The following is a 57,671-nucleotide window of genomic DNA, read 5'->3' as shown; positions in this document are numbered from 1 at the left end:
TTCCGCTTCCACAAGAAGCACATCCTCCCAGTGTCTTTTCAGCACTGCCTTTCCGCCCCTGTCCCCGGTAAGGGCCAGCAGCTCGTCTGCATAGCTTCCCTTAAAGAGAACGGGATTTCCCGCCTCTTCGTTTCGCGACAGAGCCGCAATTCCCCGGCCCGAGCTTAGGGCCCTCTCTGCCAGGCGGCACACCTCCTCACCTGTAAGCCACGGCTGATCACAGACAGAAAACAGAAGCCAGTCCTCAGGCCCGGCCCCGGCCGCCTGGATTCCCAGACGGATGGAGCGGGAGATCCCCTCCTCGGGTCTGTCATTGAGCACAGCCTGAATCCCTGCGGAGGGCCAATACTCACCGGCCGGTTCCTCTGTCTGGTTCCTCCCTGTATGCCCTTCCCCTTCTGCCTTCGCGGCCTCCATGACAGCTCTTTTTGCCAGCTCCCGGCTGGAAGTCACGAAAATGATTCTCGTTCCCAGCCTGCGCCTTACGAAAACCGCACACCGGAGGGCGCGAAGATACATGGGAATTCCGTCCACCGGATACAGGAGCTTATTGCCTCCAAACCGCCTGGACAGCCCGGAGGCCAGCAGAATGTGGTAGATCACGGCCCTATTTGAGCTTTCCGAGACCGCGGATTACCTTTTCCGGCGTGATCGGAAGCTCGTGGAACCAGAGTCCTGTTGCATTGTAGACAGCGTGGGCGATAGCCGGAAGCGGGGTGTTGATAACCACCTCTCCGATGGACTTGGCGCCAAAGGGACCAGTGGGCTCGTAGCTGGACTCAAACTCCACCTCCAGATCAGGGATCTCCACCCTGGCCGGTATCTTGTACTGCATAAAGGAATTTTCTTTGAGTTTTCCCTTCTCCGAGTAGTTAATATCCTCGTAGAGGGTCATTCCGATTCCCTGGACAATGCCGCCCTCCGCCTGTACCCGCGCAAGTGCCGGGTTGATAACCGTTCCGCAGTCCACGGCAGCCTTGTAGTTAATCACATCGATCTGTCCCGTCTCCAGATCTACCTCCACCTCGGCCATTCCGCACATAAAGGGAGGCGGTGACTTCGGTGAGGAGTGAGAAGCTGAGGCCTCCAGGGACAGATCGTTTCCGCACATGCTCTTCGCGGCAATATCTGCCAGGGAGACACGCTTTTCCTCATCCCCTAAAAGATAGACGAAAGAGCCGTCAAAGTCTGCGTCCGCCTCTTCTGCTTCCAGCATCTGGGCCCCCAGCCGTACAATCTTATCCCTGAGTTCCCCGCAGGCCTTTACCGTGGCCATACCCGTAATATAGGTAGTGCTGGAAGCGTAGGAGCCGGAATCATAGGGGGAGTTGTCCGTGTCAACACCGTACACGACGATCTGATCCACCTCGCATTCCAGACAGTCCGCAGCCATCTGGGCTAGGATCGTGTCACATCCGGTTCCCATGTCCGTGGCTCCGATCAGCATGTTGTAATGGCCGCTGTCCGCCAGGCGGATGGTAACACTTCCCACGTCCACACCGGAGATTCCGGAGCCCTGCATGGCGATTCCCACGCCCACTCCCCTGACTTTTCCATTGCCCATATCTCGCCTTGGGTATTTGTCTTTCCAGCCAATCATCTGGGCAGCCCGGTTCATGCACTGCTCCACATGACAGCTCTCAAGGAGCTCATTGTAGTAGGCCGGCATCCTCTGGCCTTCCCTCACAAAGTTCATCCGGCGGATCTCAAGGGGATCGATCCCCAGAATTCCAGCCGCCTCGTTGAGGGCTGACTCCACGGCAAAAAGTCCTTGGGTCGCTCCGTAGCCTCTGTAGGCGCCGGACGCCTGGAAGTTGGTGTACACCACATCATACCGGAACCGGAAGGCCTCCGGCGTGTAGATGGGGATTGACTTGTGACCGGAAAGGCCTACCGTTGTGGGGCCGTGCTCTCCATAGGCTCCCGTATTGGACAGGGTGTAGACGTCAATGGCCCGCACCAGGCCGTCCTTATTGAGTCCCATCTTCACCCGCACCTCCATCTCGTGTCTGGGTGAGGCTGCGATCATGGATTCATAGCGGGAATAAATCATCTTTGCAGGCCGTCCTGTTTTCATGGTGACAAGAGCCGGATAGATCTCTGACACTCCTGTCTGCTTGGCTCCGAAGCCTCCTCCGATTCTCGGCTTCACCACCCTCACTCTGGACTTGTCAATTCCCAGGGCCGTTGCCAGGATTCGTCTGATGTGGAAGGGCACCTGTGTGGACGAAACCACATTTAAGCGGCCGAAAGCGTCCATGTAGGTGAAGGTTCGGAAGGTTTCCATCATGGTCTGGTTGTTGGCCTTGGTGTGGTAGGTTCTCTCAAGCACCAGATCGCAGTCTGCCAGCACGGCATCCACATCGCCCTCCTCCTCGCCGCCGCTGGCGCAGAGGTTTCTCTGGTTGTCCGCTCCCACCGGACAGAGGGCCTTCCAGTCCTCTTCCGGATGAACTAACACCGGATTGTCCTTGGCTGTTCTGAAGTCCAGAACAGGCGTCAGCACCTCATACTCGGTCTTGATCAGCTTCAGGGCTCTGTCCACTGCCTCCTCTGTCTCCCCTGCCACGACAGCAGCCACATCGCCCACAAAGCGCACCCTCCTGTCGATAATATACCGGTCATAGGGGCTTGGCTCAGGGTAGGTCTGACCTGCCTGGGTAAAACGGCATCTGGGGGAGTCCTCCCAGGTCAGCACGCAGGCGATGCCGGGAACCTTTTTTGCCTTCTCTGTGTCTATATTTTTCACAAGAGCGTGGGCGTGAGGGCTCCTGAGGGCCTTCACCACCAGGCAGTCTGACGGCGCAATGTCGTCTGTATAGACGGCGCGCCCTGTCACAAGAGCCATGGCATCCTTTTTCATCACCGGGCGGTTTACATAGTTTGTATTTGGGGCCTTCATGCGTTCTCACCCTCCTTCTGTCTTCTGCAGGCCAGCCAGTTTCGGATGGCTCTCATCTGGCCTGCATATCCCGTGCAGCGGCACAGATTGCCTGCCAGATATTCCCGGATCTCCTCAGAGGACGGGGTGCCGGGCAGCTCTCTTTCCATGGCAAGCACATTCATAATAAAACCAGGAGAACAGAAGCCGCACTGTTCCGCTCCCTGTTCTCCCAGGAAGCGCCCGAACTCCTCTGCCTCCTCCTTCAGTCCCTCCAGGGTGGTCACCTCTCGGCCCTGGACGCGCATGGCGGGAACCGCGCAGGAGAGCACCGGCTTTCCATCCAGCCATACAGTACAGAGCCCGCAGTTCGTTGTCTCGCATCCGCATTTTACGCTTTTATAGCCTCTGGCCCGGAGGAAATCGAGAAGCGTCATGTCTGCTCTGGCTTCAGCGGCCACAGCCTGTCCGTTTATAATACATTTTAATTCCACGTTTCATTTCCTCCCTTCCTCTCCAGAGATCTCTCCCTGTCAATCCTGTCAAGACAGCGCATCAGGAGAACACCGGCCAAATATTTCCTGTACTGGGCGCTGGCCCTCATGTTCGTGCCGAAGCGCAGGGACTCGATCAGCTTCTCCGCCGCCGCTTTCCGGTCCGCCACGTTCTCTGCAAAATATCCGTTTTCCACCGTTACGGCAGCCGCCCGGGCCGGCCTTGCTCCGATGGAAACTGTCGTTTTATCCCCTCTCTCGCAGACTGCCGCTGTCAGTACCGGGAAATCCACAGCTTCATTTCTCATGCTCTCATAGGATATTCGGGCCTGTCCCTTCCTCACCAGCACGGAAACGAGAATATCCCCGTCTTCTTTTCTGTCCAGAAAATCCCTGAGCGGCATCACCCCGGCCTTATAAAGCTTCACCTGGGCGTCCAGGGCCAGAAACAGGGTGAGCACATCGGAGAAGCCAAACCTTCCATAGATACTCCCGCCCACAGTCGCGCAGTTTCTGAACTGGGTTCCCACAATGTGACGCACGCTGTCTGCGAAGGCCCCGCCTGCCCAGCGGTTCAGCCCTTCGTGCGTTTCCAGGCTTCTCAGGGTGGCCATGCATCCTATCTCAAACTGCTCTTTTGTCTCCTCTATCTTCTCAAGTCCCAGCCCGCTCAAATCGATCAGCGTCTGGATTGTCCTGTTCTGAAGTCTGAGCCAGCAAAAGCCGCCGCAGATAACAGAGGATTTCTTCTTATTCAGTTCATAGGCCTCATCCAGGCTCCCCGCCATGACAAAATTCGTGTAATGAATCACGCCTTATCCTCCTCGTATTTTTCATTTTTCATTCTGTCCGTCTATTTGCAGTCTGTCACGCCCATCTCTCTTCTCTTTCATCTTCAGGGCATGTCCGGCCTGTATGCCGTGTCTATAGCAGGCATATTTTAACACAGATTGCGGAAGAGAACAATCTGAAAAAGTCATTCTCTTCCGCGAAAATTGTCTTCTGCACCTCCCCCGCAGCCCTCTGCTGTCTCTGGCAAAAATCAGTTATCCCTTTTTCCGGTTCCACGTACCTTCCGTCCCCTGGTCTCCCTTTTCTCTGTGCCTTTCACCACTCCCTTTTCCTTCGAGCGGTTCTGGCAGGCCATACAGTCCTCGTCAATCTCATATGCAGCATTTCCTTCTATAATTAAACGGATTCCCATATTGTTTCAACCTCCCATATCTCTATCATATGCAGTACTGATACAGGCTGTGTATCATGTTTTGGCATGACAGCGCATATATTAAGGCAAGGAAAAGGAGGTAAAAACCCCATGAAAAGTGAACCTGATTTAAAAATGACGGATCTCGATTATCTGACAGCGTCCCCCCATCTTCAGATGATCAAAGCCGCCCTTCCGTACATACATGTCCCGGAGCAGCGCTTTTTCTCCCTGATGGTAAAAATCAGCGAGCTGGAGCGCACAGTACGGCTGTTTCAGGAGACAGAAGACGGAATGGTCGGAATCTGCTCTCTCGAGGAGGATGAGCCGTCCTCTCCCATTGACATGTTAAATGCCATGAAGCCCTACGGCACGCCGCAGGAACAGGAATTTATCGATCTGGTGGCCAATTTTCTTCAGGGCTCCAGGCTTTACCAGTCTTACCGCGAGTCCGCGCCTGAAACCATCCGCCCTGTCTCCCCAGAGCACAGCGGCGGTACTGCAGAATCCTCCGCCGACTCCTCCGGCCCCACAGCCAGAAGCCGCGCAGAAGAGGCGGGAAGGCGGGATACCGGCCACTTTCCTATCGAACAGCTGAAAAACATGCTGCCGCCGGAGCAGCAGTCCCGCCTGGAAACGGCCCAGCTTCTCATGCAGACCATGCAGAGCTTGTCCTGAGCTCGCACAGCCACAGAAAGGATTGAAATTATGAACACTGCCTGGAAACAGGATCCCAGACTGAAAACAATGGATCCGGAAAAAGTAAAATACCTGTCAAACCTGGCCGAAACCGTGGAGCGCACTCCCAAAGACAAGCTGATGCCCCTTTTCATGAGCATGGCGGCAGGCAGCAGCCAGTATCATTTCAGCGACGACGAAACGGATCTCCTTGTGTCTATCATGACAGCAAAGATGAACCCCGCAGAAAAAAAGCGGGTGGAAATGCTGCGAAGTCTGTCCAGGCGCTTAGGCGCCGGGAAACAGGGCAGGCCGAAAAAAGGGTAGAGAAAATATCCCTGCCGGCAAATCCTTTCGCTTCACAGGTAAGCCGGCAGAATTTTCTGTGAAAAAACGAAGTTTCCTGTTATATAAAAACGGCGGCCGCATCTGATATTCCAGAATGCGCACCGCCGCTTTCTCTATCCCCGGCAATCAGCCTGCGTCACAGAGCACAGACTTAGATTTCCTTCTTCCAGAGTCCGTGAAGGTTGCAGTACTCGTATGCAGCCACTGCCTCGTCTCCTTCGCTGAGAACAAACTCTGCCTCCGGCTTCTCTCCCGGATTCAGATATTTGATCTGGCTGCCCTGCTTTGTCTCGAGAGCAATCCACTGGATCCAGTGAGCCTCCAGCATCGGGTGCTCAACCTCTCCTACCTTAACAGTAACCTTCTGTCCCTCCACTGAAACAGCAGGCACATGCTTCTCATGAGCTCCGTCGCTGGTTCCCGGAACAATCTCGCTCATCTTCTCTCCGCAGCACATAACCGGTACGCCCGCATTCTTTACATAAGTTACGATATTTCCACAATGCTTACAGACATAAAATTTTAATGCCATTTTGCACGCCTCCTTAATGATTTTAATATTGATTCCTATTATACTTTATTAGTGTTTAAAAATCAAGTGTTATCTGACATCTTTCTGATTTTTCCATATTCGTTCGCCCATACCGGCTCCGCAAAAGCGGATGCCCCGTTCCATTTCTGTGCTTTTCTTTATCCTCCGGGCGAGCCGGGCTGCTCTGCCTTCCTCATTTTGAGCACTTTTCCCCTTCATTCTTTACAAACCTGCCAGGTTATGCTAAAATCAGAATGTTTTGAATGAATGCCATAAAAACAGGGAGCTTGTAGACAGGCTGAGAGGAAATTGTGAATTTCGACCTATAACCTGATGTGGATAATGCCAACGTAGGGAAATACGAACGATTCTGAAGCCCTGCCGTTATCCGGCCGGGCTTTTTTCTTTCCCTCCTTGTCTCTCTTTCCCTGCTTTGCTGAAAGGAGCTCTTTCATATGAAATATGCAAAACGCGCCGCGCCTGTTCTCGCGCTGGCCGCAGTTCTCATCCTCTGGGAGCTTGCCGTGGATCTTTTTAAAATCCCTCTCTATGTGCTCCCCTCCCCTGCAAAGGTGGTTCTGGCGCTGGCAGCGGATCGCTCGGTCCTTTTTAGCCACGGTCTTGTAACCGTCTCTGAGGCCCTGCTCGGAATGGGAATCTCTCTGGTACTTGCTGTGCTGCTGGGCATTCTCATGGACGCCTTCGCTCCGGTGCGCCGGTGTGTCTACCCAATCTTGGTGGTGACGCAGACGGTTCCCATGATTGTGCTTTCGCCCATCCTCATTATCTATCTCGGTTTCGGCCTGGCGCCAAAAATCCTGACCGTTGTGCTGATGTGCTTCTTTCCTGTGGCTGTCAGCTTCACCGACGGGATGGCTCAGCTGGATCCGGAGTACATGTACCTTGTCCGCTCCTTCGGAGCAGGAAAGTGGGAGGCCTACCGTCTGGTAAAAATCCCTGCCGCCATTCCTTCTCTCCTGTCCGGCCTGAAGGTAGCCGCCACGTACAGCATCAGCGGAGCTGTGGTCGGCGAGTGGATCGGAGCGCAGAAGGGTCTTGGCTACTATCTGCTGCGTGTTAAAAACGGCTACATGCTGGACAAGGTCTTTGCCTGCGTCCTGGTCATCGTTTTTCTCAGCCTGTGTATGAATCTGGCTATCTGGCTTATCCAGAAAACGGCTGCCCCTTACATGGGACAGAAGGGAACTGAAAAATAGGGAAAATAAAAAGTATCCGGCTGCCGGACTTCTTTGACAGTCTAAGCGCCCTGTCCCATATTTTTAATAAATACTTACTGAATGAAGGAGAATGAACATTATGAAAAAGAAACAGCTGACAGCTCTCACTCTGGCGGCCCTCATGGCCGCATCTCTCACTGCCTGCTCCGGCGCAGGCTCCGCTTCTGAAGGCGAATCCAAAGGTGACGGCACGGAATCCTCCCTGCAGGCTCCATCATCAGAGCAGACAGGCGCCCCCTCAGAAAGCGGCAGCACCTCAGAAGCTCTCGAGGATGTCACCGTCATCCTGGACTATGTGGCCAATACCAACCATACCGGAATGTACGTGGCTCTGGATCAGGGCTATTATGCTGAAGAAGGTCTGAATGTAACCATCGCAGAGCCCACAGAGGGCGCCACAGCCACTCTTGTGGCAGTGGGCAAGGGAGATTTCGGCATCAGCTACCAGGAGGATGTGACCATCGCCCTGACCTCAGAGGAGCCTCTGCCCATAAAGGCGATTGCCGCCATTATCCAGCACAATACCTCCGGCTTTGTCACCTCAGCCGACAAGAATATCACCTCCCCAAAGGACTTTGAGGGAAAGACCTACGCAGGCTGGGGCGGCCCCGGAGAGTCTGCTGTGCTGGAGGCTGTGATGACACAGGCCGGTGCAGATTTCTCCAAGCTCAATATGGTTATCTCCGACGGCTCCGGCTTTGCCGCCTTAAAGGATCAGGTGGATATTATGTGGTTCTTTGAGGGATGGGACAATATCACCTGCAAGCTCAACGACTTCCCGATCAACTACATGCCTGTAAGAGAGCTGGACGACCGGCTCGACTACTATACTCCGGTTATCATCGCCAACACAGACACCCTCTCCAAGCGTCCGGAGATGGTCCGCAAATTCCTGCGCGCCACAGAGAGAGGATACCTCTACGCTATCGAGCATCCTCAGGAGAGCGCCGAGATCCTTCACAAGTATGCCCCCGATTACTCTCTGGAAATGCTGACCATGTCCCAGGAATTCCTCTCCGGAAAATACATGGAGGACACAGAGGTGTGGGGAAGCATGTCCGATGAAACCTGGGACAACTACACAGACTTTATGGTGGAATACGGCGTCATCGACGAGGCAATCCCTGCCGCCGACTGCTATACCAACGAATTTCTCCCCGGTGAGGCAGAATAAGCTCTGACCCTGCCTGCTTTCCGGCAGGGCAGGCCGGTTCACCGGTCACCGATGCAGTCAGCTCTGCGCTGAGAAAGGATAAATAGATGAAGTTAGAAATCTCTGACCTGGCTTTTTCCTATGAGGACAGACCTCTGTTTTCCTCCCTCTCCCTCTCCGTGAAGGAGGGAGAGTTTGTGAGCATCCTGGGCCCCTCCGGCTGCGGAAAGTCCACGATTTTAAAGCTCCTCACCGGAGTTCTTAAGAAGGAGTCCGGCTCTGTCCTGGTAGACGGAAAGGAATTGTCAGGAGCCGGCGGACATTTCGCCTACATGCCGCAGAATGATCTCCTCTTTCCCTGGAAAAATATTCTCGACAACGTATGTCTCTACGGCAGAATTCACGGCTCGATGGACAGGGCGAGAAAGGAGGCTCTGGACAATTTCCCGGCCTTCGGCCTTTCCGGTTATGAATATAAATATCCCGGTTCTCTCTCCGGCGGAATGCGGCAGAGGGCGGCTTTTTTGAGAACCGCTCTCTGTGAAGCGGACATCCTCCTGCTGGACGAGCCCTTCGGCGCCCTGGACGTCATCACCAGAGGAGAAATGCAGGACTGGCTTCTGACTATGAGAGAACGGCTGAACCGAACCGTCCTCCTAGTCACCCACGACATGGACGAGGCCATCTACCTGTCCGACAGAATTCTCATACTGAACGGTTCTCCCGCCCGCATTACCTGCGAGATCTCCGTCGAAGAGAAAAACAGGAGCCGTTCCTGGCTCTATGAGCAGGGCAGCCTTCGCCAGACCATCTACCGGGAAATCATAAAGACAGGAGGGAAAGAACATGAGACTGTTTGATGCCCATGCTCATTTGGGAGATGAGGAGGAGCTTCTCTCCAGAAAGCGGGAAAATATCTCCTCCCTCGTCTGCGCAGGAACACCTGAGGAAGCTGAGCGCCTCATGCTTCTGTGCGAACATTCTCCATTCTCCCCAATTCTTCTGCCCGCCCTGGGCCTTCATCCATGGCAGGCAGGAAATGTCTCCTTCAGGGACATGGAGCCCTGGCTTCTCAAGGCCCCCGTCATCGGTGAAATCGGCATGGACAGCGTCTGGTGCGACGTTCCTCTTTCCAAGCAGGAGAAGGTTTTCTGCGCCCAGCTGGAGCTGGCCAGCGCTCTGAAAAAACCTGTTGTTCTCCACACCAAGGGTCAGGAAAAAAAGATCGCGGGTCTTATCAGAAACTATGAAAATACCTATCTCGTCCACTGGTATTCCGGGGAGGAGGGGCTCTCAGAATTTCTGGAGCTTGACTGCTACTTTACCGTCGGCCCCGATGTCTTTTATAATCCTTCTGTGCAGAGGGCTGCCAGGCTCGCACCTGAAAACCGCCTTCTTGTGGAGACAGACGGATGTTCGGCAGTCAAATGGGCCTACGAAAACTTCTGCCGGAGCCGTTCCGTCTCAGAGCGCTCCCGGGGGGAGGTGCACTCAGAGATCCTCCCTCTTCCTGACTGGCGGGATATACGCGGGGTTCTGGAGCACAGTATCCGCAAGACGGCTCTCCTGAGAGCAGAAGCTCAGAAAGGAAGCCTTAAGGAGACTGTCCCGGACAAAGGCTTTCCTGAGCCCCTGGCAGAACGACTGGCCGGCATCATGGAGCAGAACTTTCTGCGGTTCTTATCAAAAGAGAGAGGCTAACAGCCTCTCTCTTTCAGATCATGGACCAGCTCCACATAGAATTCTCTCACGTCGAAATCAGGGATATTCTCCCGGTTCAGATCGATCATGTCTCCGTGGGAGATCCCTCTCTTTCCTCTGGCTGTCAGAAAGCGGAAGCGTTCTCCCCACGGAAAGGAGCTCTCCGCCACCAGCCCGTCATTGGGCCCGTCAAAATACCGGACCAGGGCATGGGAGAAATTGAGGGGAAATCTTCCTCCAGAGGCACGGTTCAGCTTCGAGCCCACGCTCTGGTAAAAGACTCCGGGACAGTCGGGTACCTTCTGATTGAAGTCTCTTAAGGCGGAGGCTGTCAGATCAGTGACTGCTGCCAGAAAGTCCGGCTTATCGTCTCCCAGCTTTCTGAGGGCTCTGTTGTACCCGGCCGCGACCTTATCCTTCACCGGCTTTGGAATTTCATTCAGGAGATAATCTGCAAACACACAGCCTCTGTGAGGCGTATTGATCGTGGTGAGGGATGCCGCATACTGATCCATACCGAGAACGCTCAGGGCATAGCGGCAGTCCAGGCCGCCCTTCGAGTGGGCAATGAGATTGAACTTTTCACATCCTGTCTCCCGGGAAAGCTCCCGGATTCTTTCTAAAAGCTCCCTGCCGCTGTCAGCCACCGATGCAGCTGACTGGTGATTTCCGTAATAGATGACAGCCCCGTTTTCTTCCAGCTCTTTCGGAATCCTGCCCCAGTAGTTAAAGTATTTGTAATCCCGGAAAAATACGCCGTGCACCATGAGAATCGGATATCTGGTGGCGCAGAGCCTCTCCTCCTTCCTCTCCCTGTTTCTGAGTATCCTCATACTCTCAAAATCCGTTTCCTCCCTCACGATCCGAATCAGGCGAATCAGAACCAGCAGGTTTACAACGGGAATCCATCCGCACAGGGCGCCTATGACCCTCCATTTGGCTCCAAGCTGAAAGGAAGAAAGATAGATTCTCACCATTCCATTCCAGAATACGGCTGCCTCTGCCAGAAATGCGGTAAGTATCTGCCAGAAAAACAGCCAGAAGGACTCGTCAAACATCCGCTTTGCCCCGTACAGAGTAAAGAGGACGCTGGCTGTGGCGGATATTAAAAACAATGTCAGCAGCTCACAGCCGTTCCCGCAGCGTCTGAGCCTGGACGTTGGCAGACTCCTGTTGGCAAAAGAGGGAAGAAGATTGGCCAGAAGAAAGACTGCTGCCGCCGTTGTTCTCCACAGCCCTCCCATCTCCGGCCAGAGTACTCCTGCCAGAACGGTGTTGGCTGTCAGGAAGATGCCTGCTGAGTAGAAAGCGCGGACTCCGTACTTTGTAAGCTGTTTCATGTCCCCTCCTTTTTATCTGCCTTTTCCTTATCTGCCTTTTCCTGTTCCCCCCGGCCAGACAGCTTCCTTTACTTCTGTCCCTCTGCCATGTACGGACCAAGAGCTTCCCTGTCCTGTACAATCAGGATCTTTGCATCCTTATCGGCAGTTGTGAGGATCGTTTTTACAAGCTCCTCCGGGATACCGATACAGCCCGCTGTGTAGGTGTCATCCTTCACTTTCGGGCAGTGGAGGAAGATGGCAGAGCCCCGTCCGGGAACACAGTCTGCATTGTAGTTTAAAACCAGCGCGTAGTTATAGCACGGCCCCTGATTTTTTAAGACCTCCGCCGAGCGCCAGTCTGCCTGAACCGCACCGGCATTTACATACTGATTGTAATATCTGCTTCCCACATCATCCACAAAGCAGTCCCCGTCCTGTACCTGCCGGTAGGGAATCCGGCTTCCCGGATCCTCCTTCAATCCAAAAGCCATGGTAAAAAAGTAGAGGCCTGACGGTGTTTTCTTGTCTCCTTCCACCTTGTCTGCCGTGATTCCGGCCCGCCCGCAGGTTCCGCGCGTTCCGAACACCTCTGAAAGCCGGCCGTCTTCTCCCCTCTCATAGTACCAGAGCGTGAGGCTGCTCTGATCTGCTCCGTCTCCCACTGCCAGAATCAGATGATCTGTCTGCTCTGCCGCAGTCAGCTGATTTACGTCAAACCCTTCCGGCAGATACTCAGCCAGAGCCGTCTCTCCTGTTTTGGTCTGTTTTTCCTCTCCCCGCCCCTCTGCCCTGCTCTCAAGAGCCGGGCCTGAAGCAGCTGCCTGTCCTGCAAAGGCCGTCATATGCCCTGTTCCCGCCGCTGCGAGAACAGCTGCGGCAAGCACAAGACCTGCACATCCTCTTCTTCTCATGTTCTGTCTGCTCCTCTCCTGTTTTATCTGTTCCTCCCACATCGGTATGGCGCATTTGCATCTCTCCCGGCCTGCCCCGCCTGCCGTCCCAGGCCTTTCCCTGTCAGAGGCTGTTTTCTCCTTCGCCGTCACAGGGGACAGGTTCTGCCGTCTTTTCCTTTTTCAGCCCTGTTTCCCTGCCCCGGGCCCGCTTCTCTCAGCTCTTCCTTCTGCAGCTCTTCTCTCTCCAGCTCTTCCCTGGCGCTTCTCCTGACCATCCAGTCTGCGATGGCAAACATCAGGGCAATGCACTTGCAGGAAACATACTCATTTCCATAGTTGATGTCCCGCCCGTGAAGAATTCCGTTTCTGTAGGGAATATAGATCGGCTCCGTATTCGTCTTCAGACGGTTCTGGTTAAACTGGAACTTTAGTTTGGAAAGCCCCTCGGTGCAGCCCACCAGACAGTCCCAGGGATCCACCGTGGTAGCCGCTGTGAAGAACCCTTTTTTTCTTGTGTAGTCATTGACCGCCCCATCAATAATGATTAAAGACAGGGGAACACTGGCATAGTATCTCCCTTCCGCATGATCCTCAAAGCACTGCCTGATCATGCCCTCGCGCATGGCAAAGGAGGGAGAGGCATTCAAAATATGCTCCACCTGCTTAGGAGCTTCTGTCTTATAGTACTCTATCAGGACGCGCTGGGCAGCCTCCATTCCCTCTTCCTCGAAGGTCTGGTTTGCCCTGTGAACCAGCTCTTCGCTGATAGTATCATAGGCACACCAGCCATAGTCGGCGAACCGCTGATTAAAAACAGGCCCCTCTTTAATCAGGCTCCCGCAGCAGCCGCAAGTTTCTTCCGTCATTACATCTCTCCTCCTCATATCCCGGGCAGGGAGAAGGCGGTGCCAAAGGCACCGTCTCCTGCGCCGTCTGGTTCTATGATAACACAGCAGGGTGGGTTTGTGAACTCCCCGGTGCAGAAGTATCTCTCCGCATCCTGATAGCCTGCATCAGCCCTTTTATCCCTTTTTTTCTCAATTCGTTTCCCCTCATGGCTTTTCTTTATTCATGAGATGCAGTAAGGCCTCCGCCTTTTCGGGGAGGCTGAGCCTTCCCTGATATTCCATAAACAGCACCTTCGTACCTTCTCTGGCAATCAGAAGCTGCATTTCTTCCTGTGCTCCCCATAAAAATGTATTAAATCCCTCCACCTGAAGTCTGGAAAATCCCTGTTCCATCTGCCTCTTCGCCTGCTCCTCAAGCTCTCTCTCCATCCCTTCTGCAAAATCTTCCATTCTGGAATTATAAAAATGCACCCTCAGCTTCGCTGTATAGGCTTTTCCCTCTTTCGGTTCAATTTCTGCAGTCTGCCTTACCTCGTACTGCTCTCGCATGAAGGGATTGTGGTAGTAAATAACATCCCCATCACAGTACTTTGCCTCTTCAGGTATCCCAGCTTCTTCCAGAAGCTCCAAAGCCACAAACGTATCTCCATAGCCTAATTCCTGGGCCACGGGGCCTCCCTGTCCGCAGGAACTAAACAGGCACACAGCAGCCAGAAGCACAAGCAATGTGAATATATATTTAGACCACCGAGGGAATTTTTTCGTTCTCACCTGCTCCTCGTCAGGACCCAGGCACACCCCTTTTTCCAGTAACCTCCTCATATTTTTTGTATAGCGCCAGTTCTCCACGACCCTCACGATCAGAAAAACTGCCAAAGGCATGAGCCCTATAAGAGCGATCATCTCCGGCTCTGCCAAAGTCAGAAATGGACTTTTCACAATACCAGCAAGAAAATCTCTTATATTAAACAAAAAGACCCCAATGCACAGCACTGTTGCCACCGCCGCCGTCATCAACCGCTTTTCCTGCCATTTCAGAGCCATCTCCTGCAGCTTAGAATTCGTGTAAAACTCTGCAGTATCAGGATCATCTGCCCGTAAAATGTTATACAGCGTCCGGTGAGTCGTTACATACCGCCAACCGTTTTTCAGGTACTCCTTCTGCCGTGCTTCATCGCATTCTCCCTTCTTTCCATCTATAGGCGCCAGACGGTATAGGACCCTAGCAGGCTCCCTCTTTTCAAAATACCACCAGCTTCCCACCGTCTCCGTAAGAAAAAAACCTTTAAGAGCCATTTGTTCCAGCCATAATTCCACATCAAAAATCTTGTGTTCATTGACTGGAAGCTTTGCCAGCTTTTCCTTCATTGTTCCCGTCCCTCCCTCATCCTCCGGACTTCCAGAGCAGAAGCGTATAAAACATTGGTTCTGCAGGAATGAATCTATGTTTCTATTTGATCATTTCTTTCATTGTTTTTATTGCATCATAGTTCAATTTATTAAATGATTTCTTAAACTGTTGCGGGAAACAGCTTCATTAAGTATAGTTTACATTAATAACTTTCATATGGCAACAATTTGCAGAAGCATTATAAACTTACAGCTGTTATATGGCAGCCGGGTGATGCAGGCAGGTGATATTAACATTTGAAAAAATATTTCAGCACCCTGAAAACCAATGAACATTGCTTGTTTCAGAACTGAGATTCTGATAGGAATACATTTTTTAATTATCCTGCAAGCGAAATTACACATATCTGATAAATCCATTGCAAAGGCAGACTTGCTTTTTCTGCCAGCAGGCCCCTTTATGTTCAATGCTCTTTTCAAAATAAGCATAATCAAATACATTTGTTATATTCTAAAAAATGGCGCAGACAATGTCTCCATTATCTACGCCATTTCTCATTTTACCTCGAAATAGTTACTCCATTTTCTTTTGCAGTATTCCAGGATATCTTACCTTTGAAAAAAGTCTGTAAACCTTGGTTTTAAGCAAACTTTTCAATATTTCAAAGCTCTCTTTTATGGAACACCAGCAATCCCATAAGCAAGTATTCTGTTGTAAAAATTTTTCTCAATTACTTTACTACTATGTTGATAATCTTGCCCGGCACATAGATCTCTTTTACGATTGTGCCTGTCAGTTTATCCTTCACTGCCTCTTTTCCTGCTGCGAGAGCGGACTCCTTGTCGGCGTCAGCCGGAAGTGTCACAAGACCTCTTGTCTTTCCGTTAATCTGAACGGCGATCTGGATCTCGTCATCCTTCATGGCCTCCTCATCGCACTCCGGCCATGTGCTGTGGAATACGCTGTCTGTTCCGCCGAGCTCTCTCCACAGCTCCTCGCCCAGGTGAGGAGCAAACGGTGCAAGGAGAACTACGAAGGTCTTTAAGGTCTCTTTGTCAATTCCTCCCTCTTTCTTGGAAAGCTCGATCAGCTTGTTATTGTACTCCATGAAGCCGGAAATAACTGTATTTAAGCTGAACTGCTCAAAGCGCTGCTCAATATCGTAAACCAGCTTATGGCGCAGCTTCACCATTTCCTTTGTCTCCTTGATGTCCTTGTCCTTGCTGCTCATAACCAGGTTGTAGAAACGGTTTAAGAAGCGGGAAACACCCTCAATTCCGCGATCGTCCCACTCTGCATCTAACTCCGGCGGTCCTACGAACAGCTCGTAGAGGCGCAGGGAGTCACAGCCGTAGTCGCGCACCAGATCGTCCGGGGAAACCACGTTGCCCTTGGACTTGCTCATCTTAATTCCGTTCTTTCCTGTGATCATTCCCTGGTTGAACAGCTTCTTGAACGGCTCGTCAAAGTCGATCACGCCGATATCGTACAGGAACTTGGTGTAGAAACGGGAATACAGCAGGTGAAGCACAGCGTGCTCCACGCCTCCGATGTACATATCTACCGGAAGATATTTGTCGGCCTTCTCTCTGGAAACCAGCTCCTTGTCATTTTTGCTGTCCACATAGCGCAGGAAGTACCAGGAGGAGCCTGCCCACTGAGGCATGGTGTTTGTCTCTCTCTTGGCCGGCGCGCCGCAGCACGGACAGGTGGTGTTTACCCACTCGTCAATGGCTGCAAGAGGTGACTCTCCCGTTCCTGTCGGCTGGTAGCTGTCCACCTCCGGCAGCGTCAGCGGAAGCTGATCCTCCGGAACCGGCACGTTTCCGCAGTTCGGGCAGTGGATAATCGGGATCGGCTCTCCCCAGTATCTCTGGCGGGAGAATACCCAGTCGCGCAGCTTGTAGTTGACGGTCTTTCTTCCGATACCCATTTTTTCAATCATCAGAGGAGCTTCCTTCTTTAATACGGAGGACTCCATTCCGTTCCACTCGCCGGAGTTGATCATGGTTCCGCTTGCCTCGGTGTAGGCCTCGGTCATGTTCTCAATCTCTTTTCCGTCCTTTGCGATAACCTGGATAACCGGAATATTGAATTTCCTTGCAAACTCAAAGTCTCTGTCATCGTGGGCCGGCACGCACATAATGGCTCCCGTTCCGTAGTCTGCCAGTACATAGTCAGACAGCCAGATCGGAACCTTTGCCCCGTTTAACGGGTTGATGGCGTAGGAACCGGTGAACACGCCTGTCTTTTCCTTATCCTGGAGACGGTCCACATTGGACTTCATGGAAGAATCGAAAATGTACTTCTCGACAGCCTCCCTGGTTTCATCTGTAGCCAGGCTCTTTGCCAGCGCATGCTCCGGTGCCAGCACCATGAAGGTGGCTCCGTGGAGCGTATCAGGTCTTGTGGTATAGACGGTGATCTTTTCCTCTCTGCCCTCAACCGGGAAGTCCACCTCAGCGCCGTAGGATTTTCCAATCCACTCGCTCTGCATCTTTTTAACCTTCTCCGGCCAGTCTAACTTGTCCAGATCATTTAACAGTCTCTCTGCATAATCTGTGATCTTTAACATCCACTGGCGCAGGTTCTTCTTGGTGACAGGAGTTCCGCAGCGCTCGCAGCAACCGTTTACAACCTCCTCATTGGCAAGGCCTGTCTTACAGGAAGGACACCAGTTGATGGGGAACTCCTTCTCATAGGCGAGGCCCTTCTTAAACATCTGCACAAAAATCCACTGAGTCCACTTGTAAAAGCTCGGATCCGTGGTGTTGACCTCCATATCCCAGTCATAGATTGCGGCAATCTCATTGATCTGGCGTTTAATATTCTTTACATTCTCTGCCGTGGATTTTGCCGGGTGAACGCCCATCTTAATGGCATAGTTCTCTGCCGGAAGGCCGAATGCGTCCCATCCCATGGGATGAATCACATACTTGCCCCGCAGAAGCTGGTAACGGCTCCACACATCAGAGATTACATATCCTCTCCAGTGTCCTACGTGCAGTCCGCTGCCTGACGGATATGGGAACATATCCAGGCAGTAATATTTCTCTTTCTTCCCGTCATTTACATTAATCGGGTTCTTTGCCCAGTTTTCCCGCCATTTTTTCTCAATGGCGGTATGGTTGTACTGTGCCATCTGAATTTTCCTCCTTTTGTTTTATGTGCAGAACCTGACCGGTCAGAGCCTCGGCAGCCATTCCTGCCATCTTTTTCTTTCATGGAAATACAAACATCCATTTCCTGTGAAATACAAAAAGCCCTGCCTCTCTCTGCTGGTTCTGCATAGAGACGCAAGGCTTGATCCTCTCGCGCGGTACCACTCTATTTCATGCTGTCTGCATGCTCTTACGGGGGAATCTGCCTGTCTGCTGTCCTGATCCATCCGGTCAAGGGGCAAACTGAAACGGCATTTTCTCCTCACCGCGTAACGGGCGGCTCCCGGCTCTGCCTACACAGGGAACAGACAAACTCCCCTTCAACAGGCTACTCCAAGGCGAGTTCAGCTCCCTTTGCCAACTGCCTCGCACCCTCCGGCAGCTCTCTGATGATTCCAGAAGCCTACTACTCCTCTTCACGGTATTTTTGCTGTTTCTAAATGTAGCACACTTGCCCCGTCCTGTCAAGGCTCTAGCCGGGATGCAGCACAAAAGCCTGCATCTATATTTTTCTCCAGACCGCCGCTGCCAGCGCTGCGCCGGTCAAAAGCAGCAGACCTCCCGCAAAAAAGCCTCCTGACAGTCCCTGTCTGGTACAGGCACCTATCACTGGTCCCAGGAGTATGCCTGCAGCGGATATAATCAGATTGTAAGCTGACAGGGAAGCTGCCTTTCCTGCTTTTCCTGTATGGCACAGTTTCAGCGACTGCTCGCAGGGCAGATACCCCTGGGCTGCAAACCGAAAAACCGGGAACAGCAGTACACACCAGAAGCTCTCCCCTGCAGCCCACAATCCGGCAGACGAGAAAACAGCAAGAGCCCAGAAAACAGCAACTGCCCTTCCTCTTTTTTCTCCCTGCCTTCCGGAAAGCCAGACACTGGCCAGGCTCCCTCCGAGCCCTGCCAGATTCATCATTACATTGAGTGCTCCATACCACATCTCTGGCACAGCAGCAGCCTGCCAGGCCGGCGAACTGAAAAATACAGTAAAGGTATGCTCCGTCTCAGAAAGCACTGCTCCACTCACAACAAACACCAGAAAGGCTTTGTTTTCCAGAAGCATTTCTCCTACTTCCCGAATCTGCTGTCCCGCTGTCCGGCAGTTCTTAGCGCTACCCTGAATATCCGGAAGCAGACACCGCAGAAAAAACGCTGTCCCCACAGAAACAGCCGTAAGAGCGGCCAGCCCTCTGTAGCCGACACGAACTGCAAGGGGAAAAAAGAGCCCCGCAATACTCACTGCTGCAAAGGAAACTGCCTGATAGTATCCAAGAACTCTGTGTTCTGCACCGTGTCCGGAAAGACTACTAAGATAAGCTGCATCACAACCGGAACACCCACTGGCTGCCGCTGCAAGAACACACCTCTGAAGCAAAAACAGCCAAAAGCTGTCTGCTGCAAGAAACAGAAGCTGGGCAGCCAGATGGAAGGCTCCCGCAATCACAAGGGTTGTCTTGCAGCCAATCCTCTCTGTCAAAAACCCCCAGGGAAGTTCCAGAAGCATACTGACAGCAAAAAAGCAGCTCTCTGTCACGGTGATCTGAAACAGCGTCATTCCGAAGGCCAGCCGGTACAAGCTGGCTACAGGCGCATAAAAACAGAGAGAATCCAGAAACGCCGCTGCAAGAAACAAGCCGATCCCTCTCTTTGAATTATTATTCATTTTTTCTCCCATTCTCTGCACATCGGCAGGATCAAATCCAGTTTTACGTCTCTTTTTTCTGCCTGAGCCGCTCTGATCGGCTCCTGCCTTTCTGCCTCTAAATGGGACTGTACTTCATTTCTCTTCCCTTCTTTCCTGCATTCCTATGTATCCCTGTTTTTCCACGCCCCCATTTTAAATTTCCTTCCGTTTATCCATTCACCTCCCCTGTCTATTTTCAACTTTCTCTTCACTGTCTAGTTCCCCATTAAAGGTCACTCGAAACAGGTCGCCCCGTCTATCCCTCCATCACATGCATATTTCTGAGCTGTCCGTCCCGTATCCGCTCCATCACACAGAGGGCGTGGGGCTCCAGATAGTCCCAGTCTCCGTCCGTCAGCCCCTGGCGTTTCAGTTCGCCGATTATCTGCCCGCACACCGCCTCTATGCCATTTCGCACCTTTTTTTCTTCTGTCCCCTCCCCGGTCTGTGACAAAAGCAGGGCCGAAAGCTCCTCCCCAAGCTCAGGAAGAATCGGCAGCTCCCGAAGCTTTCTGAAAGCCCATTTATAATAGGGCATGTAGCTGTTGTTCAGAAGAAACACCATGGAAACCGCCTGCCTGACAAATTCATCGAGGGCCAGCCTCGCTGCCGCCGGCTCCCTGTGCTTCAGGCAGCGGCTGTAATTATACTGCCCCGACTGAGCCATCAGAGCAGCCCTCGCCGCAATCTTTTTCAGCCTGACATCCTCCGGATACCCCTTTAAAAGCTGATTTCTCACCTCCGTAAACGCTCCTAACGGATCGCTGAATACCTCCCCGTTTACCGCGCAGGCCAGGGAATACTCCGGCACAGTCATCCAGTGGGAAAGCTCTCCAGGCGCTCCCGGCGCTCCTGTAAATGTCTCATAGAACTGGCCAATGGTCATAACGCCTGTCCGGCCGTCCCCGAACAGACTCGTTTGGATTCTTCTCACTCCCAGAAATTCCTCCGGCAGACGTCTGTAGGCCCTCATCAGCCTAAATCCCGTCCTCTCAGCGTCCTCCTCTGTTAGCCACAGACAAAATCCAGGTCCAAAGTCGTGATCCCTTGACACCTCATCGTCATATCCGAAGCATTCCGATCCCTGCCCGACCAGACCGGCCGCTATTCTCTCTTCATATTCCGGGAATTCCTTTCTAACCATCTCCCGTCCGAATTCTTCGTAAAACCGCCTGGACAGCTCCAGTCCCCGCATTTTCTCCATCCTTAAGCCCTCTCTCCTCTGTCCTTAGTCCCTTTACCGGTTCTTTCAGTCCGTTTTTTCGCCTGCCTCTCCGTTCTCCTGCGTCCGGCTGCATAGTCTCCTGCGTCCGGCCGGCCACTTGATTCTTCCTCTTTACCAGTCCTTGTCCTCTGTCTGTCCTGCCCTGCGGTTTGCCCTGTAAATCTGCTCTGCCCGCTTTTCAAGCTCCCTCTGGATTCTGAAATACCCGAATTCCCCGAACGTCCCAGCGCACTTCCTGCAATTAAATGCATAATAGCCGTCCCATTTCACGCTTCTTTTCTCAAACTGCTCCCACGCCCGTTCCAGACACTGGCTTTTCTTCTTCTCCCACAGCTCCATCTCCTCCTGGCTGCAGCTTCCCGTTTCACTCTCAGCTGCCTCCCAGTCCCGGTACAGACACGCCAGATTCACCCAGGTGACCGCAATCTCCATCTCCGAGTGCTGTAACAGACCGGCCAGCTCTCCGGCCCTCATAAACAGTCTCTCTGCCCGGTCAAATTCTTTCAGCTGTGTATAAGCAAGAGCCATATTGTTGCAGAGGCCTGCAAACCGGTAGTCATCCTCCCTCAGATGCCTCTGATACACCCGCTTTGCCGCCTCGTAGAGGGGCAGAGAGGCAGCACACTTTCCAAAAGCCTTAAAGGTTGTAGCCGCATTGATCCAGGTCGTCCCCGCAGTCACAGTATCTTCCATTTTATGGGTCTTAATCAGCTCGATTCCCCTCTCTGCCGCCTCAAGCCCTGTCCTCTCCTCCCCGGTACTCCTTGTAAGTCCCATCAGCTCATTGGCTACTGTAAGCTGTCCGCCCCAGTCTCCTGCCTTCTCAGCCTCTGACATCCAGTATTTCAAATGCTCCATCGCCCGTTCCGGCTCGTCCTGTTCCAGCATCCGATCCAGCTTCTCAATAACCTCCTGCACCGGAATCCGCCGGCATGTATCCTGATTTTTCATCTCTGTACTCTCCATCTGATTTTCCTGGTCAGCCATCCGCCAGACTCCCCCCGTTTCACCCCTTACCAGTCTTGTTTCCAAAGCCTGACAAAAAGAAGAGGAACCTTTGGTTTAGAAGCCGCAAAAGGTTCCTCTTTTTCATAGAGACAGGGTTTTCTACAGAAACACCTTTCTTCCCCCGGCGTCCGGTATCCCAAGCTCCTCTCTGTACTTGGCTACCGTCCGCCTGGATATGGTAAACCCTCTCTCCTCCAGCTTTTCCGCCAGAATTCTGTCGCTGAAAGGCTTCTTTTTATTTTCCTCCCGGATGATCTCAGTCAGGGCATTTTTCACCTCCTGGACAGATACGGCTCTTCCTCCTCTTCCCTTCTCCTCCGAAATTCCTCTGGAAAAGAAGTAATTCATCGGATAGATGCCCCAGGAGCACTGGAGATACTTCTGGCGCACAGCACGGCTGACCGTAGACTCGTGGATTCCGATCATCTCAGCCACCTCACTCTGTTTCAGCGGCTTCAGATGGGAGGGACCTTTCTCAAAAAACTCACTCTGAAGCATCAGGATGGTTTTCGTCACATTCATAATCGTCCGGCCCCTCTGCTCCATACAGGTGCGTATCCACTCCGCCTGCCTGAGCTTTTCCCTCAGGTAATCATGAACCTGAGAGGAATCTGACTGAACTGCCATTTTCCTGTAGTAGTCGTTGATCTCTATAGTCGGGTAGGTGCTCTCATTGAGCAGGATCTCGAAGCGATCGGCAAATTTCACTACTGTCACATCGGGAATCAGATAGGAAAGCTGTTCCCGGGACGCAAAGTGGCTTCCGGGCCTCGGATTCAGATTCCTGATTGCCTGGCAGATCTCCGCTGTCTCCTCCACGGAAAGATGCACCTTCTTTGCAATCACCGGAATCTTGTTTGCAGCCAGAAGCTCCAGGTGCTCTCTCACAATCTCCTCAGCTGCCGGAGAGTCCATCCGGTTTCTTTTCAGCTGCAAGAGAAGACACTCGCTCAGATCTTTTGCGAAAACCCCTGCCGGTTCCAGTGTCTGAAGCTGTGAGAGAATCTCCTCCACCCGCTCCTTCGGCTCATGAAACCGCTCTGCCACTGAGTCCAGCGGTTCATCCAGGTATCCCCTGTCGTCCAGACTCTCCATCAGATAGGTGATGATCTCCTCATCTTTCCCAGACAGCTCCTTCAGACTGATCTGCGACCAGAGGTAGTCCTGCAGGGATTCCCCGTCCTCCTGCCGGAACTTCCAGTCATCATTTCCCTCCTCGTCATCTCTGGACTCGTGCATATACGTATCGCGGTTCCTGTCGTTCAATGATTCCAGCCACTGATACTTTGCCATCCGCTCATCCTCCGGAGACGGCTGGCTCAGATCCACGACGGGATTTTCCAGAAAAATTTCCCCCAGCTTTTCGCATAACTCCTGCACTCCCATCTGAAGGATTTCATTTGACAGGATCATTTTCTGTGATAATGCCTGCGTCTGCTCTGCCTTGATAAATAGTTCTGTCCTCACGTTTTTCTTCCCTTCTTCTGCACTGATTCCTGTAAATGGCACCAAAAATCTCCACTGTCCGAACAGCCGCAAAGAGGGACTGTCTTTCCAAATATAAAACACAGTCCCTGACAGCTATTTCATTGTATTCAATTTTACCATAACTTTATAGAAAAGATCAATCTTTTTCAGCTTCTGCTGCTCTCGCCTCAACCTCTCTCTTCTGTACATCTCCCGGAGCCTGCTCATAGCGGCTGAACTCATAAGAGTAAACTCCGATGCCGCCTGTCATGGAGCGCAGGTCTGTGTTGTATCCGTAAAGCTCAGACATCGGAACATCTGCCTCGATAATCTGTTTGCCGTGGTGATCCGAATTCATGCCCAGCACGCGTCCCCTTCTGCGGTTCAGATCTCCCATTACATCGCCGGTAAACTTATCCGGCACTGTCACCTTAAGGGAGGCAATCGGCTCAAGAAGCACTGGATTTGCATCCATAAAGCCCTTCTTAAAGGCCATAGTAGCCGCCATCTTGAAGGCAAGCTCAGAAGAGTCTACGGGATGGTAAGAGCCGTCTACCAGAGTTGCCTTTAAGCCCACAACCGGATATCCGGCCAGAGGTCCCTTGAGAACGCATTCCTGAATTCCCTTCTCGACAGCCGGGAAGTAATTCTTCGGAACAGCGCCGCCGAACACTCTCTCCTCAAATACATATGGTTTTTCCAGATCGCCGGACGGCTCAAATTCCATCTTTACATCACCGTACTGGCCGTGACCGCCTGACTGCTTCTTATATTTGCCCTGAACCTCCACCTTCTTTCTCAGAGTTTCGCGGAAGGCAAATTTCGGTTTGCTGAGCACCACGTCAACCTTATAGCGGTTTAACAGCTTGCTCACAACCACCTCCAGCTGCTGATCGCCGATTCCATAGAGGAGGGACTGGCGGTTCTCCACATCATTAACCGTGCGAAGGGTCAGATCCTCTTCCATTAACTTGGAGAGGGCACTGGAAATCTTGTCCTCGTCTCCTTTCGTCTTGGCAGCATATGCCATGTAGGTATACGGTGTGGAAATCTTCGGTTTGTGGTATACAATGGGGGCGGTGCGGACTGCCATGGTATCTCCCGTCTGGGTTACAGTGAGCTTTGCCACAGCCCCGATATCTCCGGCCTTCAGCTCGGGAACCTCGATGGCATCCTTTCCTCTCAGCACATACACCTTCTGAACTTTCTCCTCCGCGTCCTTATTGACATTGTAGATTACGGAATCGGGTTTTAAGGTTCCTGTACAGATTTTCATCAGAGAATACTTTCCGATGAACGGATCCACCACTGTCTTGAACACCTTGGCTGACAGGGAAACATCGTCGTTATACTTTGCTGTAAAGCGCTCGCCGTTGGAGACATCCACGCCGACGCACTCAAATTTATCCGGTGACGGGAAGTATTTGTCTATAGCCTGCAGCAGATGGGAAAAGCCCTGAGCATTTACGCCTGAGCCCATCAGTACCGGGACAATGTTACCCTCGATGACATGCTCCCTGAGGGCGGTGGAAATCTCATCCTGGGTAAACTCCTCACCGGAGAAGTAGCGTTCCATATACTCCTCGCTGGTTTCCGCAACTGCCTCGATCAGGGCGTCTCTTACGATTCCCAGGTTTTTCTTCGTATACTCCGGAATCTCGCACTCCTCATAATCGCTCAGGTTGGTGAAGCGGCGGCCGCCCATCTTCACTACGTTTACGAAGCCCACAAATTTCTCATTCTCACGGATCGGAACCTGGAACGGTGCAATCTTTCTTCCGAACCGTTTTTCCAGCTTCAGGATAAGCTCTCGGAAGCTGGCCTGATCATCATCCATATTTGTCACAAAGATCAGTCTCGGAAGCCTGTACTCCTCGCACAGCTCCCACGCCTTCTCCGTGCCGACCTCAATGCCTGCCTTGCAGTTTACCACAATAATCGCGGCGTCGGCCACGCTCATGGCCTCCTCTACTTCTCCCACAAAGTCGAAATATCCGGGAGTGTCAAGAAGGTTGATCTTAATCGGACCGTTTTCTCCGCTGTACTCGATCGGAATCAGGCTTGTGGAGATCGAAAACTGACGCTTTATCTCTTCTTTATCATAATCGCTGATGGTTGTTCCGTCCGGAACCTTTCCCATTCTCTTTGTCACGCCTGTCACAAGCGCCATGGCCTCAGCTGCCGTCGTCTTTCCTGCCCCGCCATGTCCAAGAAGAACCACATTGCGAATCTGTTTTGTCCCGTACACGTTCATATTAAAATCCCTCCCGTAGATAAATTTTAGTCCATGAGTATATTTTACAAGAAAATAGAGAAAATTTCAAGTTAAATGTGCATTTTATACAATATTTCTTTTGATATTTTGTGAAAGTCCCGTTCATCAAAGTTTTTTTCTGTTCATTATCCCAAAATTATTTGTTATTTCACCAATCAAAACGATTTAATTGATTGACACCCAGCTTAATACTGACAAATTCCGCGCTTTTTTACAAAACTCAGACCCATGTTTCCGCCTGTTTCGGCGTTACCTTCCTGATTTTTAGCTCCTTTCCCCCTGACAAAATATTGACATGTCTGCCTGGTGTGGTAAACTTGTTTTACCATATTTCTGGACAGAATAGAAAATGGAGCCTGAAACAGGCTGCACAACACACCATTTAAAAGTTTTACAGGAGGACACAAGACATGCAGAATATAACAGCAGGCTTTATCGGTCTCGGGCTGATTGGAGGCTCCATTGCCAGAGCGCTCAAAAAACGTGCGCCCTCTACGGTCATCATGGCCTATATGCGCACACGGGAAACGCTGCTTACTGCCAGCCGGGACGGCGCTGTGGATATCGTTTTGGACGGAATCGGAGAACCTCTGCGGCAATGCGACATTATCTTTCTGTGCACACCGGTAGAGTATAACGAAGAATATCTGAGGCAGCTGCAGCCTTACCTGAAGCCCGGCGCCATTGTGACGGATGTGGGGAGCACCAAGACGCAGATCCACGAGGCGGCCAGAGCTCTCTCCATGGAAGAATCCTTTATCGGCGGACATCCCATGGCCGGATCTGAGAAAACCGGCTATGAGAATTCGACGGATCATCTGCTGGAAAATGCCTATTACATCCTTACTCCTACTGAGCAGACCCCTGCCTCCTCCACCGCCCTTATGACAGAGCTTGCCTCTCTGATCGGAGCCATTCCCATTGTCCTGGATTTCAGGGAACACGACAGGATCGTGGCCGCCGTCAGCCATCTGCCCCACCTCATTGCTTCCAGCCTGGTAAACCTGGTCCGGGAGGACGATAAGGAGAGCGGCATGATGAAGCAGCTGGCCGCAGGCGGCTTCAAGGATATTACCAGAATCGCCTCTGCTTCCCCTGTCATGTGGGAGCAGATCTGCATGACCAACAGCAGCAACATCGCATCCATGCTTGAAGAGTATATCGGATCTCTCCAGCAGATCCTTGTCCAGCTTAAGGGGCACGACAGCCCTGCTGTGAGAAATCTGTTTGAGACAGCAAGAACATACCGGGACTCCTTCGAGAAGAGAACATCCGGCCCTATTTCTCCGGATTACTCCTTCTCTGTGGACGTCTGTGATGAACCGGGAGCCATCTCCATCATCTCCGCCATTCTGGCCGGAAAGGGGATCAGCATCAAAAACATCGGAATCAACCACAACCGGGAGGGAGGCGAGGGGGCCCTCTCCATTACCTTTTACGATGAGGCGGCCAGGCAGGCTGCATGGGACAGGCTGAAAAAATATAACTACACCCTGTTTAACTTTTAATCTGGCTTTTCACTTATATTATCAGGAGGTTACACATGATATTTTCCACTCAGAATCACGGTCTACGGGGCGAAGTCACCGTTCCCGGCGACAAATCCATCTCCCACCGCAGCGTCATGTTCGGCGCCATTGCCAAGGGTCTTACCGAGATTGACGGATTTCTCCAGGGGGCAGACTGCCTTTCCACCATCTCTTGCTTTGAGCGCATGGGAGTTTCCATCGAAAACAGAGGGGAGCGGGTGCTGGTTTTCGGAAACGGAATGCACGGGCTTAAAGAGCCGGACGGGGTGCTGGACTGCGGCAACAGCGGGACAACGACCCGTCTTCTCTCCGGCCTTCTCTCTGCCCAGCCTTTCTGCGTCACCCTGACCGGAGACGAATCGATCAGAAAGCGCCCCATGAAGCGCATTATCACTCCCCTCAGCCAGATGGGTGCTTCCATCAAAAGTGTAAATAACAACGGCTGCGCCCCCCTTTTCATCGAGGGTCAGCGCCTCCATGGAATTTCCTACCAGTCCCCGGTGGCCTCCGCCCAGGTCAAATCCGCCGTCCTGCTGGCCGGCCTCTACGCAGAGGGGGAGACGCGGGTGACGGAGCCTTATCTGTCCAGAAACCACAGCGAGCTGATGCTTGCCCACTTCGGCGCAGACGTAAGGACAGAGGGAACCACTGCCGTTCTGAGGCCTGCCAGAGAGCTGTTGGGCCAGAAAATTTCCGTTCCCGGGGACATTTCCTCCGCGGCCTTTTTCATCGCCGCAGCTTTGATGGTTCCCGGCTCGGAGCTTCTGATCCGGAATGTGGGAATCAATCCCACCCGTGACGGAATTCTCACCGTCTGCCGCAGCATGGGGGCTGATATTGAGATTCTCAACCCGTCTGCCGGAAGCGGCGAGCCTGTGGCAGATCTGCTGGTGCGCCACTCTTCCCTCCACGGAACGGAGATTGGCGGGGCGGTCATCCCAACCCTCATCGACGAGCTTCCCGTCATCGCCGCCATGGCCTGTCTGGCTGACGGAAAAACAGTCATCCGCGATGCCGCTGAGCTGAAGGTGAAGGAATCCAACCGAATTGCCGTCATGACGGAAGGTCTCTCGGCCATGGGGGCAAGGGTGGAGGAGACGGCAGACGGAATGATTATCCATGGAGGCTCACCTCTCCACGGGGCTGTCATCGACAGCCGAAAGGATCACCGCATCGCCATGACCTTCGCCGTCACGGCTCTCGCCGCTTCCGGCCAGACAGAGATTCTCGATGCGGACTGCGTATCCATCTCCTATCCTGGCTTCTATGGGGATCTGAAACGGCTCTGCTGCCGGTAGAGCAGAGAGGCAACAGCTGATACAGAAACACCGCCGGCCAGATTGACCGGCAGCAAAGAAACTGTTCACATCAGTTTTCGCGAGGAGTCTTTATGCTGTCACATAAAAATAAAATGACTCTCCTTATTTTGGCAGTTATTTTTTTATTTTTTTGCAGCCTGTCTGCGCTGTATCGTCACCCCGCTCCTGTTTCCTTTTCCAGCGAGAAGATTTGTTCTGACTTAAGCGCACAGGATTCTTTTTCTTTTTTGAAAACATACTGTCACGTACATCTGAATGGTGAAGTAGAAAAAAATACGATTAAAAATACATATATTTCTACGCCTTCGGATGCAATAGAAACTTGTCTTTTTGATCCTGAAACAGACATAACCTTTCGCCCCCAATACTATGCAAAAGACAGGACAGGCTGGTTTTTCTACAGAAATGGAGAAAATAATACATGGAAAAAAGAAAAACTGGAAAATTTTTCCTTGAAAGATTATTTGAAAACCGTTTCATTTTCTATCAGGGGAACCGATTTAAAGGTCGTTGACAACTGGAAATATGCCGGAAAATCTACGCTATGCAATCGCAAGGCTCTCCGTTTCGACGGAACCTGCCCGATAGAGGTGTTCTCCAGAGACCAGGCAAACTTGAGCGGGCTTTCTGATGGGGATACCTCTTACCTTTCCGATTTCTCGGGTGATATAGCTGTCAGCATCTGGACAGATAAAACAGCAGAAAAAGTTTTACAGCTCCAGTACGACCTTTCACAGCTGAAACCAGAAAATGGGACGGATATTGTAACCGTAACCCTCTTGGATGAAATCGTCCCGTTTGAAATTCCCTATTGACAAACAGCTCGAAAAGTATTAGGATAGGGTTCAATAAAACAAACCGTTGAGAAAGAGAAGTAAGCCAGATTGTTGCATCACAGAGAGCCGCGGACAGGTGGAAGCGCGGTATGACACAGCCGGCCGAATGGACTTTTGAGGGCATTCCAGATACAGCTTTCGCTGAGGTAGGGAATGACGGAAACCGCAACCGTTATCTTCGCGGCATATATGTTGGTATATGAAAGAGTGGACTCTATGTCAATTTTGGGTGGTACCGCGGATTTGTTAATTCGTCCCAGATACAGGAAACTGTGTCTGGGACTTTTTATTTAACTGCCGCTTTCCCCTTACACTCCTTCCAGTACAGCATAATCACAATTCTATTATTTTGGAGGTATGTACTATGAGAAAGAGAACCATCGCAGCCTTATTAATCAGCGCCATGACCGCAGCCGTCCTCTCCGGATGCTCCGGTTCAGACAGTGGAACAGCAAACCCAGGGGAAAGCAAAACGGCAGAAACCGCAGCGGCAGAGACAGACACCGCGGGCACTAAAGCTGCAGAAGAGGCAGGAAATACAGCTCCCCTTGCCGACGGAGAATATACCATCGGCATCGCCCAGTACGCCGTTCACGGTTCACTGGACAACTGCCGGGAAGGCTTCCTGAAGGGTCTCGCCGATGAGGGCTTTGTGGAGAATGAAAACCTGAAAATCATCTACGAAAACGCCAACGGCGACGGTTCCCTCTCCGGCCAGATTATCACAAACTTTGTCTCCAATGACGTGGATCTCATCTGCGCCATCGCAACTCCCATCGCCCAGAGCGCATACGGAGTGACAAAGAGAACCGACATTCCCGTTGTTTACACCGCCGTCACGGATCCGGTGCTTGCAGAGCTTGCCACGGAGGATCAGATGCCGGTAGGTGAGATCACCGGAACCAGCGACAAGCTCCCCGTTTCCGAGCAGCTCTCCATGATCCGTAAGCTTCTTCCGGAGGCAAAGACCGTGGGAATCCTCTACAGCACCAATGAGGTCAACTCCCAGGCCGCCATCGAGGAATACAAACAGGCTGCTCCGGAATACGGCCTTGAGATTGTGGAAAGCGGCATTTCCACAGTGGCAGACATCCCGCTGGCTGCAGAACAGCTGGCTGCAAAGGTGGACTGCATCAGCAATCTGACTGACAACAATGTGGTAAGCTCCCTTCCGGTTGTCCTGGACGCTGCCAATAAAAATGGCATCCCCGTATTCGGAAGCGAGATTGAGCAGGTTAAAAAGGGCTGTCTGGCTGCCATGGGACTTGACTATGTGGCTCTGGGAGAGCAGACCGGACGCATGGCTGCAAAGGTTTTAAAGGGCGAGACCAAAGCAAGCGAAATGCCTTACGAGCTTATAGAGGGCGCATCCTTCTACGGTAACACTGCAGTCGCTGAGAATCTGGGCATCACCCTTCCAGAAGAGCTGACAGACAGTGCGGCAGAAATGTTTGACGAGATTGCACAGTAGCAGAAATGTTTGACGAGATTGCACAGTAGCAGAAATGAGGTAACACACATGACCATTTTTCTTTCCATCCTCATCCAGGGTCTCATCTACTCGCTGATGGCTCTTGGCGTATATATCACCTACAGCATCCTGGACTTTCCGGATCTGTCCGTTGACAGCACCTTTCCCTTCGGCGCAGCTGTGACAGCTGCCGCCATCATAGCAGGAGTTCCCGCCTGGCTCACTCTTCCTTTGGCTTTTCTCGCGGGAGCTCTGGCCGGGACAGTGACAGGCCTGATCCATGTGAAGCTCAAAGTCAGGGATCTGCTGTCCGGAATCATTGTCATGACCGGTCTGTACTCCATCAACCTGATCGTGGCGGGGAACAAGGCAAACCTCCCTATCTACAGTCAGGAAACCATCTTTGAGAACGAGATGACCTCCGCCCTGTCCAACCGCACCTTTGACATTACGGTAGCGGCCATCCTGCTTGTGATTGTACTGATCGTAAAGCTCCTTTTAGATCTGTATCTGAAGACGCGCTCCGGCCTGCTTCTGCGGGCCGCCGGCGACAATGAAACCCTTGTGACGGCTCTGGCCAAAGATAAAGGCACCGTAAAAATTATCGGACTGGCCCTGGCCAACGGGCTGGCTGCTCTGGCAGGCTGCGTATTCTGCCAGCAGCAGGGCTTTTTCGAGATCAGCGTCGGGACAGGAACCATTGTCACAGGCCTTGCAAGCGTGATTATCGGAACAAAGCTCTTTGCAAAGCTGGGATTCCTGAGAACTACCACCGCAGTCATCCTCGGCTCCATTCTCTACAAGGCCTGTACCTCCCTGGCCATGAATGTGGCACAGAACTTCGGCATCAACACTTCAAACAACAAGTTCGTCATCGCCGCCATGTTCCTGATCATCCTTGTGTTAAGTGATCGCTCCGCGAGAAAGAAGGTGAGATAAATGCTGGAAATCAAACATATCAGAAAATTTTACAATCAGGGAACCGTCAATGAGATGTGCCTGTTTGAGGATTTCAGTCTGACTGTCCGCCAGGGTGAGTTCGTCTCTGTAGTGGGCAGCAACGGCTCCGGCAAGACCTCTCTCCTGAACATCATCTGCGGAAGCATCCCCGTAGATGCGGGAAGCATCCTCATCAACGGAACCGACATTTCAAAAATGCCGGAATACAAACGGCAGAGGGTCATCGGCCGGGTCTTTCAGAACCCTTCTATGGGAACCTGCCCTAACATGACAATCCTTGAAAATATGTCTCTGGCAGACACAAAGGGAAAGCCCTTTAACCTGCGCTGGGGAACAAACCGGAAGCGGATTGACTTTTACCGGGAAAATCTGAAGCTCCTGGGGCTGGGACTTGAGGATAAGCTGGATGTGAAGGCCGGCGTCCTCTCCGGAGGCCAGAGGCAGGCTATGGCTCTTCTCATGTCGACGATGACTCCCATCGAATTTCTGATTCTCGACGAACACACAGCAGCTCTCGATCCGAAGACGGCAGAAATTATTATGGAGCTGACTGACAAGATTGTGAAGGAGAAAAAGCTGACTACAATCATGGTCACCCACAATCTCAGATATGCGGTCGAGTACGGCAGCCGCCTTCTCATGATGCACCAGGGTCAGGCAGTCATGGACAAAAATGCCGCGGAAAAATCCGCCGTGAAGGTAGAGGATATTCTCGAAAAGTTCAATGAAATCAGCATTGAGTGCGGAAATTAAAGGCTGAGAGAAAAAGGTTAAAAGAAACGATTGAGAAGAAAAGATTAAAAAGGAAACAGGAGGACGTTTTGTGGCTTTCACCGGCACAAAACGTCCTCCTGTTTCTGACTTTTTCTATTTCCGCATTCGCCTGCTGTCTTCCCACCCGGCTTTCTGACAGGCAGCGGAATATTTTCTCAGCAGCTTTTCAGCGCGCTCTGCTTCCATAAATCGATTAGACTGCTCCTCTCTCGTTTTTTTCCTGCCCTGCTGCCCGTCTCTCCTTCTCCTCCTGCCCGTGCAGGCGAAAGCCGGAAGTGAGCGCCCCTGTGGGACATGCTGTCCTGCAGTCGCCGCAGCGTATGCATTCCGCGCTGTTGGGCTTTTCCCAGACCTTAATATCCATTTTGCAGGCCCTCTGGCAGGACTTGCAGCCGATGCACTTATTTTCGTCCACCTGAAGCCGGTACAGGGCCACCGGGTTAAACAGTCCGTAAATCGCCCCGAGAGGACATACGTATTTGCAGAACGGTCTGTAATATTTGACTGAGAGAACCACGGTCAGAATCAGCAGAAACATTTTCCACGAAAACAGAGTGCCTATGGCGGAGCGCAGCAGCGGATTTCCCAGCGCCAGCGGAATTCCTCCCATCAGTGTCCCGCTGGGACAGATGTATTTGCAGAACCACGGCTCCCCGTTGCCCGTTATTCCCGCCACAGCCGACGGCAGGAGGATGACAAACAGTACCAGAATCACATATTTGAGCTGTCTCAAAAATCTGTGTCCCGGAAGGTTTTTCCGCTTTCCGGGAAATGGAATTTTGTGCAGCAGATCCTGAAACAGTCCGAAGGGGCAGAGCCATCCGCACACCAGCCGCCCCAGCACGGTTCCAAAAAGCATCAAAAATCCCAGTACATAGCAGGAGAACGTAAACTCACTGCTGGAGAGCACAGCCTGCAGAGAGCCGATGGGGCAGCTTGCAAGCGCTCCCGGACAGGAATAGCAGTTAAGCCCCGGCACGCACAGGCGTTTCAGCTTGCCGGTATAAATCCTTTTTTCCAGAAATCCGGCTGCATATCCATTTGTGACGGCAAACCAGGCAGCCTGCACGAGCAGGCGAAACCGGCCGGCCGGCTTTGCCCGGCTCGTTTTTTCTGCTGTCTTTTCTGACAGATGTCGCTTTTCTTTCATCTCTCTTTGCTCTCTCTTCTATCTCTTTTTCTTTCTCTTGTGCTGTCTTTTTTCTTTCTCTTTTTCACCGCGCCTGCACTCCGGTTCCGTCTGTCCTCTTCTATCCGAGGCCGATACATTCCATGCAGATGTTGGCAGCCTTCACAAAAACCACCGCCACCTCATCCCGGTACACTCCGGCAGCCAGAAAAACCACTGCTGCCAGCAGCAGACCTGTCTGAGTCAGGCGAAGCCTCTTCCTTCTCATCAGGCCTCCCCCTGTACAGAGGCCAGCATCTCCTCTATAATCTCCGTCCATCCGTCTTTATCCCTGGCTCCCATATAGGCGGACCCCACCTGCTTTCCCTCGCTGTCCACAAAGATTGTCATGGGCACAGCCATCACCTGCGGAAGCAGGGTGTCAACCAGATCGCCGGACATGGCAAGGTGAAGATAGTCTGCTCCCGTCTGCTCTGCCAGCTCTTTGGCCTTCTTAACCTGGGCCTCGTCAAGCTTCCTGTCTGCATTCACCGTGTCAGAGCAGATTCCGATTATCTGCATGCCCTTGTCTTTATATTCCTCACTCAACTCTCCCAAATCCGGCATCTCGTCCAGGCATGGCGTGCAGAAGGTTCCCCACACGTTGATCATGGTCAGATCCGCATCCGCGAAAATACTCTGATCCACCTGGTTTCCATCCAGATCCTGGGCAGTAAACGCCTCGAATACTCCCCTGCTCTCCTCGCTTTCCCCAGTCTGGCTTTCCTCCTGATTATCCTGTTTGGAAGCTGCCTGAACCTCTGTCCCGACGGTTTCTGAGTTTTTCTGACTCTGACAGGCTGTGAGCAGGGATACTGCTGCCATGCAGAGTGCTGCTTTTATAAATAAATTTTTCTTCATTTCACCCATCCTTTCTGTTGTTCAGCCGTTCCCTGATAATACCATGAATGCCATAAAAAAACAATGAAATTTCCATTAATTCTTTTCCTCCATATGTCTAAACCGCATTTTTTCTCCCCATACTAAGCAGAGAAACAAATTGCAGCGCTGCTGCGCCTGAAAGGAAAGGAGAATTTCAGTGAACATTTACGATTACAGAACCATTCCTCCTGAGGAATCTGCCTACCACGCCAGAGCTGCCGGGACCGACGCATCCCAGCCAGCGGCAGATGATAATCCCGGCGCCCGCCATATGGCCAAGGCAGACGACACACATTCTGAACACAACAGCACAGCTTATGGAGCAGCCCATCTGAAAGGCTCCAGAAAAAGGAAAGGAGAAGGATGATGACACAGGATATTGAACTTTTAAACCAGATACACCAGAATGCAGATATGGGCCGGGACAGCATCCGCCATATCATTCAGCTGAGCAATGACTCTCAGTTTCTCCATGCCCTGAATTCCCAGCTTGACGAATATGAGGAGGCTTACGACGAGAGCGGAAGGCTTTTAAGAGCTCAGGGAGTTCAGGCTGAGGATGCAAGCCCGGTGGCCAAGGCCATGTCCCGGGTAACTTCCACTATGAAGAGCCTTGTAAATCCCTCCACCTCCAAACTGGCCGAGATGATGATACAGGGAAACACCATGGGAGTGACCGAACTGAAAAAGCAGCTCAACGCCTACCACGGCTCCAATCCGGCGATAGTCAGTCTGGCCAAACGACAGCTGAACATGGAAGAGAAAAATATCGAAGAGATGAAAAAATACCTGTAGAAATTACAGGGCTGGCCTGGCAATATTTTTCCTCCTCTCCATCCCGCCCACATCCGAAGAGGCCGGCCCCGTCTAAATCAGGGCCGGCCTCTTTTACTTTTTCATTTCCGCGCTGCTTTCTGCCGCCGCACTGAGCAGGCAGCTTTTAATACCCGAGCTGTTCCAAAACATGTCCCGGCTCGTCAATAATAACCATGTCTGCCTTTGCGTCTGAATAGTGGGGCGTTCTGTGGATTGCCACCAGGTATTTTCCGTGGAAATACCTGAAATAATTGGAGAATACGTCCGATCTGAGTGTTGTGCCGAGCAGCAGAAGAACCTCCGCCTTTTCAACCTCCTCCGTCGTCCTCGTCATGATCCGGCTGTCAACCATCTCCCCGAACAGAGAAACCTTCGGCCTGATTGTCGAGTTACAGACACGGCAGCTCGGAATTCCCTTTGCATTCAGCATATCATCTACCGTGTAAAGCTCTCCGCAGTGGGGACACTGATTCTCAAACACTGATCCGTGCAGATTAATTACATGCTCGCATCCGCCCCTGATTGCCTGATTATACACATTTGCGGTAATAATACACTGGAGCTTTCCGGCAGCCTCCATCCTTGCCATAACATAGCTGCCGGCAGCCGGCTCGGGGATATGCTTCAGAATCTCTTCTTTATAAAAATTGAAAAACTTTTCCGGCCGGGTGTTATAATAGGCGCTGGTAAAAATATATTCCGGCGACGCGCCATATTTCTTTTCGATCTCGTATGCCCGCTCCGGAGCCTTTATTCCCGTGACTCCCCCTTCTGTCATCATGCCTGAACCGCAGAGGGCTACCGTATAATTGCTCTCATCCAGAATCCTTCTGAGCGCTGCAATCCTTTCATCCATAAAATCGCTCCTCCTCCTTTTCACACTTGCTCATCCCCCGCACATCTGTCCATTGCGGTCTGCATCTGAAATATAAGAAACCGTCTTATGAATTTCTCTGATTGTAATTATACTATATTTCCGGCGTCTTTTCTATATATTACTGCAAAGTTTTTATTAAATTCCGACAAATATTGGTTAATCGCCCAATTAGTTCTTAATTATGCCCCCTAATGACGATTTTCTGCTGAAAGTCCCATCAGATCCCCGTATACAGGTGTTCCCATCCCGAAACCGCCGGAAACAGAGAGAACCTGTCCCGTGGTATAGGCAGCCTCCTCACTTGCAAAGTACAGAACAGCGGCGGCAATCTCCTCCGGCGTTCCCATCCTCCGGATCGGTGTGTGGCGCAGAAACAGTTCCTGGAAAGCCTCAGACATATTTCCCTTCACCGCATCCGTAGCCGTCTGCCCCGGGCAGACCACATTGACGCGGATTCCGTTCCTTCCCTCCTGGAGCGCAATATTCTTTGAAAGGTAGATGATGGCGTCCTTGCTCACCGCATATCCGATTCTGGCCACATCCGGAAGCTGGCCTCCGATGGAGCTGATGTTGATGATGCTGCCGCCTCCCTGCCTTTTCATAACCGGGAGCACTGCCTGGACAGAGAGGTAGACACTGGCCAGGTTTAAATCCAGGGTATTCATAAAGTCTTCATAGGCTGTCTTCTCAATGTCCAGATCCGTCTTCGGATTGGAGGTTCCAAAGTTGTTTACCAGAATATCGATTTTTCCCTCTGAGGCTTCCACCTCCTTTGCCATGGAAGCGTAGGATTCCTTCACCGATGCGTCGCAGTATACCCATTTTGCTGAAAGCCCCTGGCCTGCAAGCTCTTCTATCCTCTGTTCAGCCGCTTCCCTGTTTCTGGCAGCCATGTAGACGATGGCTCCCTCCTTCGCCAGCGCCTTAACACAGGCCCAGCCGATCCCCCTGGTAGATGCAGTGACAATGGCAGCTTTTCCTTTTACATTCATTTGCTTCTCCTTTCCGCTCTGTTTAAGCTATCTAGTCTCCTGTGTCTGTCCTGTTTTTTAAGCCTCTCCTCTCTCCTGCTCCGGAGAAGTTTTCTCCTCCGCAAACAGAAAGCATTTCACCTCGTGGGCGTCTTCCAGCCTTATTACCTCCGGCCTTGCGCTCTCACACTGCTTCGTCCGCTTCGGGCATCTGGGGAAGAAAGGACAGCCTGCGCTCTCTCTTCCAAAGGTTTCCCCGATATCAGAAGATAGATGCATCTCTTTCCTGTCTTTCTCCTTCTCTCCACCCAGAGAGGATTCCAGCAGCAGCCTGGTATACGGATGGCAGGGATTTCTGTATATTTCCTCTACATCCCCAGATTCTACAACCTCTCCCAGATACAAGACAGCTACTCTGTGGCAGATCCGGCGCACAATGTTCAGATCATGGCTCACAAACAGAAGAGTATTTTTCCTCTCCTGGTGAATATCCAGCAGCAGTTTCAGAATCTGAGACTGAACTGTTACATCCAGGGCAGACACCGGCTCGTCGGCTACCAGCAGCCTGGAATCGGCCAGCAGAGCCGCTCCGATGCTGATTCTCTGTCTCTGACCTCCCGAAAGCTCTCTGGGGCGCCTGCTGTAGAACGACTCGTCAAGCCCTATTTTTACAAGCATTTCCTCAGCCAGCCTGCGCCTCTCGCTCCTGTCGCGGATTCCCCTGAGACGCAGAGGCTCCTCGAGAATCCACCCGATTTTCCTGGCAGGATTCAGGGAGCCGAACGGATCCTGAAATACCATCTGCGGGTGCAGTTCCCCCTCTGTATGAATCTCGCCGGAGTAATCCCTGTTGAGGCCGACTATCGTCTTTGAGAGAGTGGATTTTCCGCAGCCGCTCTCTCCGACAATTCCCAGTATCTCCCCCTCCTTCACCGTGAGATTGACATCGCAGAGGACATGCTTTTTGGAAGGCTTCTTAAAAATCCCTCCCCCTTCCCTGTAGAATACGTCCAGATGGGAGATATTCAGAATCTCCTTCCCGCTTTCTGTATCTCTGGCCGCCTGCGGGATAGAGGCCACCAGGCGTTTCGTGTATTCATGCTGAGGGTGGTTCAGCACCTGGCTGACCTCCCCCTCCTCCACTATCACTCCTTTGTAAATGACGAGAACACGGTCGCAGATCTCCCTGATTACATTCAAATCATGGGAAATAAAGAGAATGGATGTGTTCTGTTCCTCATGAATTCTGCGCAGCAGTTTCAGAATCTGCGCCTGCACAATAACATCCAGAGCAGTAGTAGGTTCATCTGCAATCAATAGTCTGGGAGCGGCAATCATCGCCTGGGCAATCATAACCCTCTGGCGCATTCCTCCCGACAGCTCATGGGGATACCGTTCCAAAAGCTCCTCTGGCTCTGAGAGGCCTACCTGCTCCAGAGCCTGGGCAGACCTCTCCCGGATCTCCTCTCTTGTAAGCTCTGTATGCAGCTCCAGGTTCTCCCCCACCTGCCTTCCGATTTTCATGACGGGATTTAAGGAGGTCATCGGCTCCTGAAACACCATAGAAATTTCACGGCCCTGTACCTTCTGCATCTCTTTTGGGGACAGCTTGAGCAGATCCACCGTCTCCCCGTCCTTTTGGGAAAATTCTATGCTTCCTCTCTCTGCCTTCGCGCGCTCCGGCAGAAGTCCCATCATGGCAAGCGCTGTCATGGATTTTCCGGATCCGCTCTCTCCCACCACTCCCAGTATCTCCCCCTCATAGATGGGGAAGCTGATTCCTTTCACAACCTCCGTTTCCGGCCCGTTGTCATTAAATTCCACTGACAGATCCCTCACCATAGCGAGAATCTGCTTTTCGCTTCCGTCCTTCCCGCCTGCTTTGGTCTGTGTCTTTCTGTACTCTGTCATGTTCATACCTGCTTTTTTAAACTGCATTTTTGCTGTTACCGGAGGCAGCCCTTCATTGCCTTTTTCCAAACTGCCCTTCCCGTCTGACTGCATCGCTTCCTGTATCTCCTACTGCTGAAGCTGCCTGAGTCCTTCCCCTGTCATGGAAAAGCCGAGGATGATAAGAATAATCACAACACCCGGGAAAATGGCATACCAGGGGGTTCCAAACAGATAGGACTGAGCCTCTGAGAGCATTCTGCCAAGGCTCGGCTCCGGCGGCTGTACACCCAGCCCCAGATAGCTCATGCCTGCTTCAGAGAGAACGGCATTATTAAAGGATATAGCTGCTGTGGTAAGGATGCTGACTGACGCATTGGGGAGAATGTGGACAAAGATAATTCTCAGATTTCCCACGCCCATCACCCTAGCGCTCTTTACAAAGTCAAGCTCCCTGCAGCGGATTACCTCGCTCCTGACAATCCTTGCAAACACGGGGATGAACAGGATCCCAAGAGCCAGAATGATATTGTATTTTCCAGGCCCCATCAGGCTGATAAAAAGAAGCGCCAGCAAAACGCTGGGAAAGCTCAGAATCATATCGCTGATCCGCATCAGCGCATTATCCAGAATACCTCCGTAGTAGCCGGTGAGGGCTCCTGCCGCCGTACCCAGCACCCCTCCTATGAGGACTGTACAGACTGCCACAAAAAAGGTATTGCCGCTGCCATACATAACTCGGCTTAAAATATCCCTTCCAAAGTTGTCCGTTCCCATAGGGTGAGCCAGGCAGGGCGCCATATTTACCTGCAGGGCATCCATCTGGGTAGGGGGATAGGGTGTCCAAAACTGCCCTAAAATAGCGGCTGCCAGAAAAAATAAGGTGAGCGACAGCCCCAGGATTAAATTCCAGTTTCGTTTCTTTTTCACGCTTTCTCTCCTCCGTGACGAAAATTAGATGGCTCTGCCTACGATGTCCTGACTCTGGGATCCAGAAGCTGGTACATCATATCCACCAGGAAATTCACAAGCACCACCACCAGCGTCACATACATCACAATCGCCTGCACAATCGGGTAGTCCCTGTTTGAGATGGAGCTGATCAGAAGCCTTCCTACTCCGGGAACGCTGAACACCTGCTCCACAATGATACTTCCTGCCAGAATCTCAGCCACCACCATAGCCACGAAGGTAATGACCGGAATCAGAGCATTCTTCAGCACGTGGACATACAGAATCCTCCTGCTGCTGTTTCCTCTGCTCCTCGCCGTGCGCACATAATCTCTGGAGAGCTCAGACAGCACGGAATTTCTCAGAAACTTTACCACCATGGCAATTTTGGGAAGAGCCACAGCCGCAGCCGGAAACACCAGATAGGAAACTGCCCCCCAAAAGCTCTCCGACGGTGCCACAAACTGTCCCGGCTGGAACCACTTGAGAATCAGACCGCACACATAAGTCAGGATAATTCCCAGAAAAAAGGAGGGAACGGCCATAACCACCTGAAGAGTTCCGTTTACCGCGTGATCGAGAGCCCCTCCCGCTCCTCTGGCGCACAGAAGCCCCAGAGGCACAGAACAGACCAAAATCATCACAAGGGAAACTGCTGCCAGCAGAACCGTAACCGGAAGCCTGACCGCTAAAAGCTCGCTCACTGTCATGTTATCGTAATAGTAGGAATCTCCAAAATTTCCTCTCACTGCACCTGACAGCCAGTTGACATATCTGACCGGCATCGGATCATTCAGTCCGTACTCTTCCCTGAATGCTTCAATCTGCTCTTCTGTCGCATCCTCTCCCAGACGCGTCAAAGCCGCATCCCCCGGAATAACAGAAAAAGCAGTGAATGTGAGAAGAGATATCAGCAACAATGTGATAATGAGAGTAACCAGTTTCTTAAAAAAGTATTTCATCGATATCCTCCGGCAATTCACTGCCTTATTTTTATGAGCCAGGCAGAGAATTCTTACTCTCGCTCTTCTGCCCGGCCTGCTTGTTCATTTTTTCAGACGGTTTCAGCCACCGTCCGTCTTCTCTTACTCTCCGATTTCATATACCAGAGACATATCGTCACCTGCTGTAGGATAGAAGGTATATCCGCCAAGTCTTTTGTTCACTGCTACAAAGTTGGCCGGATCCTGGATATACACAGCAGCCGCATCCTCTGCCAGAATCATCTGAGCCTCCTTGTAGAGGGCTTCCTTTTCTGCCTCGTCTACTGTAGTGTAGGCTTTGTTAAATACCTGATCGTATTCTGGATTTGAGTAGTGCATAAAGTTTTTCTTATTGCCCGTTGTGTACTTCATCAGCCAGTCATTCGGGGCAAGAGTCCCGTCAAAGCCAATCACTGTGGCCTCAAACTTTCCGTCTGTGTACACATCGCTGAGCCAGGTACTCCACTCGACCTGATTGATGGTGGCATTCACTCCGATCTGACTTAACTCTTCTACGATGATCTGGGCCGTATCCACATGCTGGGAGTAAGAGCTCGGCACTGTAATCTCCAGATCAAAACCGTCCGGATAGCCTGCCTCTGTTAAAAGCTCCTTGGCCTTCGCCGGATCATAGCTGTAGACTTTTTCCGCCTGAGGCTCGTAGTACACAGCCATATTGGGAATCATGTGGGAACCGATCAGATGGCTCTTTCCTCCGAACAGGAACTGGTTGATGGCGTCCCGGTCCACCCCATAGCACAGAGCCTGCCTTACCTCTTTCTTGGAAAGCGGCTCATAGGCGCTGTTTAAAAACATAGCCTGAACCAGGTTCATGCTTCCGCTTTCCACCTTAAAGCTGTCATTTAAAGTCTGCACCTGAGCGCTGGTCAGGTGTTTCAGAATGTCGATAGTGCCTGCCTGAAGCTCCATAAACGCAGTATCTACGTCAGCCGTAATCTTAAAGGTCACCTCATCCAGATAGGGAAGCCCTTCCTGCCAGTAGCCGTCATACTTCTCCAGTACAACTGACTGGTCAGGCGTGTAGGACACAAACTGAAACGGGCCTGTTCCAATGGGATTTCCTGCCGGGTTCTCATTGGCGGCAGGAATAATATAAGCCTGGGAGAGATCTGCCAGGAACTCAGAATAGCTCTCATTCAGTTTCACCTCAATGGTCTTTTCGTCCTTCACAGCTACTTCTGAGAGCATAGAAAAAGCGGAGCCCTGATTGGCCTCCGCACATCGATCAATGGAATATTTGACATCCTCGGCCGTCACAGGAGTTCCGTCGTGAAAAGTGATTCCTTCTCTGAGGGTAAAAGTATAAGTCTTTGCGTCCTCTGAGATCTTGTAATCACTGGCCACTGCCGGTATCAGACTGCCGTCCGGGGCGGGCTTCACAAGCCCTTCGTACAAATTGAAAACCACATCTCTAGTTCCTGCGTCCGTTGTAGCGTGGGGGTCAAGACTAGCCAGGTCGTGTGTCATGCCAACCACAACACTTCCGCCTGCTTTGGGTGTTCCTTCTGAAAGAGTATTACCTTCTTCTGCAGCAGATGCTTCATTCTGCTTTGCCGCTGAGGATCCTTCTCCATTCTTGCCGCCACCGCATGCGCAGAGTGCAGCAGATACGAAAAGTGTCGTCAAACCTAAAAGAATCTTCTTCTTTTTCATCATTTTTTCCTCTCGTTATCCGTAATATTCTCTCATTATTTAATTGTCCCCTACATTGTAACAGATTTCGCCAGAATTTCAATCCTTTTTCTTGTTTCTCTTTTCATACAAAAGGCGTTCTGCCGCCCTGTCCAGATGGATGAGCATCTTCTCCCTGTCCTCCGGAAGTTTTCCCCTGGTTCTGACTTCAATATTATCGTGAAAGCCGTCATAGAGAAGGGAAAAGTCCCCGATCTGTTCAATCAGACTCCTCTCCTCCAGCAGATTCTCATACTCGTCAGCCGGAACAAAGGTCCCCCTCTCGATCTCCCTCCAGAGTGGAGCCTCCCTGTGCAGGAAGATGGTAAAATTAATAATCCGATCTGGTTCTGTCCGGTTTATGAACCGGGCTGTTTCCTCCGCATTTTTCTGTCCGTTCCCCTTTCCGGCCAGACCCAGCATCAGATGGGCATTGTAGGAAAAGCCCTGCTCCCTGATCCTTCCTATCTCCCTGTATGCCTCCTCCGGTGTGTGGTCTTTTTTCATGAAGCGCAGCACCTTGGCCATTCCGCTCTCTATCCCCAGGTAGAGTCCTCTCGCTCCGGCCTGAAAGAGAGCTCTCAGCTCCTCGTCGCTCTTTTCCCGGATATTGGTCACAGTGGCATCCATGTTGACCTCCCTGCATGCGGGAAAGGCCTCGTGAATCCTGTCAAGAATTTCAAGCAGCCTCTCCGTGGGAAGACCAAAGGCATTTCCATCTCCCAGAAATACACGTTCCGGATTTCCTCCAAGGGTCTTTACCCTCGAAAGCTCTGCCTGAATCTGCTCCATGGGAAGCAGACGGCTGGATACATGCTTAAACAGTGTACAGAATATACAGCGGTTGTAGGAGCATCCCACAGCCACCGGAAGCATAAACGATGCCCGCTCCATCGGCGGACGGCAAATCTGTCCCTCATATTCCATCGCCATTTTCCATACCTCCTGATTTTCCAAGTGTCTCCGTCTCAGCAAATAGTGCCTTTACTCCTCTTTTCTCTCCTTTTCCTCCTCCGGCCGAAAGCTGTCGAAAATAAACAGATCAAACCGTTTTCTCTGTTTCTCCAGATCCTTCTGGCTCTTGATGGTCCAGGCTGCCATCTTGCACTTGTGGATCCTGCGCATCAGACGCACAGCCAGAGATTCCGAGAAACGGCAGTTGTAAGCAATGAAATCCGGTCCGCTCCATGCGTTCAGCAGACAGTTGGTAAGCACCAGCTGTGCCGGCCACGGAGTCTTAAGCCCTTCCCGTCTGTGGTTGGTGGCAAGCTGTCCTCTCAGCACATGAGGCCTGTTTTTCTTAAACCATCTGACTGCCAGCGGGCTGAAAGACTCCATACAGTAAAGGCCGCTGTAGCGGTCAAGGCAGGCCGCCACAATCTCACAGAGCTCCCTGTATTTTCGTTCTGCCTTAATCTCCACAACCAGCGGAACCCGTCCTCCCACAGCGCTCAGCACCTCTTCCAGCAGCGGAATGCGCTCCTTCGTTCCGAACAGTCCGTAAGCCTTAAGCTCTTCGTAAGTACAGTCCTCCACCATCCTGTCCGCTCCTGCGGCCCGTTTTAAGTCATAGTCATGGAACACCACAGGGCGCTTATCTTTGGTGAGCTGCACATCCAGCTCAATCCCATACCCCATCTTTGCTGCTCTTCGGAAGGCGGGAAGGGAATTTTCCGGGCAGCCCTCCTCATTGTTGTGAAACCCTCTGTGAGCTATATAATATTTTTCAAAATCAGCCAGCCGCTCCTTTCTCCCTGATTCCGGCTTCATGCAGTAAAAAAGTGAGAGACAGGACACTGTCATCATACCCGGAATCACAACTGGCAGCATCATCGGAATTGTCAATACCATTTTTATCACCATCTTTTAGTATAGCACAGACGAAGGCGTAAATTTGGCTGTGCCTGTTTCTATCTGCTTTCCTCCTGGAGAAGAGACTCACCGTTCTTAATAATCCGGTTCAGAAAATTCTCAAACTGCAGAATCTCTTCCTCCGAAAAACCGGAAAACATGGAAGCCTCTGTGTATTCAAACAGCCGTTTGCTCTCATCCGCCACCTTCTGTCCGCCGCAGGTCAGCCGCAGACAGCTGCGCCGGCTGTCCGTCCGGTCAGTATCCTTTATCAGGTATCCCTCTTTTTCCAGCTTTTTTACGGCTACCGCCACTGACGCTGTAGAAACATTTCGCCTGGCTGCAATCTCTCTCTGGGTTGCCCCCGGGTTCTTCTCAATATAGAGAAGGAGCTGGCGCTGGCTTTTAGAAATTCCAGTCTTCTCCATCTCCCTTCTCAGATAATTCTGGTGCAGCCTGGCAGTCACCGCGCACTTCTCCATTACCCTGCCAAGCAGCCCTTTTCTCTCTTCCACAGGTCTTCCTCCCTCCTTTCCGGAATGCGGACGATCTTATGCAAAAATCCCCTCCGGCCGTGTAAAACCAGAGGGGGTAACTTCTGTTCTTCCTATTCTGCTGCTCTGCGATTACTCCTCAACAGAAAACTGATCCTTGCCTACGCCGCACAGCGGACATACCCAGCTCTCCGGAATATCCTCAAAGGCTGTTCCTGCTGCCACTCCGTTATCCGGATCTCCCTCAGCCGGATCATAGATATAGCCGCATACGTCACATACATATTTCTTCATGATAAAATCCTCCTTATCCATCAAGGTTCTGAATTTCGATATTTCCCTGTCTCAAACACTCAGTTCCCGGATACGGCCTGTACCTGTGTCGGATATCCTTCCGGCAGGTACTTAACCAGGCTGTCTCAGCCTTCTTCTCTGGCCGTCCCTGAACTCTGCTATTACTATAGCATAGGACTTCTCTTTTGTCCACTACTATTTTGATAAAAATTACTATTATTATTTTTTTATGCTATCTCTGATCTGCCTCTGCAGGCAATTCTGATCTTTGTATACAGAAAACTGTCCCCCTCATCACGGCTCCAGCAGCTTTAAGAGCTCCTCCCGCCCAAGGCCGGCCAGAGAGACACTGCCCTCTGTCACAATCCGTTCTGCCAGCTCCGATTTGGACTCCTGAAGGTGAAGAATACTCTCCTCCACTGTCCCCTTCATAATCAGCCGGAACACCGTCACCTGCTTTTTCTGGCCAATCCGGTGCGCCCTGTCTGTGGCCTGATCCTGAGCCGCGGCATTCCACCAGGGATCATAGTGGATCACCACATCCGCAGCCGTCAGATTCAGCCCCGTACCTCCTGCCTTTAAGGAAATCAGGAACACCGGAACGTCCCCTGCATAAAACTTGGCAGTCAGACGGCTTCTCTCCTCCTTAGAGGTGGCCCCAGTCAGCACAAAGCAGCCGATCCCGGCTCTGTCAAGCCTCTTCTTTATAATCGGGAACATGGAGGCAAACTGGGAGAAGAGCAGAACCCTGTGCCCGGCCGCAACCGCCCCTGAGAGCAGAGCCAGACAGGTTTCCAGCTTTGCCGACTCACCCTTGTAATTTTCATAACAGAGGGAGGGATCACAGCAGATCTGGCGAAGCCTTGTAAGTCCTGCCAGGATCTGTATTTTTCCCGGCAGCTCCCCGCCAGCTTCCAGCTCCTGCCGGAGCCGGAGCACATTGGCCCCGTAGAGCTTTTTCTGCTCTCCCTCGAAGGCAGAGTATACCACCCTCTCGATTTTTTCCGGCAGTTCTTTCAGCACATCGCACTTCAGGCGGCGCAGCAGGAAGGGGCCAATCAGGCGGCGCAGATTCGCAGCCGCTCTCTCATCCCTGTCCTTCACAATGGGAATCTCGTACATGGTCCGGAATTTCCCATAGGCAAACAGAAATCCCGGCATCAGGTAGTCAAAAATACTCCAGAGCTCTCCCAGATGATTTTCCACAGGAGTGCCCGTCAGGGCAAACCGGGTGCGGGCCTTTACCTCTTTCACTGCCTTCGCGCTCTTGGTGGCCGCATTTTTGATGCACTGAGCCTCATCAAGGATCTCGAACCGGAAACTCTTCTCCCGGTATATTTCAATATCTCTCTTCAGCAGATCATAGGAAGTCACAATCACCTGGCAGGAATCCATCCCGGCGAGCAGCTCTCTGCGCTCCCCCAAGCTGCCTGCCGCCGTCAGAACCCGCAGAGACGGAGCGAACACAGACAGCTCGTGGGCCCAGTTATAGACCAGAGATGCAGGGCAGACAATCAGGGACATTCCCTCCTCCTTCGCGGAGAGCAGAAGGGCGATCACCTGTATGGTCTTCCCAAGCCCCATGTCGTCCGCCAGAATGCCGCCAAAGCCCCAGTGGTCCAGGGTACGCAGCCAGCGGTAGCCCGTTTTCTGATATTCCCTCAGCTCCCCCTGAAAGGATGCAGGAATCTCAAAATCGCTGTCCGCCACCGACTTCATCCCCCGCACCACCGCCTTGTAAAGGCTGTCCCTGTAAAAGGCAATCCCTCCCTCTTCTCTGACCATCTGATCCAGGTAGAGAGCCCGATAGCCCGGCAGGACAATCTGTTTTTCTTTCAGCTCCCCCTTTCCGATGCCAAGCCCCTCCTGAAGCCTTGCAATAGTCATGAAGCCGTCATCCGACAATTTTAAGAATTCCCCGTTTTTCAGCCGATAATACTTCTTTTTCTGTCTGTAGGCGTCGAGAACCTTTAAAAGCTCCGTACCGCTCATATCCCCTGTGTCGAGTGTCAGCTTCAGCCATCCGTCTGCCGCTGACACTCCCAGAGAAATCTCCGGGGCACGGCGGATATTGAGCCCCCTGAATCTGTCAGAGAACCAGATTTCTCCAAGCTCTCCAAACTGCTCCATCCCCTCGTCCAGAAGACGGTACAGGGCATCATCTCCCGCTGCCAGAAGAAGCCTTCCCGTTCCCTCCTCCCTGGCGGAAAAGTACCTGGTGATCAGGCAGCTTACCCGAAATTCTCCCGGCACATCCCGGCAGATTTCTTTTGGAACTTCCCCGTCGTCCATTGGGTGAAAATGGTAGTCCCCATAAGACAGGCTGGGTGTCAGGGCAATTCTCCCGTCATCGAGGCAGTCAAACGCAAAGCGGACCGAGAGGGGTTCCGGTCTTGCGCTCTCCAGGTCTACTCCCTCCTGCGTGAGAATCCCGAAGGCCTCCATGCCCTTTAAAACCCGCTCATAGAACAGGGGGATATCCCTCTCTCCCACCAGAGCGCTCCCCGGCTCCTCCCGGTTCTTCAAAAGCTCTGACAAAAACACGGACATGGCCTCCGTGTACTCTCTGCTGCATCGGTACAGTTTTTTTGTATCTGCCACATAGAGGCTTTTCTCCCCTTCAAAGACAAGGAGATCCGGCGGCACGCTCACCTTTATTCCACCCTTCCCGGCCTTTTTCACTGTGACGCAGAAATCAGGATCCCCGTTTACTGCCTCCAGAATTCTCCTGTGTCCCCTCATGTCCTCGCACTGCAGATTTCTCCCCTCAATCAGTTCAAAAAAGCGGTCCGCGTCAGCCCTCCCCAGCTTCAGGCTGCGAAGCGCAGGCACTGCCGGCATCTGGCCTCTCCTGATCTGTCCATAGTGGTCCAGATATGTGAGAGCCAGCTGGGATGCAAAGGCGGCCATTCCCCTGCTCTCCTTCGTAAAGGCGTTCAGATCGTGATTAAAGGCCAGCCCTCTGCCGTATTCCACATATCGCCCCTCTCTCACCGCCTGGGCGAAAGCTGCCAGATCCCTCAGCAGATACTCCCGCCCCCTCTTTAAGCTGGCTTCGAGAAAGAGCCCTTCCCTGCGTATAAGAAGAAGGGGCAGAAATTCCACATCCTCCCCTTCGCTCTCTGCCACAATTTCCGCCACCTGGCGGTTTGTGTATTCCCGTATCATCATCCTCACAGACTGGGAAGTAGACACAGCCTTTTCCTCTCTCTCCCGTCCTTCTGCCTGATACGCCCTGTAGAGCTCCTGCCCATGACGGCACATGGTCCGGCCAGAATTTCCCCCACTACAGGAACAAGAGTAGTCAAAAATCTGACTACCCTTGATGTAAACCTTCGTATGATAGATGTGTCCCTCGTCCTCCACCTTTCCTGAAATGCAGATCTCTCCCTTCCAGAAGACGTCAGCCGACAGCTCCTTCACCTCCATATGGCAACCTCCCTGAGCAGGCCCCCGCTTTTGACTTGTCTTTGGCCTGCTCCCACACACTTACATATGCTCCGGCGCTTCCATTCCAAGAAGATCCATGCAGGCATTTAAAACATCCTTTGTCAGACTGATCAGACTGATAAAGCCCGCCTGCTTCTCTCTGTCCTCCTCGCCGATGATTTTGTTCACCAGATAGAAATTGTTAAACGCATCAGACAGGTCATACATATACTGGCAGATGCGGTGAGGCGCTGTCTCTGCAAAAGCTGACTCCACCACTTCTCCGAAGCGGCACAGCTCAAGCTGCAGCTTTTTCTCTGTCTCTGACGCCGCCGGGCGAATAGGGATCAGGCTGTAGGTTCCGCCCATCAGTTCCCCGTACTTTTCAAGGATGGACTTAATGCGCACAACCATGTACTGAATGTGAGGACCTGTATTTCCCTCAAAGGAGATAAAGCGATCCACGTCGAACACGTAGTCCTTTGTAGCCTGGTTGGAGAGATCTCCGTATTTTAAGGCTGCAAGGCCGATCATCTCGGCAGTCCTTCTCATCTCCTCCTCCGGAACTCTCTGCTTCTCCTGAATCTTCCTGTAAACCTCCTCATCGATCTCGTCGATCAGGTGCTCCAGTCTCATGACGCCTCCGTCCCTGGTCTTGAACGGGCCGCCGTCCTTGCTGTTCATGGTGCCGAAGCCGAGGAAGATCATCTTTGTGTCATCCTTCACAATTCCGGCCTTCTTCGCCACGCGGAATACCTGGGTAAAGTGAAGCTCCTGGCGCTTGTCCACCACGTAAATATAGCGATCCGGGTGGAAATCCTGCTCCCTCTGCACGATAGTCGCAAGATCGGAGGTGGCATAGAGAGCCGCCCCGTCGGACTTTCTCACGATGCAGGGAGGAAGCTCCTTGGAGTCAGTCTCCTCGGCAATGTCCACGACAAGCGCTCCCTGGCTCTCGTAAGCCAGCCCCTTGTCAATGAGATCCTGAATCAGAGCCGGGATATAGGGCTGTGCATCGCTCTCGCCCTTCCATAAATCAAAGGACACATTCAGGTTTCCATAATTTCTCTTTAAGTCCTTCAGGGAAACATTCATAATATGCTTCCAGATAGCCCGGTAGGGTGCATAGCCGCTCTGCAGCTTGAAGGTAGCCTCCTGAGCTCTCTCCTTAAACGCCTCGTCCACCTTTGACTTGGCGCTGGCAGCCGGGTAGATCTCCTCCAGCTCGGAGATGGTAAACGGCGCCTCCTCCGGATATTCCCCAGTGAAGCTCTCGTCAAAATACGGAAGCTCCGGCTGTCTGTCGTGAAGCTCCTCAATAATCAGTCCCATCTGGAGTCCCCAGTCCCCCAGATGCACGTCGCTGATCACATGGTGGCCCATATAGCGGCTGATCCGCTTAATGCTCTCGCCGATGACAGCGGAGCGCAGATGACCTACGTGAAGAGGCTTTGCCACATTGGCTCCGCCATAGTCGATGATAATCGTTTCAGGGGCCTTTGTCTCCTCCAGCCCGTATTTCTCATCTGCCGCCATCTCGTTCATATATCCGGCCAGATACTCCGGAGAGATGCGCAGGTTGATAAATCCCGGCATCACGGCTCCGATCTCAGAGAACATCCGGCTTTCCTTTGCCTTCTCCACCACCTCGTTTGCGATGTCGATGGGCTTCTTTTTGTAAGCCTTGGCTGCTGCCATGGCTCCGTTACACTGATATTCGCACAGATCCGGGCGGTTGGAAACCGTCACCTTCACATATTTTTCATCATATCCGCATTCCGTAAAGGCAGGCGTCAGCTCTGCCACAATTAAGTCAATCATTTTCTTCATGATTTCTGCTTCTCCTTTTCTGGTATTCTGAGTCTGCGCTCCTGTCCAAAAGCCGCCTGCATCAGCCCCTGCCGTCCCGGCCGGCCTCAGCCCGCTTCGGCAGCTTTTTTCTGTCACTGTGCGCAGCTGCTGAGCGATCTATAATTATAAGCCAATTTCCCGGCAAGATCAACCAGACCTTCCTGTTTTTCCGGGGGATCTGCCTGCGCCTGTCAGCCTGCCCTCATTGCCTTCTTCACATCCTTCAGAAATGTCTCCCACTCCTGCGGATGATCGACAAAATATTTGGGACATGCCTTCTCCGTCACATCGTAGTGGCGGATCACATCCTTTGGCTTCAGCTTCAGCTCACTGCACAGCCAGGCAGTCAGTCTGACCAGTGAGTCGTAGGTTTCCTCAGTAAACCTGCCGTCTGCCTCAGGGTGGCAGCATTCAATGGAGATCGTGTCAGAGTTTCTGCTGTTGGATGCGTACGCCATCTCATCTATGGGAACACACTGGATTATCTCGCCGTCCATGCCGATGATAAAATTGCTGCTGACCGATACCTTATTTTCCCCTGTCTGAGCCTTCAGCCCCTCGAAGTAATTTCTGTTCTGCTCAGCCGTGGTGCCCGGATTTCCCACATAGTGAACCACGATCCCGTTTACGGAACAGAGCTTTGTCCCGGGCCTGGAGTACGGATTGACAGTCAGAAGCTCCTGCGTCACCCAGTCCGGCATCTCGATGGCCGCGAGATTGACCGGCTCTCTTATCAGGCTCCCCCTGAAAAACCATCCAATCAGGATTCCCGCCGCGAAAAAAATAACTGCCGTCGCCCCCAGCATACCAAACCGCCTTTTTCTCCGGCGCTTCATCCACTCTCTCTGCATCCTGGTATCTCTCTTCCGGCTGCTCTCCCTCGTCCGTCCCGGCTCATACGCGCCGTCACGGCCTCCCCTTTTAAACTCCTCTTCCAATCTATCGTCCCCTTCATCTGTATCTCAGGTGCTTTATCATCTGCTCTCAGATTTTCTGCCTTTTAGCCTTCTCTTTCTTCAGACGCGCTTTTCCCCGCATCTTTCTTACCTGCTGCCGACAGGACCAGCTGCAGCTTAAGACACCGGCTCCGCCCGGGCTCCTAAACAAAAGAACTGCTGTAAAATAGCTGTGTGAAGATATTTTACAACAGTTCCTTTTTTCCGTTTCCTTCTCTTTCTGCACCGGAAGCGCCCGCTGGCCCCTCTTCGCATATCCGCGGAGCGGAAAATAGCTGTCATGGCAGCCGCGCCCCGGCAGGACAGTCCGCTCTGGGCGAACTCGCTCTTCTTATACTCTGGACAGGTACTCGCCTGTACGTGTATCGATTTTTACCTTGTCGCCGATCTCTACGAATAACGGAACGTAGATGGTAGCGCCAGTCTCAACAATCGCCGGCTTGGTAGCGCCTGTAGCTGTATCTCCCTTGAAGCCTGGCTCTGTCTCTGTGATCTCAAGCTCTGCAAATAACGGAGCCTCCACAGAGAATACCTCTCCATTGTGGGAGCAGATCTTAACCATGTCGTTCTCCTTTACGAACTTCAGGGCATCACCGATCTGATCTGCTGTCAGAGCGATCTGCTCATAGTTCTCCACGTTCATGAAGTGGAATAAATCTCCGTCAGAGTACAGATACTGCATGTCTACTCTGTCAATTCTGGCTGCCGGGAACTTCTCAGTAGGTCTGAAGGTCTTCTCAACAACACCGCCGTTTTTGATATTTTTAAGTTTAGTTCTTACGAATGCAGCGCCCTTGCCTGGCTTTACGTGCTGGAACTCGACAATCTGGAATACATTTCCTTCGATTTCCACTGTAATGCCGTTTCTAAAATCGCCAGCTGATACCATAAATGATATTCCTCCTTGAATGATCTCTCTTAATCTTTTTCATTTTATACTATAATATGCCGTTTTTCAACTACTTTTTGCAAATCCTGCCGCTCCTTTGGGATGCCAAAGCCAGGTATTGTCAGCATTTTGCCGAATGTCCCTGGGCGGGCTGCCAAGCCCCAGGATCACAGTTCCCTGATTTTGCTTTCGATCTCTTCGGCTATCTCCTCCGGTGTCTTCTGATCCGTGAGCACGATACAGTCTGACGCGGCCTCATAAAAGGGCTCCCTCTCTTTTAAAAGCCCCTCTGCCCTCTCTCTTACATTGTCCCCTCTCAAGAGAGGCCTGGTGGTATCGCCTTTCAGGCGGCAGAGCACCTCCCCGGCTGAGGTCTTCAGATAGACACAGAAGCCCAGCTGCCTTAAAAGCTCCCGGTTTTCTTCCCTCATGGGGAGCCCTCCCCCTGTGGAGAATACAGCCGGGCTTGGGGACTCCTCAGACTCTTCAATGAGAGCTCTCAGCGTTTCTGTTTCCACAGCCCTGAACCCCTCCTCGCCCTTCGTCTCAAAGATCTCCGGTATGGTCATGCCGGCTCTTTTTTCAATCTCCTGATCCGTGTCCAGAAACGGAAGGCCTGTCCTCTCTGCAAGGATTTTTCCCACGCTTGTCTTTCCGGCCCCCATAAAACCGATCAGCAGAATCGGGGATGGGAGAGAATTTCTTTCATTCCCGCCCTTGCGGCTGTTCTGTACCGTCTCTTCACAGGCCGGCTCCCCGGCTCTCCCTCCGGCAAGCCGCTCCTCTATCAGCCTTCTGGCAAGTGCCAGGGTTTCCCTGTTCACTCTCTGGCCCGGATACCAGAGCTCGTAGGAGATCACTCCCTGGTAAATCAGCATGTTGAGACCGTTCACCGCACGGCCTCCCGCCTCCCTCACAAGGCGCATGAACTTCGTCTCCGCAGGTGTATAGATAATATCCACTGCCTCATCTATCAGGCGGTAAAATTCCCTGTCCTCGATTGGAGCGCTGTCCGTGTTCGGATACATGCCCACGCTGGTGGACTGGATGGCCAGATACCTGCCGTCAGGAATGCTCCTCCACTCAGAAACAGGCAGAGCTGTCACCAGTTCTCTTCCTCCCGACTGCCCGTTTATCCAGTCAGCTAAGGATGCAGCCCGGTCCATGCTCCGGTTCAGCAGGTAAATATGCTCTGCTCCCTCGCCGGCCAGCAGGTAGGCAGCCGCCTTTGCAGCCCCTCCTGCTCCGATCAGAATACAGTTTCTGCCCCTGATCTCGATTCCGGCTTCCCTCACGGCTCTTAAAAGTCCGGGAACATCTGTATTGTACCCCTTATAGCCGCCCTCTGTGCGCACCAGCGTATTCACGGCTCCCACAGCCTTTGCCGTCTCATCGATTCCATCCAGAAAACGCATCACACTCTGCTTGTGAGGAACGGTGACGTTCAGCCCTCTGATATTTAAGGCAAAGGCTCCTCTGACCGCCGCCTCAAGCTCCTCCTCTTTTACGCGAAAGGGCACGTAGACCATGTCCGTCCCGGTACTGTTCCCGTAAAGGTTCTGCAGCATAGGAGACATGGAATGCTCCACCGGATCTGCAAGAATCCCGCACACCTTGGTTGTCCCATTAACCAGAGCCGCCCACTCTGCACCTCTGTTTTTCTCATTATTTTTCATCTGTCCTGTCCGCCTGTCCTTTCCCGGCGATTTCTGCCGGCCGCCGTCTTATCTCCCGCTGTGCTCTTTTTCGATCTCAGCTGTGCTTTCTCTGTTTTTCGCACGCCCTCCTGTAGAAGAGGAGTACCACCGCCTCCAGCCTCCGCTTCAGCACGATCTGAATCTCCTCTTTGGGATGGATGGGCTTTGTCAGGACTGCGTAAATGCCTGCCCTGTTGGCCCCATACACATCCGTAAACAGCTGGTCTCCCACAAAAAGGCTCGTCCTGCAGTCTGTGCCCATAAGCTCCATGGCCCTCTGATAGCCCTTCGTTCCAGGCTTTCCGCCCTTAAAAATATAGGGAGATTTCACCTGACTGGCAAAGGATGCCACCCTGGGCTCCTTATTATTCGAGAGGAGGCAGGTTTTCATACCCATCCCGTGAAGGCGCAAAAAAAGCTCCTTCGCCCTCTGATCCGCCGGAGCACCGTGGGGAACGAGTGTATTGTCTATATCGAAAATGACTCCGCGAATCCCCTCCCTGTAAAACTTCTCGTAGGGGATATCATAAGCGGAGTCCCTGTATTCCTTTGGGTAGAATGCTTTAAACATATGTTTTACCTTTTCAGTCTTTCTCTCCATCCGGTCCGTCTGGCCTTACTCTTTTTTCAGGAGCTTAGAAAGCTCCTCCATAAAGGTTCCCACATCCTTAAACTCCCGGTAAACAGAGGCAAAGCGCACATAGGCAACCTCGTCGAGATCCTTCAGCTTATCCATCACCAGCTCGCCGATGGCGGAGGTTTCAATCTCCCTCTCCTCCTTGTTGAAAATCTGGTTTTCAATCTCATCTATGGTAGCGCTGATCTGCTGGGGAGATACCGGGCGCTTATGGCAGGAATGAAGGATGCCCGCCTCTATCTTGGAGCGGTCGTAAAGCTCTCTGGAATTATCCTTTTTTATCACCATGAGAGGCATGGTCTCCAGCTTCTCATAAGTCGTAAATCTCTTTCCGCATGTTTCACACTGACGGCGGCGGCGGATAGAGCTGTTGTCGTCTGCCGGTCTGGAATCGATTACCTTCGTGTCAGCTGCATTACAAAATGGACATTTCACGTTCTGTTCCTCCTGTGTGATATATTGTCCTTATTTTAACGTACTGCGGTCAGATATGCAAGCCGTTTTCAGCCTTTTCCCTTTTTTTCATGCAGCTCTACCAGAATAATGTCATCCCCAATCTGCTTTATATCGCACCATGGGATCACCCATTCGCTCTCCCGGCCCAGAAATCCCCACAGGCAGCCGGGTCCGGGCACAATGAGAGCCAGAATCCTGCCGGTGCAGGCGTCAAAGTCCACATCTCCCACATATCCCAGACGGCGGCAGTCACAGATATTGATAACCTCCTTCTGCTTCAGCTCGCAAAGACGCATGGACTCCTCCTGAAAATGGCTCCTCATTCCAGTATATGCCCGGTTCCCGTGACAGGTGCCTTATCTATGCCTCCGGTGCATTGTCCTGGGAGTAGATGGCCGTTTCCGTGCCTGCCGTCATGCCGAACGCAATGGTTCCTGTCAGCTCGTTTCCGGCCAGGGCCTTATCTCCGTGGAGGGCCGCATCGATCACAGCGCCAGCCCCGTAAAGTCCGGGAATTTCGCCTCCGTCTGCGGTTACTGCATTGGCACAGCTGTCCACCAGGATTCCCTTATTTGCCCCGCTCTCATCTGTCACATAGGAAACTGCCAGATCCTCAAGCAGGTCAATGTAATCCACATCTGTCACCAAAAGGGCCCGGCAGGTAATCTCCTGCTCCCCTTTATCTCCCTTTACCTTCACTCCCGTCACTTCCCCGTCTGCTCCGTAAAGCACCTGGGCAAGCTCTGTGTTTTCCGCCACATTCACGTTCAGGGAATCAAACTTCTCCTGAAGCTTCGCCTCTATCTCTTCTCCCAGATTCCCTCCGTCCGCTGCCTGATAGCTTCTGGCTACGCTGGAGCCCTCGTCCTGTGTCACGCCTGACAGTTCCACTCCCTGATCTCTCAGCCAGACAAGGGCCTCCCGTCCGCTCTCCGCCATATGCTCCACCATCTCCTGGCTGTTCTTTCCGCCGCCTGCCGCCATAGTATCGGTGATAAAGGCATCCACAGAATCTTCGATGCCGGCCTCCGCCTGCTCATCGGTGTCAGCTGCGTTAAAGCTCTCTCCTGAAAGTGCAGACTTCTCTGCGCCTCCCTTTTCCAGAACCAGAATTTTAGACGGATCCGTGCCCTCGGCAACTGCCTGAATTGCTGCAGCCATTCCCGCTGCGTCTCCTCCGGCAATCACAATGTCCGCGTCCGAGATCCCGGCTCCCTCTGCCTGTCCCTCCTGTGCCTCAGAGGACGGGACGGCTGTCTCCCCAGTCTCCTCAGTGCCTTCGCCGGCCGCTGTCCCCTTTCCCTTCTCTGTATTTTGGCTGCTGCATCCGGCAAGCGCTCCTGCTGCAAGGACAGCAGCAGCAAGCGCCGCATATGTCTTTTTTCTCATTATTCATTCTCCTCTCCCGGAAAGGAAACCCTTCCGTTTCCACATAGACTTCTCTTCCTGCGCCCTCAGCTTCCATAGCCGGACAGGCAGGAAAATTTCAGAAAAAAATGGCAGAAGCGGAAAAAAAGTCCAACTGACCTCCCGCCGCTTCTGAGGCAAAAGTTTATCACAAAGCAGCAGGCAAATCAATTGAACTTTCATTAAGTTTTATTCTCAAAACGGAAATTTTTATAAATATTTTATGAACTCACCGAAGTACCCGGACTGCACAGACCAGGTGCAAAACCGGCATTTTCTCCTGAATTCCCGCCTAAGCGCAGAGTTCTGCAATTACCTGGGCAAAAATCTTTGCACTCAGGAGAAGCTCATCGATCACGGCAAACTCGTCAGCTCCGTGCATCCGGTTGTCCGTTTCCGGAAGGGCGGCTCCAAAGGCCACTCCGTTTTTCAGATCATGGACGTACGTTCCGCCTCCCATGGAAACGCACTCGCCCTTTCTTCCCGTGTACTCCTCATAGACAGAAAGAAGGGTTTTAACGAAATCAGAATTTCCATCCACGTGGTGAGGCGGACGCATCTCGCGGGTGAGCATCGTGATGCCGAGTTCCTCCATCTTCGCAGCTATAGGCTTTAACACATTCTCCTCATTGCCGCACAGAGGAGTACGGCTGTCAATCATTCCGTGCATCTTCTCCTCTGTCACCTCGAGAATGTCAAAGGCCAGGGTGAGGGCGCCGGACAGTTCATCTTCCATAGCCACGCCGAGGGCGCGTCCCTCTGTGTCTCCGTGGGGGAAGAGCTGGCAGAGGGCCTTTATCACCTCTATCTGCCTGCAGGCTGCAAATGGAAGCTTTGTGATCAGAAGGAGCAGCGCTGTGATGGCATTCTTTCCCTCCTGAGGCGTGGACGCATGGGCCCCTGCTCCGCAGGCTGTGATCTCAAGACAGCTGTCCTTTCCCATGATCTCAAAGGAAACGCCTGTCTCCTTCTCCACCTCATCTGCCGCTGCTCTCACCACGTCATCGTCGAGCCCCTCAAAGACAGCGAATGCCTTTCCGGGGACCACATTGATCTTCGTGCCTGCTTTGATAGATTTCACGCGGGGGAGCTCCTGTGAAGCCTCAAACTCTGCCTCAAATTCTCCCT

Annotated in this window: 53 protein-coding genes, 1 riboswitch and 2 other annotated features (2 of these 56 only partly in view); of the genes, 14 read left to right on the top strand and 39 right to left on the bottom strand. The window is 52.2% G+C overall.

The window, feature by feature from the left end; translation table 11 throughout:
* From LK436_RS09215 to LK436_RS09195, 5 genes are all read right to left on the bottom strand, one after another.
* Window positions 1–603, bottom strand: the 5' portion of a protein-coding gene (locus tag LK436_RS09215) for a nucleotidyltransferase family protein (RefSeq protein WP_008398842.1). It extends 39 nt beyond the left edge of the window; only the first 603 of its 642 coding nucleotides appear in the window; it begins with the start codon at window positions 601–603; its stop codon lies off the left edge, out of view.
* 4 nt (window positions 604–607) lie between these two features.
* Complete coding sequence (locus LK436_RS09210; RefSeq protein WP_008398841.1) at window positions 608–2,902, bottom strand: xanthine dehydrogenase family protein molybdopterin-binding subunit; 2,295 nt, start codon at window positions 2,900–2,902, stop codon at window positions 608–610.
* The gene (locus tag LK436_RS09205) at window positions 2,899–3,375 is read right to left on the bottom strand and encodes a (2Fe-2S)-binding protein (RefSeq protein ID WP_008398839.1); all 477 of its coding nucleotides are present in this window, start codon (window positions 3,373–3,375) and stop codon (window positions 2,899–2,901) included. The genes LK436_RS09210 and LK436_RS09205 overlap by 4 nt, the downstream gene beginning before the upstream one ends.
* Entirely contained in the window at window positions 3,366–4,187 is an 822-nt protein-coding gene (locus LK436_RS09200; RefSeq protein ID WP_044931669.1) for an FAD binding domain-containing protein, read from the bottom strand. Before LK436_RS09200 ends, LK436_RS09205 begins: the two co-directional genes overlap by 10 nt.
* 230 nt (window positions 4,188–4,417) lie before the next feature.
* On the bottom strand, window positions 4,418–4,579 hold the full coding sequence (locus LK436_RS09195) for a hypothetical protein (protein ID WP_008398836.1): 162 nt from the start codon (window positions 4,577–4,579) through the stop codon (window positions 4,418–4,420).
* 111 nt (window positions 4,580–4,690) lie between these two features.
* Between LK436_RS09195 and LK436_RS09190 the strand changes: the two genes are divergently transcribed.
* Window positions 4,691–5,257, top strand: a complete 567-nt coding sequence (locus LK436_RS09190; RefSeq protein ID WP_015543995.1) for a hypothetical protein — start codon at window positions 4,691–4,693, stop codon at window positions 5,255–5,257.
* A gap of 30 nt (window positions 5,258–5,287) precedes the next feature.
* Window positions 5,288–5,584, top strand: a complete 297-nt coding sequence (locus LK436_RS09185) for a hypothetical protein (RefSeq protein WP_008398833.1) — start codon at window positions 5,288–5,290, stop codon at window positions 5,582–5,584.
* Window positions 5,585–5,756: 172 nt separating this feature from the next.
* On the opposite strand, the gene LK436_RS09180 is transcribed toward LK436_RS09185, so the two are convergent.
* Window positions 5,757–6,137 (bottom strand): desulfoferrodoxin family protein, encoded by a 381-nt coding sequence (locus LK436_RS09180; protein ID WP_008398832.1) that lies wholly within the window; start codon window positions 6,135–6,137, stop codon window positions 5,757–5,759.
* Window positions 6,138–6,406: 269 nt separating this feature from the next.
* Window positions 6,407–6,511, top strand: a riboswitch (TPP riboswitch).
* An 81-nt stretch (window positions 6,512–6,592) separates the two neighbouring features.
* Here LK436_RS09180 and LK436_RS09175 point away from each other — a divergent pair.
* The 4 genes from LK436_RS09175 (at window position 6,593) to LK436_RS09160 (ending at window position 10,229) form a co-directional block, all read left to right on the top strand.
* Window positions 6,593–7,354 (top strand): ABC transporter permease, encoded by a 762-nt coding sequence (locus LK436_RS09175; protein ID WP_008398826.1) that lies wholly within the window; start codon window positions 6,593–6,595, stop codon window positions 7,352–7,354.
* Between the two features lie 100 nt (window positions 7,355–7,454).
* Complete coding sequence (locus tag LK436_RS09170; RefSeq protein WP_044931667.1) at window positions 7,455–8,549, top strand: ABC transporter substrate-binding protein; 1,095 nt, start codon at window positions 7,455–7,457, stop codon at window positions 8,547–8,549.
* An 86-nt stretch (window positions 8,550–8,635) separates the two neighbouring features.
* Window positions 8,636–9,388 (top strand): ABC transporter ATP-binding protein, encoded by a 753-nt coding sequence (locus LK436_RS09165; RefSeq protein ID WP_008398822.1) that lies wholly within the window; start codon window positions 8,636–8,638, stop codon window positions 9,386–9,388.
* Window positions 9,375–10,229 carry a TatD family hydrolase gene (locus tag LK436_RS09160; RefSeq protein WP_008398820.1) on the top strand — a complete coding sequence of 285 codons (855 nt, stop codon included), beginning with the start codon at window positions 9,375–9,377 and terminating at the stop codon, window positions 10,227–10,229. The genes LK436_RS09165 and LK436_RS09160 overlap by 14 nt, the downstream gene beginning before the upstream one ends.
* On the opposite strand, the gene LK436_RS09155 is transcribed toward LK436_RS09160, so the two are convergent.
* From LK436_RS09155 to LK436_RS09110, 10 genes are all read right to left on the bottom strand, one after another.
* Window positions 10,226–11,569, bottom strand: coding sequence for an esterase/lipase family protein (locus LK436_RS09155; RefSeq protein ID WP_008398818.1), 1,344 nt, complete (start codon window positions 11,567–11,569; stop codon window positions 10,226–10,228). The genes LK436_RS09160 and LK436_RS09155 overlap by 4 nt on opposite strands.
* Before the next feature lie 68 nt (window positions 11,570–11,637).
* Window positions 11,638–12,462: a L,D-transpeptidase family protein gene (locus LK436_RS09150; protein WP_147594839.1), complete on the bottom strand. Its 825-nt coding sequence runs from the start codon at window positions 12,460–12,462 to the stop codon at window positions 11,638–11,640.
* A gap of 128 nt (window positions 12,463–12,590) precedes the next feature.
* The gene (locus LK436_RS09145) at window positions 12,591–13,310 is read right to left on the bottom strand and encodes a hypothetical protein (protein WP_015543990.1); all 720 of its coding nucleotides are present in this window, start codon (window positions 13,308–13,310) and stop codon (window positions 12,591–12,593) included.
* A gap of 186 nt (window positions 13,311–13,496) precedes the next feature.
* Window positions 13,497–14,660, bottom strand: coding sequence for a DUF2812 domain-containing protein (locus tag LK436_RS09140; protein ID WP_008398814.1), 1,164 nt, complete (start codon window positions 14,658–14,660; stop codon window positions 13,497–13,499).
* A gap of 713 nt (window positions 14,661–15,373) precedes the next feature.
* Window positions 15,374–17,785, bottom strand: a complete 2,412-nt coding sequence (gene leuS, locus LK436_RS09135; RefSeq protein ID WP_008398812.1) for a leucine--tRNA ligase — start codon at window positions 17,783–17,785, stop codon at window positions 15,374–15,376.
* Between the two features lie 145 nt (window positions 17,786–17,930).
* Window positions 17,931–18,233 (bottom strand) — a binding site (T-box leader).
* Between the two features lie 73 nt (window positions 18,234–18,306).
* The gene (locus LK436_RS09130; protein ID WP_227910198.1) at window positions 18,307–19,467 is read right to left on the bottom strand and encodes an MFS transporter; all 1,161 of its coding nucleotides are present in this window, start codon (window positions 19,465–19,467) and stop codon (window positions 18,307–18,309) included.
* A 277-nt stretch (window positions 19,468–19,744) separates the two neighbouring features.
* The gene (locus LK436_RS09125; protein ID WP_008398810.1) at window positions 19,745–20,692 is read right to left on the bottom strand and encodes a DUF4037 domain-containing protein; all 948 of its coding nucleotides are present in this window, start codon (window positions 20,690–20,692) and stop codon (window positions 19,745–19,747) included.
* A 132-nt stretch (window positions 20,693–20,824) separates the two neighbouring features.
* Window positions 20,825–21,700 carry a hypothetical protein gene (locus tag LK436_RS09120; protein ID WP_008398809.1) on the bottom strand — a complete coding sequence of 292 codons (876 nt, stop codon included), beginning with the start codon at window positions 21,698–21,700 and terminating at the stop codon, window positions 20,825–20,827.
* A 120-nt stretch (window positions 21,701–21,820) separates the two neighbouring features.
* Window positions 21,821–23,230 (bottom strand): RNA polymerase factor sigma-54, encoded by a 1,410-nt coding sequence (gene rpoN, locus LK436_RS09115; RefSeq protein ID WP_227910197.1) that lies wholly within the window; start codon window positions 23,228–23,230, stop codon window positions 21,821–21,823.
* Between the two features lie 115 nt (window positions 23,231–23,345).
* Window positions 23,346–25,442 (bottom strand): elongation factor G, encoded by a 2,097-nt coding sequence (locus LK436_RS09110; RefSeq protein WP_008398807.1) that lies wholly within the window; start codon window positions 25,440–25,442, stop codon window positions 23,346–23,348.
* A gap of 431 nt (window positions 25,443–25,873) precedes the next feature.
* Between LK436_RS09110 and LK436_RS09105 the strand changes: the two genes are divergently transcribed.
* The 6 genes from LK436_RS09105 to LK436_RS09080 all read left to right on the top strand — a co-directional run bounded on the left by LK436_RS09105 (window position 25,874) and on the right by LK436_RS09080 (window position 32,331).
* Complete coding sequence (locus tag LK436_RS09105; RefSeq protein ID WP_008398803.1) at window positions 25,874–26,971, top strand: prephenate dehydrogenase; 1,098 nt, start codon at window positions 25,874–25,876, stop codon at window positions 26,969–26,971.
* Between the two features lie 35 nt (window positions 26,972–27,006).
* Entirely contained in the window at window positions 27,007–28,290 is a 1,284-nt protein-coding gene (gene aroA / locus LK436_RS09100; RefSeq protein WP_008398801.1) for a 3-phosphoshikimate 1-carboxyvinyltransferase, read from the top strand.
* 92 nt (window positions 28,291–28,382) lie between these two features.
* Entirely contained in the window at window positions 28,383–29,126 is a 744-nt protein-coding gene (locus LK436_RS09095; RefSeq protein WP_008398799.1) for a hypothetical protein, read from the top strand.
* A 37-nt stretch (window positions 29,127–29,163) separates the two neighbouring features.
* Window positions 29,164–29,409: a binding site (T-box leader), on the top strand.
* A gap of 102 nt (window positions 29,410–29,511) precedes the next feature.
* Window positions 29,512–30,618, top strand: coding sequence for an ABC transporter substrate-binding protein (locus LK436_RS09090; protein WP_008398798.1), 1,107 nt, complete (start codon window positions 29,512–29,514; stop codon window positions 30,616–30,618).
* Window positions 30,619–30,666: 48 nt separating this feature from the next.
* The gene (locus LK436_RS09085) at window positions 30,667–31,557 is read left to right on the top strand and encodes an ABC transporter permease (protein WP_008398797.1); all 891 of its coding nucleotides are present in this window, start codon (window positions 30,667–30,669) and stop codon (window positions 31,555–31,557) included.
* Window positions 31,558–32,331, top strand: coding sequence for an ABC transporter ATP-binding protein (locus LK436_RS09080; protein WP_008398796.1), 774 nt, complete (start codon window positions 31,558–31,560; stop codon window positions 32,329–32,331).
* Between the two features lie 214 nt (window positions 32,332–32,545).
* Here LK436_RS09080 and LK436_RS09075 read toward each other — a convergent pair whose 3' ends face one another.
* From LK436_RS09075 to LK436_RS09065, 3 genes are all read right to left on the bottom strand, one after another.
* Window positions 32,546–33,502 carry a 4Fe-4S binding protein gene (locus tag LK436_RS09075; RefSeq protein WP_008398794.1) on the bottom strand — a complete coding sequence of 319 codons (957 nt, stop codon included), beginning with the start codon at window positions 33,500–33,502 and terminating at the stop codon, window positions 32,546–32,548.
* Window positions 33,503–33,602: 100 nt separating this feature from the next.
* Complete coding sequence (locus LK436_RS09070; RefSeq protein WP_008398792.1) at window positions 33,603–33,749, bottom strand: CD1871A family CXXC motif-containing protein; 147 nt, start codon at window positions 33,747–33,749, stop codon at window positions 33,603–33,605.
* Window positions 33,749–34,381, bottom strand: coding sequence for a TlpA disulfide reductase family protein (locus LK436_RS09065; protein ID WP_044931663.1), 633 nt, complete (start codon window positions 34,379–34,381; stop codon window positions 33,749–33,751). Before LK436_RS09065 ends, LK436_RS09070 begins: the two co-directional genes overlap by 1 nt.
* A 178-nt stretch (window positions 34,382–34,559) precedes the next feature.
* Here LK436_RS09065 and LK436_RS09060 point away from each other — a divergent pair, with 178 nt between their 5' ends.
* Window positions 34,560–34,769, top strand: coding sequence for a hypothetical protein (locus LK436_RS09060; RefSeq protein ID WP_008398790.1), 210 nt, complete (start codon window positions 34,560–34,562; stop codon window positions 34,767–34,769).
* Window positions 34,766–35,197 carry a DUF2383 domain-containing protein gene (locus LK436_RS09055; RefSeq protein ID WP_008398788.1) on the top strand — a complete coding sequence of 144 codons (432 nt, stop codon included), beginning with the start codon at window positions 34,766–34,768 and terminating at the stop codon, window positions 35,195–35,197. Before LK436_RS09060 ends, LK436_RS09055 begins: the two co-directional genes overlap by 4 nt.
* Before the next feature lie 145 nt (window positions 35,198–35,342).
* Here the strand turns inward: LK436_RS09055 and LK436_RS09050 are convergent, their stop codons facing one another.
* The 20 genes from LK436_RS09050 to pepV all read right to left on the bottom strand — a co-directional run.
* Complete coding sequence (locus LK436_RS09050; RefSeq protein ID WP_008398786.1) at window positions 35,343–36,074, bottom strand: Sir2 family NAD-dependent protein deacetylase; 732 nt, start codon at window positions 36,072–36,074, stop codon at window positions 35,343–35,345.
* A 209-nt stretch (window positions 36,075–36,283) separates the two neighbouring features.
* Window positions 36,284–37,087 (bottom strand): SDR family NAD(P)-dependent oxidoreductase, encoded by an 804-nt coding sequence (locus tag LK436_RS09045; RefSeq protein ID WP_008398785.1) that lies wholly within the window; start codon window positions 37,085–37,087, stop codon window positions 36,284–36,286.
* 57 nt (window positions 37,088–37,144) lie between these two features.
* A complete protein-coding gene (locus LK436_RS09040; protein ID WP_227910196.1) occupies window positions 37,145–38,977 on the bottom strand; it encodes an ABC transporter ATP-binding protein in 1,833 nt (610 codons plus the stop codon).
* 108 nt (window positions 38,978–39,085) lie between these two features.
* Window positions 39,086–39,886 (bottom strand): ABC transporter permease, encoded by an 801-nt coding sequence (locus LK436_RS09035; protein ID WP_008398783.1) that lies wholly within the window; start codon window positions 39,884–39,886, stop codon window positions 39,086–39,088.
* 38 nt (window positions 39,887–39,924) lie between these two features.
* Entirely contained in the window at window positions 39,925–40,869 is a 945-nt protein-coding gene (locus LK436_RS09030) for an ABC transporter permease (RefSeq protein ID WP_008398781.1), read from the bottom strand.
* A gap of 123 nt (window positions 40,870–40,992) precedes the next feature.
* A complete protein-coding gene (locus tag LK436_RS09025; protein ID WP_008398779.1) occupies window positions 40,993–42,567 on the bottom strand; it encodes an ABC transporter substrate-binding protein in 1,575 nt (524 codons plus the stop codon).
* Window positions 42,568–42,642: 75 nt separating this feature from the next.
* A complete protein-coding gene (locus LK436_RS09020) occupies window positions 42,643–43,515 on the bottom strand; it encodes a radical SAM protein (protein WP_021965814.1) in 873 nt (290 codons plus the stop codon).
* A gap of 51 nt (window positions 43,516–43,566) precedes the next feature.
* On the bottom strand, window positions 43,567–44,433 hold the full coding sequence (locus LK436_RS09015) for a glycerophosphodiester phosphodiesterase family protein (protein WP_015574820.1): 867 nt from the start codon (window positions 44,431–44,433) through the stop codon (window positions 43,567–43,569).
* A gap of 59 nt (window positions 44,434–44,492) precedes the next feature.
* A complete protein-coding gene (locus tag LK436_RS09010; RefSeq protein ID WP_008398774.1) occupies window positions 44,493–44,948 on the bottom strand; it encodes a MarR family winged helix-turn-helix transcriptional regulator in 456 nt (151 codons plus the stop codon).
* A gap of 111 nt (window positions 44,949–45,059) precedes the next feature.
* The gene (gene rd, locus LK436_RS09005) at window positions 45,060–45,221 is read right to left on the bottom strand and encodes a rubredoxin (protein ID WP_015543983.1); all 162 of its coding nucleotides are present in this window, start codon (window positions 45,219–45,221) and stop codon (window positions 45,060–45,062) included.
* Between the two features lie 294 nt (window positions 45,222–45,515).
* Entirely contained in the window at window positions 45,516–48,650 is a 3,135-nt protein-coding gene (locus tag LK436_RS09000) for a DEAD/DEAH box helicase (RefSeq protein WP_008398772.1), read from the bottom strand.
* Window positions 48,651–48,710: 60 nt separating this feature from the next.
* Window positions 48,711–50,480 carry an arginine--tRNA ligase gene (argS, locus tag LK436_RS08995; RefSeq protein WP_044931682.1) on the bottom strand — a complete coding sequence of 590 codons (1,770 nt, stop codon included), beginning with the start codon at window positions 50,478–50,480 and terminating at the stop codon, window positions 48,711–48,713.
* Between the two features lie 212 nt (window positions 50,481–50,692).
* A complete protein-coding gene (locus LK436_RS08990) occupies window positions 50,693–51,439 on the bottom strand; it encodes a peptidoglycan recognition family protein (RefSeq protein WP_008398769.1) in 747 nt (248 codons plus the stop codon).
* A gap of 349 nt (window positions 51,440–51,788) precedes the next feature.
* Window positions 51,789–52,346 (bottom strand): elongation factor P, encoded by a 558-nt coding sequence (efp, locus tag LK436_RS08985; RefSeq protein WP_008398767.1) that lies wholly within the window; start codon window positions 52,344–52,346, stop codon window positions 51,789–51,791.
* Between the two features lie 167 nt (window positions 52,347–52,513).
* On the bottom strand, window positions 52,514–54,022 hold the full coding sequence (aroE, locus tag LK436_RS08980) for a shikimate dehydrogenase (RefSeq protein WP_008398766.1): 1,509 nt from the start codon (window positions 54,020–54,022) through the stop codon (window positions 52,514–52,516).
* A gap of 76 nt (window positions 54,023–54,098) precedes the next feature.
* A complete protein-coding gene (locus tag LK436_RS08975; protein ID WP_044931678.1) occupies window positions 54,099–54,614 on the bottom strand; it encodes a YqeG family HAD IIIA-type phosphatase in 516 nt (171 codons plus the stop codon).
* Between the two features lie 45 nt (window positions 54,615–54,659).
* The gene (gene nrdR / locus LK436_RS08970) at window positions 54,660–55,115 is read right to left on the bottom strand and encodes a transcriptional regulator NrdR (protein WP_021965822.1); all 456 of its coding nucleotides are present in this window, start codon (window positions 55,113–55,115) and stop codon (window positions 54,660–54,662) included.
* A 68-nt stretch (window positions 55,116–55,183) separates the two neighbouring features.
* Window positions 55,184–55,432, bottom strand: coding sequence for a YlmC/YmxH family sporulation protein (locus LK436_RS08965; protein ID WP_021965823.1), 249 nt, complete (start codon window positions 55,430–55,432; stop codon window positions 55,184–55,186).
* Between the two features lie 64 nt (window positions 55,433–55,496).
* Window positions 55,497–56,525, bottom strand: a complete 1,029-nt coding sequence (locus tag LK436_RS08960; RefSeq protein WP_008398762.1) for an FAD-binding protein — start codon at window positions 56,523–56,525, stop codon at window positions 55,497–55,499.
* Window positions 56,526–56,835: 310 nt separating this feature from the next.
* Window positions 56,836–57,671, bottom strand: the 3' portion of a protein-coding gene (gene pepV / locus LK436_RS08955; RefSeq protein ID WP_008398760.1) for a dipeptidase PepV. Its footprint extends 568 nt past the window's final position; the window shows 836 of its 1,404 coding nt (coding positions 569–1,404); its start codon lies beyond the right edge, outside the window; the stop codon is at window positions 56,836–56,838.

The sequence above is a fragment of the Clostridium sp. M62/1 genome, assembly GCF_020736365.1.
In the GTDB taxonomy this organism is placed as follows: domain Bacteria; phylum Bacillota; class Clostridia; order Lachnospirales; family Lachnospiraceae; genus Otoolea; species Otoolea saccharolyticum_A.
The sequence above is the reverse complement of the archived record's forward strand: the minus strand, read 5'-3'. Positions and strand labels throughout refer to the sequence as shown.

Bases quoted from the DNA above. Each gene is read 5' to 3' on its own strand.
- LK436_RS09210 (WP_008398841.1), bottom strand. From the start codon at position 2,902: ATGAAGGCCCCAAATACAAACTATGTAAACCGCCCGGTGATGAAAAAG.
- LK436_RS09195 (WP_008398836.1), bottom strand. From the start codon at position 4,579: ATGGGAATCCGTTTAATTATAGAAGGAAATGCTGCATATGAGATTGAC.
- LK436_RS09190 (WP_015543995.1), top strand. From the start codon at position 4,691: ATGAAAAGTGAACCTGATTTAAAAATGACGGATCTCGATTATCTGACA.
- LK436_RS09185 (WP_008398833.1), top strand. From the start codon at position 5,288: ATGAACACTGCCTGGAAACAGGATCCCAGACTGAAAACAATGGATCCG.
- LK436_RS09180 (WP_008398832.1), bottom strand. From the start codon at position 6,137: ATGGCATTAAAATTTTATGTCTGTAAGCATTGTGGAAATATCGTAACT.
- LK436_RS09175 (WP_008398826.1), top strand. From the start codon at position 6,593: ATGAAATATGCAAAACGCGCCGCGCCTGTTCTCGCGCTGGCCGCAGTT.
- LK436_RS09170 (WP_044931667.1), top strand. From the start codon at position 7,455: ATGAAAAAGAAACAGCTGACAGCTCTCACTCTGGCGGCCCTCATGGCC.
- LK436_RS09165 (WP_008398822.1), top strand. From the start codon at position 8,636: ATGAAGTTAGAAATCTCTGACCTGGCTTTTTCCTATGAGGACAGACCT.
- LK436_RS09160 (WP_008398820.1), top strand. From the start codon at position 9,375: ATGAGACTGTTTGATGCCCATGCTCATTTGGGAGATGAGGAGGAGCTT.
- LK436_RS09155 (WP_008398818.1), bottom strand. From the start codon at position 11,569: ATGAAACAGCTTACAAAGTACGGAGTCCGCGCTTTCTACTCAGCAGGC.
- LK436_RS09150 (WP_147594839.1), bottom strand. From the start codon at position 12,462: ATGAGAAGAAGAGGATGTGCAGGTCTTGTGCTTGCCGCAGCTGTTCTC.
- LK436_RS09145 (WP_015543990.1), bottom strand. From the start codon at position 13,310: ATGACGGAAGAAACTTGCGGCTGCTGCGGGAGCCTGATTAAAGAGGGG.
- LK436_RS09140 (WP_008398814.1), bottom strand. From the start codon at position 14,660: ATGAAGGAAAAGCTGGCAAAGCTTCCAGTCAATGAACACAAGATTTTT.
- leuS (WP_008398812.1), bottom strand. From the start codon at position 17,785: ATGGCACAGTACAACCATACCGCCATTGAGAAAAAATGGCGGGAAAAC.
- LK436_RS09130 (WP_227910198.1), bottom strand. From the start codon at position 19,467: ATGAATAATAATTCAAAGAGAGGGATCGGCTTGTTTCTTGCAGCGGCG.
- LK436_RS09125 (WP_008398810.1), bottom strand. From the start codon at position 20,692: ATGGAGAAAATGCGGGGACTGGAGCTGTCCAGGCGGTTTTACGAAGAA.
- LK436_RS09120 (WP_008398809.1), bottom strand. From the start codon at position 21,700: ATGGCTGACCAGGAAAATCAGATGGAGAGTACAGAGATGAAAAATCAG.
- LK436_RS09110 (WP_008398807.1), bottom strand. From the start codon at position 25,442: ATGAACGTGTACGGGACAAAACAGATTCGCAATGTGGTTCTTCTTGGA.
- LK436_RS09105 (WP_008398803.1), top strand. From the start codon at position 25,874: ATGCAGAATATAACAGCAGGCTTTATCGGTCTCGGGCTGATTGGAGGC.
- aroA (WP_008398801.1), top strand. From the start codon at position 27,007: ATGATATTTTCCACTCAGAATCACGGTCTACGGGGCGAAGTCACCGTT.
- LK436_RS09095 (WP_008398799.1), top strand. From the start codon at position 28,383: ATGCTGTCACATAAAAATAAAATGACTCTCCTTATTTTGGCAGTTATT.
- LK436_RS09090 (WP_008398798.1), top strand. From the start codon at position 29,512: ATGAGAAAGAGAACCATCGCAGCCTTATTAATCAGCGCCATGACCGCA.
- LK436_RS09085 (WP_008398797.1), top strand. From the start codon at position 30,667: ATGACCATTTTTCTTTCCATCCTCATCCAGGGTCTCATCTACTCGCTG.
- LK436_RS09080 (WP_008398796.1), top strand. From the start codon at position 31,558: ATGCTGGAAATCAAACATATCAGAAAATTTTACAATCAGGGAACCGTC.
- LK436_RS09075 (WP_008398794.1), bottom strand. From the start codon at position 33,502: ATGAAAGAAAAGCGACATCTGTCAGAAAAGACAGCAGAAAAAACGAGC.
- LK436_RS09070 (WP_008398792.1), bottom strand. From the start codon at position 33,749: ATGAGAAGGAAGAGGCTTCGCCTGACTCAGACAGGTCTGCTGCTGGCA.
- LK436_RS09065 (WP_044931663.1), bottom strand. From the start codon at position 34,381: ATGAAGAAAAATTTATTTATAAAAGCAGCACTCTGCATGGCAGCAGTA.
- LK436_RS09055 (WP_008398788.1), top strand. From the start codon at position 34,766: ATGATGACACAGGATATTGAACTTTTAAACCAGATACACCAGAATGCA.
- LK436_RS09050 (WP_008398786.1), bottom strand. From the start codon at position 36,074: ATGGATGAAAGGATTGCAGCGCTCAGAAGGATTCTGGATGAGAGCAAT.
- LK436_RS09045 (WP_008398785.1), bottom strand. From the start codon at position 37,087: ATGAATGTAAAAGGAAAAGCTGCCATTGTCACTGCATCTACCAGGGGG.
- LK436_RS09040 (WP_227910196.1), bottom strand. From the start codon at position 38,977: ATGACAGAGTACAGAAAGACACAGACCAAAGCAGGCGGGAAGGACGGA.
- LK436_RS09030 (WP_008398781.1), bottom strand. From the start codon at position 40,869: ATGAAATACTTTTTTAAGAAACTGGTTACTCTCATTATCACATTGTTG.
- LK436_RS09025 (WP_008398779.1), bottom strand. From the start codon at position 42,567: ATGATGAAAAAGAAGAAGATTCTTTTAGGTTTGACGACACTTTTCGTA.
- LK436_RS09020 (WP_021965814.1), bottom strand. From the start codon at position 43,515: ATGGCGATGGAATATGAGGGACAGATTTGCCGTCCGCCGATGGAGCGG.
- LK436_RS09015 (WP_015574820.1), bottom strand. From the start codon at position 44,433: ATGGTATTGACAATTCCGATGATGCTGCCAGTTGTGATTCCGGGTATG.
- rd (WP_015543983.1), bottom strand. From the start codon at position 45,221: ATGAAGAAATATGTATGTGACGTATGCGGCTATATCTATGATCCGGCT.
- LK436_RS09000 (WP_008398772.1), bottom strand. From the start codon at position 48,650: ATGGAGGTGAAGGAGCTGTCGGCTGACGTCTTCTGGAAGGGAGAGATC.
- argS (WP_044931682.1), bottom strand. From the start codon at position 50,480: ATGAAGAAAATGATTGACTTAATTGTGGCAGAGCTGACGCCTGCCTTT.
- efp (WP_008398767.1), bottom strand. From the start codon at position 52,346: ATGGTATCAGCTGGCGATTTTAGAAACGGCATTACAGTGGAAATCGAA.
- aroE (WP_008398766.1), bottom strand. From the start codon at position 54,022: ATGAAAAATAATGAGAAAAACAGAGGTGCAGAGTGGGCGGCTCTGGTT.
- LK436_RS08975 (WP_044931678.1), bottom strand. From the start codon at position 54,614: ATGTTTAAAGCATTCTACCCAAAGGAATACAGGGACTCCGCTTATGAT.
- LK436_RS08965 (WP_021965823.1), bottom strand. From the start codon at position 55,432: ATGCGTCTTTGCGAGCTGAAGCAGAAGGAGGTTATCAATATCTGTGAC.
- LK436_RS08960 (WP_008398762.1), bottom strand. From the start codon at position 56,525: ATGAGAAAAAAGACATATGCGGCGCTTGCTGCTGCTGTCCTTGCAGCA.